This window comes from Streptomyces sp. NBRC 110035 (assembly GCF_000829695.1).
Classification (GTDB): Bacteria; Actinomycetota; Actinomycetes; order Streptomycetales; family Streptomycetaceae; genus Streptomyces.
The window spans coordinates 228,699-286,369 of sequence record NZ_BBNN01000018.1 but is presented as its reverse complement, the minus strand read 5'-3'; the positions used below and the strand labels follow the sequence as shown (position 1 = coordinate 286,369).

General features: G+C 72.2%; 52 protein-coding genes (1 of these 52 only partly in view). 19 read left to right on the top strand and 33 right to left on the bottom strand.

What is annotated here, in order from left to right; translation table 11 throughout:
- Positions 1–182 precede the first annotated feature (182 nt).
- Positions 183–1,457: an ABC transporter substrate-binding protein gene (locus TU30_RS07645; protein ID WP_042166236.1), complete on the bottom strand. Its 1,275-nt coding sequence runs from the start codon at positions 1,455–1,457 to the stop codon at positions 183–185.
- 175 nt (positions 1,458–1,632) lie between these two features.
- Here TU30_RS07645 and TU30_RS07640 point away from each other — a divergent pair, with 175 nt between their 5' ends.
- From TU30_RS07640 to TU30_RS07630, 3 genes are all read left to right on the top strand, one after another.
- Entirely contained in the window at positions 1,633–2,148 is a 516-nt protein-coding gene (locus tag TU30_RS07640; RefSeq protein ID WP_042166235.1) for a PadR family transcriptional regulator, read from the top strand.
- The gene (locus tag TU30_RS07635; RefSeq protein ID WP_042166233.1) at positions 2,145–2,894 is read left to right on the top strand and encodes an ABC transporter ATP-binding protein; all 750 of its coding nucleotides are present in this window, start codon (positions 2,145–2,147) and stop codon (positions 2,892–2,894) included. The genes TU30_RS07640 and TU30_RS07635 overlap by 4 nt, the downstream gene beginning before the upstream one ends.
- A gap of 113 nt (positions 2,895–3,007) precedes the next feature.
- On the top strand, positions 3,008–5,290 hold the full coding sequence (locus TU30_RS07630; protein WP_042166231.1) for an ABC transporter permease: 2,283 nt from the start codon (positions 3,008–3,010) through the stop codon (positions 5,288–5,290).
- Positions 5,291–5,552: 262 nt separating this feature from the next.
- Here TU30_RS07630 and TU30_RS07625 read toward each other — a convergent pair whose 3' ends face one another.
- The 11 genes from TU30_RS07625 to uvrC all read right to left on the bottom strand — a co-directional run bounded on the left by TU30_RS07625 (position 5,553) and on the right by uvrC (position 18,752).
- On the bottom strand, positions 5,553–6,443 hold the full coding sequence (locus tag TU30_RS07625) for a hypothetical protein (RefSeq protein WP_042166230.1): 891 nt from the start codon (positions 6,441–6,443) through the stop codon (positions 5,553–5,555).
- 101 nt (positions 6,444–6,544) lie between these two features.
- Entirely contained in the window at positions 6,545–8,200 is a 1,656-nt protein-coding gene (gene pgi / locus TU30_RS07620) for a glucose-6-phosphate isomerase (RefSeq protein ID WP_042166228.1), read from the bottom strand.
- Positions 8,201–8,532: 332 nt separating this feature from the next.
- A complete protein-coding gene (locus TU30_RS07615; protein ID WP_078649359.1) occupies positions 8,533–8,868 on the bottom strand; it encodes an RNA polymerase-binding protein RbpA in 336 nt (111 codons plus the stop codon).
- A gap of 234 nt (positions 8,869–9,102) precedes the next feature.
- Positions 9,103–9,336, bottom strand: coding sequence for a preprotein translocase subunit SecG (gene secG, locus TU30_RS07610; protein ID WP_078878163.1), 234 nt, complete (start codon positions 9,334–9,336; stop codon positions 9,103–9,105).
- Positions 9,337–9,431: 95 nt separating this feature from the next.
- Positions 9,432–10,220: a triose-phosphate isomerase gene (gene tpiA / locus TU30_RS07605; RefSeq protein WP_042166220.1), complete on the bottom strand. Its 789-nt coding sequence runs from the start codon at positions 10,218–10,220 to the stop codon at positions 9,432–9,434.
- 6 nt (positions 10,221–10,226) lie between these two features.
- A complete protein-coding gene (pgk, locus tag TU30_RS07600; RefSeq protein ID WP_042166214.1) occupies positions 10,227–11,438 on the bottom strand; it encodes a phosphoglycerate kinase in 1,212 nt (403 codons plus the stop codon).
- 148 nt (positions 11,439–11,586) lie between these two features.
- Positions 11,587–12,594: a type I glyceraldehyde-3-phosphate dehydrogenase gene (gap, locus tag TU30_RS07595; protein WP_042166212.1), complete on the bottom strand. Its 1,008-nt coding sequence runs from the start codon at positions 12,592–12,594 to the stop codon at positions 11,587–11,589.
- A gap of 914 nt (positions 12,595–13,508) precedes the next feature.
- A complete protein-coding gene (gene whiA / locus TU30_RS07590; protein WP_042166210.1) occupies positions 13,509–14,498 on the bottom strand; it encodes a DNA-binding protein WhiA in 990 nt (329 codons plus the stop codon).
- On the bottom strand, positions 14,489–15,559 hold the full coding sequence (gene yvcK, locus TU30_RS07585) for a uridine diphosphate-N-acetylglucosamine-binding protein YvcK (RefSeq protein ID WP_042166208.1): 1,071 nt from the start codon (positions 15,557–15,559) through the stop codon (positions 14,489–14,491). Before yvcK ends, whiA begins: the two co-directional genes overlap by 10 nt.
- Positions 15,556–16,590: an RNase adapter RapZ gene (rapZ, locus tag TU30_RS07580; protein ID WP_042166206.1), complete on the bottom strand. Its 1,035-nt coding sequence runs from the start codon at positions 16,588–16,590 to the stop codon at positions 15,556–15,558. Before rapZ ends, yvcK begins: the two co-directional genes overlap by 4 nt.
- Complete coding sequence (gene uvrC, locus TU30_RS07575) at positions 16,587–18,752, bottom strand: excinuclease ABC subunit UvrC (protein ID WP_042166203.1); 2,166 nt, start codon at positions 18,750–18,752, stop codon at positions 16,587–16,589. The genes rapZ and uvrC overlap by 4 nt, the downstream gene beginning before the upstream one ends.
- Before the next feature lie 175 nt (positions 18,753–18,927).
- Here uvrC and TU30_RS36445 point away from each other — a divergent pair, with 175 nt between their 5' ends.
- Complete coding sequence (locus tag TU30_RS36445; RefSeq protein WP_176726223.1) at positions 18,928–19,101, top strand: hypothetical protein; 174 nt, start codon at positions 18,928–18,930, stop codon at positions 19,099–19,101.
- 310 nt (positions 19,102–19,411) lie between these two features.
- Complete coding sequence (locus TU30_RS07570) at positions 19,412–20,359, top strand: hypothetical protein (protein ID WP_042166201.1); 948 nt, start codon at positions 19,412–19,414, stop codon at positions 20,357–20,359.
- Between the two features lie 60 nt (positions 20,360–20,419).
- Here the strand turns inward: TU30_RS07570 and TU30_RS07565 are convergent, their stop codons facing one another.
- A complete protein-coding gene (locus tag TU30_RS07565; RefSeq protein WP_042166619.1) occupies positions 20,420–20,839 on the bottom strand; it encodes a Rieske (2Fe-2S) protein in 420 nt (139 codons plus the stop codon).
- 234 nt (positions 20,840–21,073) lie between these two features.
- Here TU30_RS07565 and TU30_RS07560 point away from each other — a divergent pair, with 234 nt between their 5' ends.
- Positions 21,074–22,129: a LacI family DNA-binding transcriptional regulator gene (locus TU30_RS07560; RefSeq protein WP_042166199.1), complete on the top strand. Its 1,056-nt coding sequence runs from the start codon at positions 21,074–21,076 to the stop codon at positions 22,127–22,129.
- A complete protein-coding gene (locus TU30_RS07555) occupies positions 22,126–23,034 on the top strand; it encodes a carbohydrate kinase (RefSeq protein ID WP_042166197.1) in 909 nt (302 codons plus the stop codon). Before TU30_RS07560 ends, TU30_RS07555 begins: the two co-directional genes overlap by 4 nt.
- 216 nt (positions 23,035–23,250) lie before the next feature.
- Here the strand turns inward: TU30_RS07555 and uvrA are convergent, their stop codons facing one another.
- Positions 23,251–26,172: an excinuclease ABC subunit UvrA gene (gene uvrA / locus TU30_RS07550; protein ID WP_042166195.1), complete on the bottom strand. Its 2,922-nt coding sequence runs from the start codon at positions 26,170–26,172 to the stop codon at positions 23,251–23,253.
- A 223-nt stretch (positions 26,173–26,395) separates the two neighbouring features.
- Here uvrA and TU30_RS07545 point away from each other — a divergent pair, with 223 nt between their 5' ends.
- Positions 26,396–27,103 (top strand): maleylpyruvate isomerase family mycothiol-dependent enzyme, encoded by a 708-nt coding sequence (locus tag TU30_RS07545; protein ID WP_042166194.1) that lies wholly within the window; start codon positions 26,396–26,398, stop codon positions 27,101–27,103.
- Positions 27,104–27,113: 10 nt separating this feature from the next.
- Positions 27,114–27,770 carry an MBL fold metallo-hydrolase gene (locus tag TU30_RS07540; protein WP_042166192.1) on the top strand — a complete coding sequence of 219 codons (657 nt, stop codon included), beginning with the start codon at positions 27,114–27,116 and terminating at the stop codon, positions 27,768–27,770.
- 64 nt (positions 27,771–27,834) lie between these two features.
- On the opposite strand, the gene aroQ is transcribed toward TU30_RS07540, so the two are convergent.
- The 7 genes from aroQ to TU30_RS07505 all read right to left on the bottom strand — a co-directional run bounded on the left by aroQ (position 27,835) and on the right by TU30_RS07505 (position 37,249).
- Positions 27,835–28,308, bottom strand: a complete 474-nt coding sequence (aroQ, locus tag TU30_RS07535) for a type II 3-dehydroquinate dehydratase (protein ID WP_042166189.1) — start codon at positions 28,306–28,308, stop codon at positions 27,835–27,837.
- 175 nt (positions 28,309–28,483) lie between these two features.
- Positions 28,484–29,596 (bottom strand): calcium:proton antiporter, encoded by a 1,113-nt coding sequence (locus TU30_RS07530; RefSeq protein ID WP_042166186.1) that lies wholly within the window; start codon positions 29,594–29,596, stop codon positions 28,484–28,486.
- Positions 29,597–29,977: 381 nt separating this feature from the next.
- Positions 29,978–30,982, bottom strand: coding sequence for a TerC family protein (locus TU30_RS07525; protein ID WP_042166184.1), 1,005 nt, complete (start codon positions 30,980–30,982; stop codon positions 29,978–29,980).
- 343 nt (positions 30,983–31,325) lie between these two features.
- Entirely contained in the window at positions 31,326–33,332 is a 2,007-nt protein-coding gene (locus TU30_RS07520) for a TerD family protein (RefSeq protein WP_042166181.1), read from the bottom strand.
- Positions 33,333–33,447: 115 nt separating this feature from the next.
- Positions 33,448–34,026, bottom strand: coding sequence for a TerD family protein (locus TU30_RS07515; protein ID WP_042166179.1), 579 nt, complete (start codon positions 34,024–34,026; stop codon positions 33,448–33,450).
- Between the two features lie 159 nt (positions 34,027–34,185).
- Positions 34,186–36,324, bottom strand: a complete 2,139-nt coding sequence (gene uvrB, locus TU30_RS07510; RefSeq protein ID WP_042166175.1) for an excinuclease ABC subunit UvrB — start codon at positions 36,322–36,324, stop codon at positions 34,186–34,188.
- A gap of 52 nt (positions 36,325–36,376) precedes the next feature.
- Positions 36,377–37,249, bottom strand: coding sequence for an MHYT domain-containing protein (locus TU30_RS07505; RefSeq protein ID WP_042166173.1), 873 nt, complete (start codon positions 37,247–37,249; stop codon positions 36,377–36,379).
- A gap of 361 nt (positions 37,250–37,610) precedes the next feature.
- On the opposite strand from TU30_RS07505, the gene TU30_RS07500 reads away from it, so the two are divergent.
- Together TU30_RS07500 and TU30_RS07495 are read left to right on the top strand one after the other, a co-directional pair.
- The gene (locus tag TU30_RS07500; RefSeq protein ID WP_042166170.1) at positions 37,611–38,483 is read left to right on the top strand and encodes a glycerophosphodiester phosphodiesterase family protein; all 873 of its coding nucleotides are present in this window, start codon (positions 37,611–37,613) and stop codon (positions 38,481–38,483) included.
- A gap of 54 nt (positions 38,484–38,537) precedes the next feature.
- A complete protein-coding gene (locus TU30_RS07495) occupies positions 38,538–39,092 on the top strand; it encodes a methylated-DNA--[protein]-cysteine S-methyltransferase (protein WP_042166168.1) in 555 nt (184 codons plus the stop codon).
- Positions 39,093–39,113: 21 nt separating this feature from the next.
- On the opposite strand, the gene TU30_RS07490 is transcribed toward TU30_RS07495, so the two are convergent.
- Complete coding sequence (locus tag TU30_RS07490) at positions 39,114–39,572, bottom strand: VOC family protein (protein ID WP_042166166.1); 459 nt, start codon at positions 39,570–39,572, stop codon at positions 39,114–39,116.
- A gap of 100 nt (positions 39,573–39,672) precedes the next feature.
- On the opposite strand from TU30_RS07490, the gene TU30_RS07485 reads away from it, so the two are divergent.
- Positions 39,673–40,581, top strand: coding sequence for a pseudouridine-5'-phosphate glycosidase (locus tag TU30_RS07485; protein ID WP_042166164.1), 909 nt, complete (start codon positions 39,673–39,675; stop codon positions 40,579–40,581).
- 111 nt (positions 40,582–40,692) lie between these two features.
- Complete coding sequence (locus TU30_RS07480; RefSeq protein ID WP_042166616.1) at positions 40,693–41,583, top strand: carbohydrate kinase family protein; 891 nt, start codon at positions 40,693–40,695, stop codon at positions 41,581–41,583.
- A gap of 238 nt (positions 41,584–41,821) precedes the next feature.
- Here the strand turns inward: TU30_RS07480 and TU30_RS07475 are convergent, their stop codons facing one another.
- Positions 41,822–42,250, bottom strand: coding sequence for a CBS domain-containing protein (locus TU30_RS07475; protein ID WP_042166163.1), 429 nt, complete (start codon positions 42,248–42,250; stop codon positions 41,822–41,824).
- A gap of 109 nt (positions 42,251–42,359) precedes the next feature.
- Complete coding sequence (locus tag TU30_RS07470) at positions 42,360–42,992, bottom strand: uridine kinase (protein WP_042166160.1); 633 nt, start codon at positions 42,990–42,992, stop codon at positions 42,360–42,362.
- Positions 42,993–43,137: 145 nt separating this feature from the next.
- On the opposite strand from TU30_RS07470, the gene TU30_RS07465 reads away from it, so the two are divergent.
- Entirely contained in the window at positions 43,138–43,617 is a 480-nt protein-coding gene (locus tag TU30_RS07465) for a DUF1772 domain-containing protein (protein WP_042166156.1), read from the top strand.
- Positions 43,618–43,881: 264 nt separating this feature from the next.
- Entirely contained in the window at positions 43,882–45,378 is a 1,497-nt protein-coding gene (locus tag TU30_RS07460) for a glutamate synthase subunit beta (protein WP_042166153.1), read from the top strand.
- Positions 45,379–45,434: 56 nt separating this feature from the next.
- Here the strand turns inward: TU30_RS07460 and TU30_RS07455 are convergent, their stop codons facing one another.
- The 3 genes from TU30_RS07455 to TU30_RS07445 all read right to left on the bottom strand — a co-directional run bounded on the left by TU30_RS07455 (position 45,435) and on the right by TU30_RS07445 (position 47,551).
- Complete coding sequence (locus tag TU30_RS07455) at positions 45,435–46,241, bottom strand: SAM-dependent methyltransferase (RefSeq protein ID WP_042166150.1); 807 nt, start codon at positions 46,239–46,241, stop codon at positions 45,435–45,437.
- Between the two features lie 146 nt (positions 46,242–46,387).
- Entirely contained in the window at positions 46,388–46,690 is a 303-nt protein-coding gene (locus tag TU30_RS07450) for a DUF397 domain-containing protein (protein WP_042166148.1), read from the bottom strand.
- On the bottom strand, positions 46,691–47,551 hold the full coding sequence (locus tag TU30_RS07445; RefSeq protein WP_042166145.1) for a helix-turn-helix transcriptional regulator: 861 nt from the start codon (positions 47,549–47,551) through the stop codon (positions 46,691–46,693).
- A 245-nt stretch (positions 47,552–47,796) separates the two neighbouring features.
- On the opposite strand from TU30_RS07445, the gene TU30_RS07440 reads away from it, so the two are divergent.
- Positions 47,797–48,516 (top strand): ATP-binding protein, encoded by a 720-nt coding sequence (locus TU30_RS07440; RefSeq protein WP_042166143.1) that lies wholly within the window; start codon positions 47,797–47,799, stop codon positions 48,514–48,516.
- Positions 48,513–48,941 carry a hypothetical protein gene (locus TU30_RS07435; RefSeq protein ID WP_370626575.1) on the top strand — a complete coding sequence of 143 codons (429 nt, stop codon included), beginning with the start codon at positions 48,513–48,515 and terminating at the stop codon, positions 48,939–48,941. The genes TU30_RS07440 and TU30_RS07435 overlap by 4 nt, the downstream gene beginning before the upstream one ends.
- 12 nt (positions 48,942–48,953) lie before the next feature.
- On the opposite strand, the gene TU30_RS36440 is transcribed toward TU30_RS07435, so the two are convergent.
- Both TU30_RS36440 and TU30_RS07425 read right to left on the bottom strand, forming a co-directional pair.
- Positions 48,954–49,139, bottom strand: a complete 186-nt coding sequence (locus TU30_RS36440; RefSeq protein ID WP_042166138.1) for a hypothetical protein — start codon at positions 49,137–49,139, stop codon at positions 48,954–48,956.
- Between the two features lie 207 nt (positions 49,140–49,346).
- Complete coding sequence (locus TU30_RS07425; protein ID WP_042166137.1) at positions 49,347–51,212, bottom strand: FUSC family protein; 1,866 nt, start codon at positions 51,210–51,212, stop codon at positions 49,347–49,349.
- Positions 51,213–51,565: 353 nt separating this feature from the next.
- Here TU30_RS07425 and TU30_RS07420 point away from each other — a divergent pair, with 353 nt between their 5' ends.
- Positions 51,566–52,522 carry an expansin EXLX1 family cellulose-binding protein gene (locus TU30_RS07420; protein WP_042166134.1) on the top strand — a complete coding sequence of 319 codons (957 nt, stop codon included), beginning with the start codon at positions 51,566–51,568 and terminating at the stop codon, positions 52,520–52,522.
- 24 nt (positions 52,523–52,546) lie between these two features.
- Here the strand turns inward: TU30_RS07420 and glpK are convergent, their stop codons facing one another.
- From glpK to TU30_RS07400, 4 genes are all read right to left on the bottom strand, one after another.
- Positions 52,547–54,064, bottom strand: a complete 1,518-nt coding sequence (gene glpK, locus TU30_RS07415; RefSeq protein ID WP_042166131.1) for a glycerol kinase GlpK — start codon at positions 54,062–54,064, stop codon at positions 52,547–52,549.
- Between the two features lie 21 nt (positions 54,065–54,085).
- On the bottom strand, positions 54,086–54,919 hold the full coding sequence (locus TU30_RS07410) for an MIP/aquaporin family protein (RefSeq protein WP_176726224.1): 834 nt from the start codon (positions 54,917–54,919) through the stop codon (positions 54,086–54,088).
- A gap of 176 nt (positions 54,920–55,095) precedes the next feature.
- Entirely contained in the window at positions 55,096–56,067 is a 972-nt protein-coding gene (gene pip, locus TU30_RS07405; RefSeq protein ID WP_042166127.1) for a prolyl aminopeptidase, read from the bottom strand.
- 36 nt (positions 56,068–56,103) lie between these two features.
- Positions 56,104–56,886: a uracil-DNA glycosylase gene (locus tag TU30_RS07400; RefSeq protein WP_078878159.1), complete on the bottom strand. Its 783-nt coding sequence runs from the start codon at positions 56,884–56,886 to the stop codon at positions 56,104–56,106.
- A gap of 123 nt (positions 56,887–57,009) precedes the next feature.
- Between TU30_RS07400 and TU30_RS07395 the strand changes: the two genes are divergently transcribed.
- A protein-coding gene (locus TU30_RS07395; protein ID WP_042166124.1) for an RNA-binding S4 domain-containing protein crosses the window boundary here: on the top strand, positions 57,010–57,671 show its 5' portion. The gene runs 1 nt beyond the window's last position; 662 of the gene's 663 nt are visible here — the first part of the coding sequence; the start codon lies at positions 57,010–57,012; its stop codon straddles the right edge of the window (only 2 of its three bases are visible, at positions 57,670–57,671).

Sequence of the window (57,671 nt, the reverse complement as noted above, 5' to 3'; positions counted from 1 at the left end):
GCATGCATGTTAGGTAGGCGTGTCGCGGAGGTGTCAATGACATGGCGCAAGCTACCGGATGGCTGCCGTAAGAAAACCGTCTCTTCATGGGATATAGCGGGCACGGTCGAGACATCCGTGTTACCTAACAGGTAACTGGAGAGGGAGGTCCGGGTGAGCGGCGCCGGGGGCGGGCGGCGCGTCTAGCGCGCGGAGACGGCGGCGAGTTCGCGTGCCAGCCGTCGCACCGCGGACCCGGGCGTCTGCCGCCCGGTCATCGCGTCGCGCACCACCGCCTGCACGACCAGGCTCACCTGGTCGTAGCGCGGACTCTTGGGGCGCGGGGCCGCGGCGAGCACGCTCTCGCGCAGCGTCGGCAGGTACGGGAACCGCCGGACCAGTTCCGGGTCGTCGTACAGCGCGGCCCGGACGGGCGGCAGCGCGCCGCGGGTGAGCACCCGGCGCTGGACGGAGTCGCTGGTGAGGTACGTGATCAGCCGCGCGGCGGAGTCGGGGTGCCGCGCGTGGGCGGCCACGGCGAGGTTGGAACCGCCGAGGACACTGGTCCCCGGCCCGTCCGGCCCCGGCAGGGGCACGGCGCCGACCTTCCCGGCGACCGCGGAACCCTCGGCCGACGCGGCGACGTAGGCGTAGGGCCAGTTGCGCAGGAAGAGCAGCCTGCCGTCCTGGAAGGCCTGCTTGGACTCCTCCTCCTTGCAGGCCAGCGCCTCCTGGGGGATCCAGCCGTCGCGGACCCCGCGGGCGAGGAACCCGATGCCCTCGCGGGCCGCCCGGGAGTCGACGGTGACGCGCTCGCCCTCGTCGCCCAGGATGGTGCCGCCCGCCGAGTAGACGGCCTCGGCCGCGTTGACGGTCAGGCCCTCGTAGGGCAGGAACTGGCCCGCGTAGCCGTCGAGTCCGTGCGCCGGGGCGAGGGTCTTCGCGGCCCGCTCCAGGTCGTCCCAGGTACGCGGCGGTGCCACCCCCTCGGCGTCGAGCACGTCCGCGCGGTACAGGAGCAGCCCGGCGTTGGTCACGTACGGGACCGCGTACAGCCGGCCGTCGTAGGTCGCGGTGTCCACGACACCCGGCAGGAAGGCGTCCAGCGGGAAGCGGTCGCGAGGCAGCGGGCGGATCCAGCCTCCGGCGGCGAACTCCGAGGTCCAGCTGACGTCGATGTTGAGCACGTCGAAACGGCCGCGGCCGGCGTCGCGCAGGTCGGTGATCATCTGCGCGCGGGTCTCGTCGGCCGAGTCGGGCAGCTCGACGAGGGTGACCTCCTCGCCGGGACGGGTGCGGTTCCAGCCGTCGAGCAGCGGGCCGAGATAGCCGGTGAGGTCCCCCGCGGTGGCCAGGGTGAGCGGGCCGCGCCCGCCACCGGGGGCGACCTGGTCGGCGCGCGCCCCGGAGGCCACCCCCACGGCCAGGAGCACGGCGAGGACGAGAAGGCCCCTACCCGCGGCACGGATCCACCGCATAGGTTCCTCCCTGTGCACCCGTGACCGGTACTGTCCGGCACCCCCGGCACCCTTGCCGGGGTCAGTGGCCATGTATACCTGTTAGGTATCGGCGATACTAGGGCGTGCGGCACATCCCGTGTGCGCGGGACACGGCATCGGGCGCGGGCACGAAGGCGCGGGGAGGAGAGCACGAGTGCGGCAGTCCCTGCTGGCCCTGCTCGCCCGCGGCCCGGCCCACGGCTACGAGCTGAAGCAGGACCTTGAGCAACTGCTGGGCTCCGCGTACCCTCAGCCGAACGTCGGCCAGATCTACGTCACCCTGGGCCGCCTCGAGAAGTCGGGGCTGATCGAGGGCGAGGACGTCGAGCAGTCCAGCCGGCCCAACAAGAAGGTCTACCACCTCACCGACGCCGGGCGGGAGGCGCTGCGCGCCTGGTACGAGGAGACCGCGGACGAGCCGCGGGTGCGGGACGAGTTCTTCATGAAGCTGGCCCTCGCCCCGCAGACCGGCCTCGCCGACCGGATCGCCCTGATCAACCGGCAGCGGCGCCAGTACCTCAACACCATGCGGCAGCTGTCGAAGCTGGCCGCCGCCGAAGACCGGGACAACCGCGTCGCCCATCTGCTGATCGAGGGCGCGATGCTGCACCTGCAGGCCGACCTCGACTGGCTGGAGCGGTGCCAGGAAGAGCTGGAGGAGCTGGAGTGAGCGAGAGCCACGCCCTCGTGCTGCGCGCCGAAGGCCTGGTCAAGACGCACCACGGCGAGGGAGCCCCGGCACACGCGGTGCGCGGGGTCGGTCTGCGGGTGAAGCGCGGCGAGTTCGTGGCGGTCACCGGCCCGTCCGGGGCCGGCAAGTCGACCCTGCTGCACCTGCTCGGCGGGCTCCAGCGACCGGACGCCGGCAACATCTGGCTGGACGGCGAGCGCACCGACGCCTACGGCGAGGCCCGCTGGGCGGTGGAGCGCAGGAAGCGCATCGGGATCGTCTTCCAGTTCTTCAACCTCGTCTCGAACCTGTCGGTCGCCGACAACGTGGAACTGCCGGCCCTGCTCGCCGGGACCCCGCCGAAGAAGGCCCGCGCCGGCCGGGAGGAGCTGCTGGCCGAGCTGGGCCTGACGGGCAAGGAGCGGAGCATGCCCGGCGAGCTGTCCGGCGGTGAGCAGCAGCGGGCCGCGCTGGCCCGTGCCCTGGTCAACCATCCGCCGCTGCTGCTGGCCGACGAACCCGCCGGCAGTCTGGACAGCAAGGGCACCCGCGAGGTGATGCGGCTGCTGTCCCGCTTCCACCAGCGCGGGCAGACGATCGTCCTGGTCACGCACGACGCCCGGCTGGCGAGCGCCGCCGACCGGGTGATCAGCTTCTTCGACGGACGGATCGCCGACGACGCGGAACTCGACGGGACGCCGTCGCGCGGCCGCGGCACGTCCGGGGTGCTGGAACTCAGGGACTGACCGGGGGCCGACCAGGAACCGACCAGACACGGGACCGACCAGGACTGACGAAGGACGGGCATGCGGGTGTACGACGGTCCGGGCGTCCGGCGCGGGCGAAGGAGCTGACGCCGGTGCGAGCGACCCTGCGCTGGGCACACTCCGATCTGCGCGCGCACCGCGGCGAGGCGCTGTTCCTGGTCCTCGCCACCGCGGGTGTCGTCGCGTCCCTGCTGCTGGCCACGGCCCTGTTCGGATACGCCACCAACCCCTGGCAGCGGACCTTCACCCAGGCCCGCGGCGCCCACGTCACCCTGCACACCACCGTCTCGGCCGATGCCTCGAAGCTGGCGGACCTGGACGGGGTGGAGTCCGTCTCCGGCCCCCACCCCACGGCCTCCGTGACCCTTGCTGCCCGCGGCAGCCGGGCCTCCGCCGAACTGCGCGGCACGGTCGGACAGCCCGGGACCGGCCGCCCGCTGATCACCTCCGGGCACTGGCTGGACCACGCCGTCCCCGACGGCGTGGTCCTGGAGAGCAGTCTCGCCCGTGCCCTGCTCACCACGCCCGGTGACACCCTCACCCTGCCCGGCACCGCGCGGACCCTGACCGTGGTGGGCGTCGCCGACAGCGCCGAGCCGCGCTACCGGCCGGGGGAACAGCCCGGCCTGGTGTGGGCCCTGCCGTCGGCCGTGACCGACCCCGACGGCCGGGTGACCGGGCTGCGGCTGACCGACCCCGCCGACACCGGGTACGCGGTGCAGCGTGCGGTGACGGTGCTGGGCGCCGGCGCCATCGGCGAGGTCTCCACCTGGCAGCAGGCGCGGGCCGCGGCGCAGGGCGACAACCGGCTGCTCGGCCAGGTCCTCGGCCTGTTCGGGACCGGCGCGCTGGTCGCCGCCGGGTTCGCGGTGCACGGGGCGATCAGCACCCGGATCCGGGGGCACCTGCGGGACATCTCCGTCCTCAAGGCGATCGGCTTCACCCCGGGTCAGGTCGTCCGCGTCTTCCTGCTCCAGCATCTGGGCTACGCCCTGCTGGGCGCGGTGGCGGCCGCCGCGCTGACCGAGGCGCTGGGCAGCGGGACACCGGGCCGGCTCGGGGACGCGGTCGGCGTGTGGCAGGGGCTGCCGGGACACACCGTGGCGCTGTTCGCCGTACCCGTGGGGGCGGTGCTGTTCATCGGCGCCACCACCGGGCTCGCGGCGTGGCGGGCGGGCCGGGTGCCGTCGGTGCCGGTGCCCAGACCGGCGGCACCGGAGGCGGGCCGGCTGACGGGGGTGGCGCGACGGGCGCTGGGGGCCCGGGTGCCGCCCGCACTGGTCCTGGGCGGGCACAAGGCGTTCAGCCGCCGTCCGCGTTCCCTGGGCACGGTGGCCAGGCTGGCGTTGCCGCTGCTGCTGATCGTGACGGCGCTGAGCGCGTGGACCACCATCGACCGCTTCCACAGCAGCCCGGAGCGGGTGGGGCTGCCCGCCGCGCTCAGCGTCCGCGCGGACGCCTCGCTCGGCGACCGGGAGGCCCGCGCCCTGCTGGAACGCGATCCGCAGGTCGCCGCCGCCCACCCGGGCGTGGAGGTGGCCGCCCTGGTCCCCGGCCAGACCTCGACGATCGCGCTGCGCGGCTTCGGCACCCGCCGGGAGCCCTACCCGTTCGCCCTGGCCGAGGGCCGAGCCGCGCACGGACCCGACGAGGCGGTGGCCGGGCAGGGGCTGCTGGACCTGCTGCATGTCCGGGTCGGCGACTGGGTGCGGGTGACCGTCGGCGACCGGCCGCAGATCCTGCACATCGTCGGCCGCAGCATCGAGCCCGAGAACGCCGGACGGGTCATCTCCACCTCGCTCGACACCCTCCGCGGCAACGACCCCGGGCTGAGGCCCGCTCTCTACCAGGTCCGGCTGGACCCGGGCGCCGACCCCGCGGCCGTCGCCGAGCGGCTGGCCGGGGCGGGAGACGGCAGGCTGGACGTGCGTAGGGTGACCAACCCCGCCGAGGGGCTGTCCGCGGTGCGCGCGGTCGTCGTCGGGCTGATCGCCGTGCTCGCCCTGATCGGGCTGATCGGGCTGCTCACCGCGATCGGTGGCACGGTGCGCGAGGGCGAACGGGACCTGCTCGCGCTCAAGGCGATCGGCCTCTCGCCCCGGCAGATCACCGGGATCACGGTCACGGGCACCTCCTGCACGGCACTGGCCGCCGTGCTGGTCGCCATGGGGCTGGGGCTGCCGCTGGCGCACTGGCTGATCGACGCCCAGGGACGGTCGAGCGGCATCGGCGCCGGAATCGCCCGGGGTCCCTCCTCCGCGCTCCTGGTGCTGCTCGCCGCCGCCGCCGTCCTGGGCGCCGCCGCCCTGGCGACCCTCCCGGCGGCCCGCGCGGCCCGGCGCCGCCTCGCGGACACCCTGAGCGCGGTCACGTGACGGCCTGACGGTCCCGGGTGCTGCGGCAGGTGGGTGCGCGAAGGGGTTCCCCGGGTCGCGTCCCGCGTCATGGAGCAGGGGGTCAAGCGTTGCGCGTTCCGGTACAAGGTCTTCGACGATCTCCGCAGAGGTGGCAGCCCACAGGGCGCCCTGCCGGGACGGGTTGATCCCCTGGAGCGACGGAACCTCCGTCCCTGACCTGTGGATTCCGCTGCCCTGATCGGCTGCACCCCCCGGAGAAACGCCACCGTTCTCCGGTGGGTCAGCGCACGTACGGGTTCTGCGGGGCGGACGGTGCGGACGGAAGGCCGGGCGTGCCCGGGGCGTACGGGGACTGCGGGGAGGCGTGGGGGTTGTTCCCCCGCACCGGCGTGTGCGGCTGACCGGACGCCGGGGCGTGGGGGGAGACGGAAACCGGGTGTGATGCCGTTTCCGGCGCCGGAGCCGGGGTCTGCGGGACGAGTCCGGGGAACGGGCCCCGGGTCGCCGGGTGGTCCGTCAGCCGGATGCCGTAGCGCCGCTTGAGCCGTCGCAGTTCCAGCAGGGCGATCCCGGTGACGGTCACCGGGGCGGCCAGGACGAAGACGACGCCCGGGGCGGGCCCGAGTCCTTTCGGATCACCGGTGATCAGGTCCGGCAGGGACATCAGCCGGCAGGTGACGACGGCGAACAGGGCCGGCAGCGAGCGGTGCACGGCGCCCGTGCCGAAGAAGTTCCCGGAGACCCGCAGCGCCGCGGCGAAGACGAAGACGAAGAGCAACAGCATCACCCGGCACAGGGCCAGGAACAGCCCCGGATCCTCCCTCCCGAGCGCGTCGGCCGACGGTACCCGCGGTTGCCGTACGGTGCCGGTGCGCCGCCGCACCAGGAGCATCACGCCGACCGTCAGCGGGGTGAGGCGGAGAACCGGGGCCGCGGTCAGGGTGTTCGTCAGCGGCTCGGTGACGTCGAACCCGCCGGCGAGGAAGGTGTGCACGCCGAGGGTGGCGGCCGGTCCGGCGATGATCCGTACGCGCTTGATCCGTTCGATGGACGGATCGAGCGAGTCGGGTGTCCACGCGGGGTGGAACAGCGCACGCGCCAGCCGACGGGGCTTCAGGAACGTCGTGCCCCCGAGCGTTCCGCCTGTCCGACTCCCGCGTGCGCGTCTCAACGTGAGCGCCCCCGAGCGTCTGCCGTGATGGTCGTCGTCATGATATCGACGGGGGATTCCACGGGAAGCGGACGGCAGCACGCCGTCCGCTTCCCGCTCCGCTATCGGCTCCGGCCGCGCAGCTCCCGGTAGGTGGCGACCAGGGCCCGGCTGGAGGCGTCCAGGCCGGGCACGTCGGCGCCCTCGGTGAGCGCGGGTTCGACGCGCTTGGCGAGCACCTTGCCGAGCTCCACGCCCCACTGGTCGAAGGAGTCGATGTTCCAGACCGCGCCCTGCACGAACACCTTGTGCTCGTAGAGGGCGACGAGCTGGCCGAGGACGGACGGGGTCAGCTCGCGCGCGAGGACCGTGGTCGTGGGGTGGTCGCCCTTGAACGTCTTGTGCGGCACCAGTTCCTCGGGCACTCCCTCGCCGCGCACCTCGTCCGGCGTCTTGCCGAAGGCCAGGGCCTGCGTCTGGGCGAAGAAGTTGGCCATCAACAGGTCGTGCTGCGCCTTGAGTTCGTCGCTCAGCTCGGCGACCGGCTCGGCGAAGCCGATGAAGTCCGCCGGGATCAGCTTCGTCCCCTGGTGGATCAGCTGGTAGTAGGCGTGCTGCCCGTTGGTGCCCGGCGTGCCCCAGACGACGGGGCCGGTCTGCCACTGGACCTCGCGCCCGTCCCGGCCTACGTACTTGCCGTTGGACTCCATGTCGAGCTGCTGGAGATAGGCGGTGAACTTCGACAGGTAGTGGGAGTACGGCAGCACCGCGTGCGACTGTGCGCCCAGGAAGTTGCCGTACCAGACGCCCAGCAGCCCCAGCAGCAGCGGCGCGTTGGACTCGGCGGGGGCGGTGCGGAAGTGGTCGTCGACGAGGCGGAACCCGTCGAGCATCTCCCGGAAGCGGTCCGGCCCGATGGCGATCATCAGCGACAGGCCGATCGCCGAGTCGTACGAGTAGCGTCCGCCGACCCAGTCCCAGAACTCGAACATGTTCGCGGTGTCGATGCCGAAGTCGGCGACCTTCTCCGCGTTCGTCGACAGGGCGACGAAGTGCCTGGCGACGGCGGCCCGGTCGCCGAGCGCGTCGAGCAGCCAGGTCCGCGCGGAGGTGGCGTTGGTGACCGTCTCGATGGTGGTGAAGGTCTTGGACGCGATGACGAACAGCGTCTCGGCCGGGTCCAGGCCGCGGGTGGCCTCGTGCAGGTCGGATCCGTCCACGTTGGAGACGAAGCGGACCGTGAGGTCGCGGTCGGTGAAGGCGCGCAGCGCCTCGTACGCCATCGCGGGGCCGAGGTCGGAGCCGCCGATGCCGATGTTGACCACGGTGCGGATGCGCTTGCCGGTGTGTCCGGTCCACTCGCCGGAACGCACCCGGTCGGCGAAGTCGGCCATCTTGTCGAGAACGGCGTGCACGCCCGGGACGACGTTCTCCCCGTCGACCTCGACCACCGCGTCGCGCGGCGCCCTGAGGGCGGTGTGCAGGACCGCCCGGTCCTCGGTGGTGTTGATCCGCTCACCGCGGAACATGGCGTCGCGCAACCCGAACACGTCGGTGGCCGCGGCCAGTTCGCGCAGCAGCCGCAGGGTGTCGTCGGTGACGAGGTGCTTGGAGTAGTCGATGTACAGGTCACCGACCCGGAGGGTGTACGCGGTGCCCCGGTCGGGGTGGGCGGCGAACACCTCGCGCAACCGCAGGTCCCCGAGCTCCTCACGGTGCTTGGCCAGTGCGGTCCACTCGGGAGTCTGGTCGAGCCTGGTACGGCCGTCTGCGTTCATCTCGGACTTCAGCCTTCTTCCTTGCTGCCTGTGCTGCGTATCCGCCCCGCTGCCGGTTTCCAACCTAATTGATCAGAGGTGGACACGACCTGTCGTGACGCCGTCGTGAGACGCAACAACAGATACGGCTGCCCGGCCCCCGGGTATCAGCACGGCGAGGGGCAGGACGTCGGGCGGGGCCGCGGGCGGGAAGAAGGAGCGGGCCGCGGGCAGGAGCCGGCTGTGAGCAGCCGGACGCGAGCACGGCACGGGCACCGGGTCGGTACACCGCGGCGCGGGTACACCGCGGCACTGGTGTCGGACCGAAGCAGCACTGGTGTCGGACCGAACTGCTAGATTTCGCCCCGCAGTTTGGCGAGCGCCTCGGCGAGGATCGCCTCGCCGTCCGCGTCGCTGCGCCGCTCCCGCACATAGGCGAGGTGCGTCTTGTAGGGCTCGGTACGCGGCGGGTCCGGGGGGTTCTCCCGGTCCTGACCCGCCGGGAAGCCGCAGCGGGGGCAGTCCCACGTGTCGGGGACCTGCGCGTCGCTCGCGAAGCTCGGCTGGGTCTCGTGCCCGTTGGAGCACCAGAAGGAGATGCGCAGCCGCGGCGCTGACTCACCGCGCTCGGCCTCGCCCATCGGCCCCGCCCCGACCCGGCTCCCCCGGATCGCGTTGCCACTTGCCACGGTTGTAACTCCCTGCGTGATGGCGCAGCGAAGCGAGTCGGCGTTCCGCTTCGCTGCGAGCGCCTCAGTCTACGTAAGGCCCAACGCGCGTCCAGTGATTGGAGTTACCGCTCCCCTGTCCAGACGCAAGCCCCATGATAGGCCGCGCTGTGCCGCGCGTACCGGACATGGGGCCTTACGTGGGGAATGCGTACCCGATGCGGGCGGGTTGTCCGCCAGGGTCTTTCGCCGGGGTCAGCTCGTCTTCATCATGACGCCGAGCGCGATGATGCACGCGGCCCAGAGCAGACCGACCACGACGGTGATCCGGTCGAGGTTGCGCTCGGCGACCGAGGAGCCGCCGACGGAGGACTGCATGCCGCCACCGAACATGTCGGAGAGGCCGCCGCCCTTTCCCTTGTGCATCAGCACCAGCAGCATCAGCAGCAGGCTGAAGACGATCAGGGCGATCGAGAACCCCAAAACCACGGCTGGACCAACTTCCTCGGATTCGGACGGACGACGCGGGGTCCAGCACCGGACTGGACCCCGCAAGAGTACGACGGATCGCGGCTAGAGCCTACTCACTGGTCGCGAAAGCGGATGATCTTGACGAACTCGTCCGCGTCCAGAGAGGCACCGCCGACCAGCGCGCCGTCGATGTCGGTCTGGGCCATGATCTCGGCGACGTTGCCCGACTTGACCGAGCCGCCGTACTGGATGCGGACCTGGTCGGCGACGTCCTGCGAGTACAGCTCGGCGAGCTTGCCGCGGACGGCGCCGCAGACCTCCTGGGCGTCCTGGGCGCCGCAGACCTTGCCGGTGCCGATGGCCCACACGGGCTCGTAGGCGATCACGACGGACTCGGCCTGCTCGGCGGGCAGGTCCTTCAGGCCGCCCTCGACCTGGGCGAGGGTGTGGGCGACGTGGTTGCCGGCCTCGCGGACGGACAGTTCCTCGCCGACGCACAGGATCGGCGTGATGCCGTGCTTGTACGCGGCCTTGACCTTCGCGTTCACGAGTTCGTCGGTCTCATTGTGGTACTGCCGGCGCTCGGAGTGCCCGACCGTCACGTACGTGCACTTCAGCTTGGCCAGCATCGGGCCGGAGATCTCGCCGGTGTAGGCGCCGCCGTCGTGCGCCGAGATGTCCTGGGCGCCGTACTTGATCTTCAGCTTGTCGCCGTCGACGAGGGTCTGCACGGAGCGCAGGTCGGTGAAGGGCGGCAGGACGGCGGCCTCGACGGCCTCGTAGTCCTTGTCGGCGAGCGCGAAGGCGAGCTTCTGGACGTGGGCGATGGCCTCGAGGTGGTTGAGGTTCATCTTCCAGTTGCCCGCCATCAGCGGGGTGCGGCCTTTTTCAGCAGCGGTCATGGGAAGTCAGTCCTCCAGTGCGGCGAGGCCGGGGAGCGTCTTGCCCTCGAGGTATTCGAGGGAGGCGCCGCCTCCGGTCGAGATGTGGCCGAATGCCTTTTCGTCGAAGCCCAGGATGCGGACGGCCGCGGCGGAGTCGCCGCCGCCGACCACGGTGTAGCCCGGGGAGTCGAGGAGGGCCTGGGCGACCGCTTTGGTGCCCTCGGCGTAGTCGGGGTGCTCGAAGACGCCCATGGGGCCGTTCCAGAAGACGGTGGCCGCGTCGGCGAGCTTCGAGGCGTAGAGCGTGCAGGTCTCGGGACCGATGTCCAGGCCCATCCGGCCGGCCGGCATGGCGTCCGCGGCGACGGCGGCGGGGTGGGCCGGCGCCTTGGTCTTCAGGTCCGGGAACGCCTCGGCGACCAGGGTGTCGACCGGCAGCAGCAGTTCGACGCCGTTCTCCTCGGCGCGCTCCAGGTACTCGGTGACGACGGACAGCTGGTCCTCCTGGACCAGCGACGTGCCGATCTCGCAGCCCTTGGCCTTGAGGAAGGTGTACGCCATGCCGCCGCCGATGAGGATGCGGTCGGCCTTGCCGAGCAGTTCGTCGATGACGGCGAGCTTGTCGGAGACCTTGGCGCCGCCGAGGGCGACGACGTAGGGCCGCTGGACGTCGTCCGTGAGCTTCTTCAGGACGCCGACCTCGGTGGCGATGAGGTGGCCCGCGGCGTGCGCCAGGCGGGCCGGGAGGTCGTACACGGACGCGTGCTTGCGGTGCACCGCGCCGAAGCCGTCGCCCACGTACAGGTCGGCCAGGCCGGCCAGACGGTCGGCGAAGGCTCCGCGCTCGGCGTCGTCCTTGGCGGTCTCGCCGGCGTTGAAACGCAGGTTCTCGAGGACCGCGACCTGTCCGTCGGCGAGGCCGGCGACGGTGGCGGTGGCGGACTCGCCGACGGTGTCCGTCGCGAACGCCACGTCGGTGCCGAGGAGTTCACCCAGACGGGCGGCGGCCGGGGCGAGCGAGAAGGCGGGGTCCGGGGCGCCCTTGGGGCGGCCCAGGTGCGAGGCGACGACGACACGGCCGCCCGCCTCGGCGAGCGCCCTGACGGTGGGCAGCACCGCGCGGATGCGGCCGTCGTCGGTGATGGTGGTGCCGTCCAGCGGCACGTTGAGGTCGGCGCGGACGAAGACCCGCTTGCCCGCGACCCCTTCGGCGAGGAGTTCGTCGATCGTCTTCATGAAGGGACTCCTGGAGAAGAGCTTGTGTTCGCTCGTGATCACTCGTGATCGGAAGCGGTCGACCGCTCCGATACGCGCGTCAGGGCTCGGACAGCGCGTTGGCGCGCCGGCCGAGCCCTGCACTCATATCAGGCGGTCTGCTCCACGATCAGAGCTGGTTGCCGATGAAGACCGTGAGGTCCACGAGGCGGTTGGAGTAGCCCCACTCGTTGTCGTACCAACCGATGATCTTCACGCTCTTGCCGTCCTGGACCATGGTCAGGGACGAGTCGAACGTGCAGGACGCCGGGGCGTTGACGATGTCGGAGGAGACGATCGGGTCCTCCGTGTACTCGAGGAGACCCTTGAGCTCGCCCTCGGCGGCCTTCTGGAAGGCGGCGTTGACCTCTTCCTTGGTGACCTCGCGGCCGAGCTCGACGACCAGGTCGGTGACCGAGCCGGTCGGCACCGGGACGCGCATCGCGATGCCGTCCAGCTTGCCCTCGAGCTGCGGGAGCACCAGGGCGGTGGCCTTCGCCGCACCGGTCGTCGTGGGGATGATGTTCTCGGCGGCGGCACGGGCGCGGCGCAGGTCCTTGTGCGGGAAGTCAAGGATGCGCTGGTCGTTCGTGTACGCGTGCACCGTCGTCATCAGGCCCTTGACGATGCCGAAGTTCTCGTCGAGCACCTTCGCCATCGGCGCCACGCAGTTGGTGGTGCAGGAGGCGTTGGAGATGACGTGGTGGTTCGCCGGGTCGTACTGGTCCTGGTTGACGCCCAGCACGATGGTGACGTCCTCATCCTTGGCCGGAGCCGAGATGATGACCTTCTTGGCGCCACCGGTGATGTGCTTCTCGGCGTCGGCCTTCTTCGTGAAGATGCCGGTCGACTCGATCACGATGTCGACGCCCAGCTCACCCCACGGGATGTCCGCGGGGTCGCGCTCCGAGAGCACCTTGACCGTCTTGTCGCCGACGGTGATCGTGTCGGAGGTGTGGGTCACCTCCTGCTTGAGGCGGCCCAGAATGGTGTCGTACTTCAGCAGGTGGGCAGTGGTCGCGGTGTCACCCAGGTCATTGACCGCCACGATCTCGATGTCTGCGCCCTGCTCGAGCAATGCGCGGAAGTAGTTCCGGCCGATGCGGCCAAACCCGTTGATGCCTACGCGGATCGTCACGAACCGATCTCCTCGTTGGTGCGCCGGCTCAAGTCGCCGGCGAGCTGTATTGGGATGTCCCCGACCACCCCCGACCCTACCTCTCCGGCCCCGTGCCCGTGACATCGAGTCGGTCCATTCCCGGCAGGCCGCCCCTTACCCGCCAGTAGGGTGCGGACCGCCCAGGTCGGGGGACCCCGTGCGGCTCCGTCACGAAGGGCGGCCCGGCCCGGGCCGCAGGCCCTACGCCCCGTGGCCCGCTGCGGAGTTGGACCGTCGGCGGCCGCCCCCGGCCGTCGGCCTCTCCCGGCGGAGCCCTCGGCCCGCCGAGGGCATACCGGGGCGTACGGGCCGGCGGGGCGGCGGAGAACATCCGGCGTGTCCGGCCGGGGCACGCCACCCGCCACGACAAGGCCCTGTCCGTCGCCCGGCGGCACGGCACCGGCCCCGCCCCGCAGCCCTCGCGGACCACTCCTGCACACGCGTGCACGCAGCCGGCACAAGGGGCTCTCCCGGACGGCACGCCGGCGGCGGACACGTGCGGCGGCGGTCCCGCCGGAGGTACCGCACGGCGGGGGAATCCGGCGGCGAGGACGTCAGGACGTGTCCGGCGACCGTGCCGGAGACGCGGGGCCCGGCACGCGCCCCCGAACTCTTCGAGCAGGAGTGCCCCGGCCGGACGGACACCACCGGTCGTCTCCGGTCCGACCCGACGGACAGGTCCTGGAGCCTGCGGCGGAAGGGGCGCGTACCGCGCGACGCCCGGCACGCGCCCCCGCCGCACCGCCCGGAGGCCCGGGTACGCCCGGTACGAGGGCTTCCGGGCGGCACGCCGGGAGCACGCTTCCCCGAGCTCTCGGCTTCGCTCGAGCAGGGCCCCTGCATGACGCCGCGCGGCCGCCCTCCGGGCGACGACGCCCCTTCCGCCACAGGTCCTAGCCGACGAGGTTGTCGACGAGTTCCTCGCCGATGCCGGCCTCCGTGCCCGGGATGCCGAGGTCGCCGGCGCGCTTGTCGGCCATCGCGAGCAGCCGGCGGATCCGGCCGGCCACGGCGTCCTTGGTCAGCGGCGGGTCGGCGAGCGCGCCCAGTTCCTCCAGCGAGGCCTGCTTGTGCTCCATGCGCAGCCGCCCGGCCGCGGCGAGGTGCTCGGGGACGTCGTCGGCGAGGATCTCCAGGGCACGCTGCACCCGGGCTCCGGCGGCGACGGCCGCGCGGGCCGAGCGGCGCAGGTTGGCGTCGTCGAAGTTGGCCAGCCGGTTCGCCGTGGCCCGCACCTCGCGGCGCATCCGGCGCTCCTCCCAGGCCAGCACCGAGTCGTGCGCGCCCAGCCGGGTGAGCAGCGCACCGATGGCGTCGCCGTCACGGACGACGACCCGGTCCACGCCGCGCACCTCGCGGGCCTTGGAGGGGATGTGCAGGCGGCGGGCGGCGCCGACGAGGGCGAGCGCGGCCTCCGGGCCGGGGCAGGTCACCTCCAGGGAGCAGGAGCGGCCCGGTTCGGTGAGGGAGCCGTGCGCGAGGAACGCCCCGCGCCAGGCCGCCTCGGCGTCGCAGGTGGCCCCCGAGACCACCTGGGGGGGCAGCCCTCGGATCGGACGGCCCCGGCCGTCCACCAGGCCGGTCTGGCGGGCCAGCTGATCGCCGCCCGCGACCACCCGGACGACGTAGCGCGAGCCGCGGCGCAGTCCGCCCGGTGCCATCACGATCAGTTCGGAGCTGTGGCCGAAGATCTCCAGGATGTCCCGCTTGAGGCGGCGGGCGGCCATCGCCGTGTCCAGCTCCGCCTCGATCACGATGCGCCCGCTCACCAGGTGAAGGCCGCCGGCGAACCGCAGAACGGCGGAGACCTCCGCCTTCCTGCAGCAGGTCCGGGTGACGGGGAGCCGGGAAACCTCGTCCTTCACCGCTGCCGTCATCGCCATGGGCCGATCCTTCCATGCATCCGGAAAATACGGTCGTACGCGGCGGCCAACAGCTCCGGGTCGTGCCGGGGGCTTCCGTCGGGCCGGGCCACCGGCGCCAGCTCGACCGCGGCGCCGAGCCGCTCGGCGGCGTCGGCCAGCAGGTCGCGGTCGGGCACGGCGGCCTCGTCGGCCAGCACCACGTCCAGGGCGAGTTTAGGGGCGTGTCGTCCCAAAACCTCCACATGACGCTGCGGGGAGAAGCCCTCGGTTTCTCCGGGCTGCGGGGCGAGGTTCAGGGAGAGCACCCGGCGCGCCTTGGTCCGGATGAGCGCGTCCAGCAGCTCCGGCACCAGGAGGTGCGGGATGACCGAGGAGAACCAGGAGCCGGGGCCGAGCACCACCCAGTCGGCGTCGAGGACCGCCTCGACCGCCTCGGGGACGGCGGGCGGGTCGTTCGGCACGAGGTGCACGGACTGCACCTCACCGGGGGTGAGGGCGACGGTCGCCTGGCCGCGGACGGTGTCCACGGCCTCGGGACGCTCGGGGTCGTGGCCCTTCACCAGCGCCTGGAGTTCCAGTGGTACGGCCGACATGGGCAGTACCCGCCCGTGCGCGCCGAGCAGCCGGCCCACCAGGTCCAGGGCCTGGACGTGGTCGCCGAGCTGCTCCCACAGGGCGACGATCAGCAGATTGCCGACCGCGTGCTCGTGCAGCTCGCCCCTGGACTGGAAGCGGTGCTGGATGACCCGGGCCCAGGTCTGGCCCCAGTCGTCGTCGCCGCACAGCGCGGCCAGCGCCTTGCGCAGGTCGCCGGGCGGCAGCACACCCAGTTCGTCGCGCAGCCGCCCGCTGGAGCCGCCGTCGTCGGCCACGGTGACGACGGCGGTGAGGTCGCCGGTGATCCGGCGCAGCGCGGCGAGCGAGGCGGACAGTCCCATGCCGCCGCCGAGGGCGACCACCTTGGGCTGGGCGCCGCGGCGCCGCGGCCTGGCACCGCGGGCCCCGGTCTGCCGTCCGGCGGCGCGCCCTTCGGGCATCACCCGGCGCAGCCGGTGCAGCCGCGGAGTACGTGCGGTCATTCCCGTCCCATGTCCCGGTGGACGACCACCGTCTCCACACCCTCCGCGGCGAGTCGGGCGGCGAGCTTCTCCGACATGGCGACCGAGCGGTGCTTGCCGCCGGTGCAGCCGACGGCGATGGTCACGTAGCGCTTGCCCTCGCGGCGGTAGCCCGCGGCGATCAGCCGCAGCAGCTCGGCGTACCGGTCGAGGAACTCCTTGGCGCCGGGCTGGTTGAAGACGTACGCCGCCACCTCCTCGTTGCGGCCGGTGAAGGCGCGCAGTTCCGGGACCCAGTGCGGGTTGGGCAGGAACCGCATGTCCACGACCAGGTCGGCGTCGACCGGGAGGCCGTACTTGAAGCCGAAGGACATCACGGTGGCCCGCAGCTCGGGCTCCTCGTCGCCGGCGAACTGGGCGTCCATCTTGGCGCGCAGTTCGTGCACGTTGAGGCTGGAGGTGTCGATCACCAGGTCGGCGTCGCCGCGCAGTTCGCGCAGCAGTTCGCGCTCGGCGGTGATGCCGTCGACGATGCGGCCGTCGCCCTGGAGGGGGTGCGGGCGGCGTACCGACTCGAAGCGGCGCACCAGGGCTTCCTCGGAGGACTCCAGGAAGACGGTCCGCCGGGTGACGCCCCGGTGGTCGAGGTCGGCGAGGGATTCGCGGAGGTTGTCGAAGAAGCGCCGGCCGCGGACGTCGACGACGACCGCGATCCGGGCCACGTTCCCCTGGGAGCGAGCGCCGAGTTCCACCATGGTGGGGATCAGGGCGGGCGGGAGGTTGTCGACGACGAACCAGCCCAGGTCCTCCAGACACTTCGCGGCCGTGGAGCGGCCGGCTCCGGACATGCCGGAGATGATCACCAGCTCGGGGATCGCCGCTTCGGGGGCCCCGGCCGTTTCCTTGCCCGTACTCACCTGTGCTCCGTCACCTGTTCCGTCGCCGTCGCCCTGCCGTGTCCCGGGGGCGGTGTCCCGGGCACCGCCCCGGCTCGCGCCCGTGTCCCGGTCCCCATCCCGACCGGTGTCCTGGCCTGTCTCGTGCTCGGTCATGTCTCCAGCCCCCGTCGATCGTCCGGGGTGCCCGTGGACACGGGCTCCCCGGGAGGACCCCCGGCCTTCCCGGGTTCCTCCACCTCGTCCATACCGTCCGTGTCATCCGTGCCCACCATGTCATCCATGATCTCGCCCGTCGCCGTGTTGACGGCGGGACCGGCGGGGACCGCCCCGGCGAGGGCGGCGGTGATCGCCTCGGCCGTCCTGCGGCCCACACCGGGCACGTCGCAGATCTGTTCGACGGTCGCCGCGCGCAGCTTCCTCACCGAGCCGAAGTGCTTGATCAGCGCCTGCTTGCGGGCCTCTCCGAGGCCGGGCACGTCGTCCAGCGGACCGGACCGGAAGCGTTTGGCCCGCTTGACACGCTGATAGCCGATGGCGAAGCGGTGGGCCTCGTCCCGGACACGCTGGAGCAGGTAGAGGCCCTCACTGCTGCGGGGCAGCACCACGGGGTCGTCGTCGTCCGGCAGCCACACCTCCTCCAGCCGCTTGGCGAGGCCGCACACCGCGATGTCGTCGATGCCCAGCTCTTCCAGGGCCCGGCGGGCCGCCGCGACCTGGGGGGCGCCGCCGTCGACGACGACCAGCTGGGGCGGGTACGCGAAGCGCTTGGGGCGGCCGTCTTCCTCGGTGAGCGTGTCCGCGGACGGCAGGGCGGAGCCACCGGTGGCCCCGGCCTCCGCGGCGGTTCCGACGGTCGTGCCGTCCACGGGCTGCCCGCCGTCGGGTTCCGTACCCCCGCTCCACTCGCCGGTGCGCTCCTTGTCGGCGAGATAGCGCCGGAAGCGGCGGGTGATCACCTCGTGCATGGACCGGACGTCGTCCTGGCCGGCGAAGCTCTTGATCTGGAAGCGTCGGTACTCGCTCTTGCGGGCCAGTCCGTCCTCGAAGACGACCATGGAGGCCACGACGTCGTCGCCCTGGAGGTGCGAGATGTCGTAGCACTCGATCCGCAGCGGGGCGCTGTCCAGGCCCAGGGCGTCGGCGATCTCCTCCAGCGCGCGCGAGCGCGTGGTCAGGTCGGAGGCGCGCTTGGTCTTGTGCAGGACGAGGGCCTGCTGGGCGTTGCGCTCCACGGTCTCCATCAGGGCCCGCTTGTCCCCGCGCTGCGGGACCCGCAGGGAGACTCCCGAGCCCCGACGCCCGGTGAGCCACTGCTGGACGGGCTCCACCGGGTCGGGCAGCGCGGGGACCAGGACCTCCCTCGGGACGGCGTCGCCGGTCTCCTCGCCGTACAGCTGCTGCAGGGCGTGCTCCACCAGGGCACCGGTGGTGATCTCCTCCACCTTGTCGGTGACCCAGCCGCGCTGGCCGCGCACGCGTCCGCCGCGCACGTGGAAGATCTGGACGGCCGCCTCCAGCTCGTCCTCGGCGACCGCGACCAGGTCGGCGTCGGTGGCATCGGCGAGCACCACCGCGCTCTTCTCCATGGCCTTCCTCAGGGCCCCGATGTCGTCGCGCAGGCGGGCGGCCCGCTCGTACTCCATCTCCTCGGCCGCCTCGGTCATCCGCTGCTCCAGGCGGCGCACATAGGTGCCGGTGCGGCCGGCCATGAAGTCGCAGAACTCCTCGGCGAGTTCACGGTGGTCCTCGGCGGAGACGCGGTCCACGCAGGGCGCCGAGCACTTGCCGATGTAGCCGAGCAGGCAGGGACGGCCGGTACGGGCGGCGTTCTTGAAGACACCGGCCGAGCAGGTACGCACCGGGAACACCCGCAGCAGCAGGTCCACGGTGTCGCGGATCGCCCACGCGTGCCCGTACGGGCCGAAGTACCGGACGCCCTTCTTCTTGTGACCGCGCATCACCTGCACGCGCGGGAACTCCTCGTTCATCGTCACCGCGAGGTAGGGGTAGCTCTTGTCGTCGCGGTACTTGACGTTGAACCGGGGGTCGTACTCCTTGATCCAGGAATACTCCAGCTGGAGCGCCTCGACCTCCGTGGACACCACCGTCCACTCCACGGAGGCGGCCGTGGTGACCATGGTACGGGTGCGCGGATGGAGCCCGGCGAGGTCCTGGAAGTAGCTCGCCAGGCGCTGGCGCAGGCTCTTCGCCTTTCCGACGTAGATCACCCGGCGGTGCTCGTCGCGAAAACGGTAGACCCCCGGCGAGTCGGGGATCTCGCCCGGTTTGGGGCGGTAGCTGGAGGGGTCGGCCATGTCTCACACCCTACTGGCGGGCACCGACACGGCGGCGGGGCCGTGCGGCCACGGGCCGGGCACCGCTCCGGAAGGGTTATGACCGGTGGGAAACGGGAAGGTGGGGGGTCCGGCCCCTCGGGCGGGATGCCAGCAGGATGCGGACGCGGTCACGAGTCGGAGGGCTGGTCGGACAATGCGACAGACACGGATCGAGAAAACACGACGGCCGGCCGCCCGCGCCCGCCGGTACGCGGACGAGACGGCCGCCCTCCTCGACTCCCTCGACCCACGCGACCCCGACATCGTGCGCGCCAAGCGCCTGGGTCCGCGTCCGAAGGACGGCCACGGCGCGGCAGGCCGGTCGTAGGGAAGGCGCGGGGAAGCCCCGGAGAAGTCGCGGGAATCCTCCCCGGCGGGGTGTCAGGGGCCGTGCCGGCCGTCGGGCCGGCACGGCCCCTGACGTCTGCGCACCGCATGTGGGCGCCGCGCGGTGCCCACATGTTGGGCATCAGGTGTTGTCGGGAATTGGTCAACACGCTTCAATGCGGGGGAACTCGGGGACCCTGAACGGCGGCGTACGGATGTGAGGACCCCTCCGCGCCGACGGGGGAGTGCCCCGGGGTGTGCAGAGCGAACGGCCTGACCAGCCGTTGTGGACATCAGAGAAAGGCCCCTGCATGCCGCACGCCACACCGCACACGGACACCACCACCGCGGAACTGGACTCGGCCCTGCACGGCGGCCCCTTCCATGTCGCCCTGCGGGCCGCGATAGCAGCCCGCGGCCTGCCGCTGCAGCGGGTGCAGCACCATCTGTCGCGCCACGGCGTGAAGGTGGGTGTCACCAGCCTCAGTTACTGGCAACAGGGCGCCCGCCGCCCGCAGCGCGCCGAGTCGCTGCGGGCCGTACGGGCGCTGGAGGAGATCCTGGAGCTGCCGGAGGAGTCGCTGATCCGTCTGCTCGCCGAGTCCGACGAGCAGGCCCCGGACGGTCGCCCCGGGGGCCGTTCCTACCGCTCACTGGTCGAGGCCTCGGGCGTCCTGACGAGGCTGCTGGCCGAGCTCGGCGCCACCCGGGACAGCGGGCTGCAGACCCTGGGCCACCATGAGCGGGTGCGGATCGGGGAGCACCGGGAGCTGGCGGAGCGTGAGTCCCACCACATCGTGCGCGCCCACCGGGACGGCATCGACCGCTTCGTGGCCGTCCACCACGGCGACCCCGGTGCCGCACCGGCCCGGATGACCGTGCACGCCCTGGAGAACTGCCGTACCGGCCGCGTCCGCCGGCAGCAGGACACCGGCCTGCTCGCGGCCGAGCTGCTCTTCGACACACGGCTGCGGGCCGGTGACACGTTCCTCTTCCGGTACGCCGTGGAGGACGGCACGGCCGGTGTCTCGTGCGAGTACGTGCACGGGACGGACTCCCCCGGCGGCCAGTACGCGCTCCAGGTCTGCTTCGACGCCGGGGCCCTCCCGGCGCGCTGCCACCGGTTCACCCAGCACTCCGCGGCGGCACCGCGCGGCGGCCGTCAGGAGCTGGCGGTCAGCGCCCGGCACCGTTCGGTGCACCTGGTCGAACCGCGCGTGCGAACGGGATACGTGGGGATCGACTGGGACTGGGGCTGAACCCCCGGCTCCGGGCCGGGCCCGGCCTCGCGACCCGGACCGGCGGCTCAGGTCCGCGGCTCAGGTCCGCGGCTTCGCGACGATCGTGCCGTTGCGGGCCTCGCCGGAGAGCGGTGTCAGTGGTGCCACCGCCGGCTCGCGCAGCACCCTGCCGGTGGTGGCGTCGAACTCGCTGCCGTGACAGGGGCAGATCAGCTTCGTCCCCTTCAGCCGGTTGATGGGGCAGCTCGCGTGCGTGCAGAGGGTGCTGTACCCCGTGAAGGAGCCGTCCTCGTCCCGGCTGACCGCGATGTTGTGGTCCCAGAACAGCTTGCTGCTCCCCGGGGCGACCTCGCTCTCCGCGCCGAGCTCGACGGGCCCGGTCGGCAGCGAGGGCCTCTCCTCGCCTCCCCCGCAGGCGGTGAGGCCGAGTCCGGCCACAGGAGTGAGGGCCATCCCCCTCAGGACGGTACGACGGCTCGCGGCGGACCGGCCGGACAGGGGAACTCCACGGGTCGGGCGGCGGTACGGGCGACCATACCGGGGGTGCCCCTTCCGCTTGCCGCGTGGGGAGCGGGTGGGGACGGCGGGAAGAGACCGGCCGGGACCGGACGTACCCGAGCGACGTAAACGTTTGCGCAAGCGTTTACGTCCGCCGTCGGATGGGATAGCTTTCCCCGTCACGGAGCCACGACGGGGCATCCGCACCGGCCGGGAGCACGAAGGGAGTGGGCGATGGCGACCATGACGGACGTGGCGCGGTGCGCCGGGGTCTCGGTCGCGACCGTCTCGCACGTCCTGAACGGCACACGTCCGGTGCTCCCGCGCACCCGACAGGCGGTCCTGAACGCCGTCGAGGAACTCGGCTACACCCCGAACACGCTGGCCCGCTCGCTGGTGACCTCCCGTACCCGTTCGATCGGGCTCGCGGTGTCGGCGATCAGCAACCCGTACTTCACCGAGATCCTCCAGGGGGTCGAGGCGGCCGCCCTGGAGTACGGCTACAGCCTGCTCATCGCCGATCCGCACGACGACCCCGAGCACGAGCGCAAGGTGGTGCAGCTGCTGCACGAGCGCCGGGTGGAGGGCGTGGTCGTCGCACCGTCCGCGCAGCCGCGCGAGCTGCTCGCCTACCTCGGACGCCATCAGGTGCCGGCCGTGTTCCTGGACCGGGTGGTCGGGGACTTCGGGGAGGGCGGCCCGCGCTTCGACCAGGTCTGCGCCGAGAACACCGAGCCGACGGCCCTGCTGGTCGCACACCTCGCCCGGCTCGGTCACCGCCGGATCGCCCTGGTCGCCGGGCGGCCGGGGTTCAGCACCACCGCCGAGCGGATCACCGGCTACCGGCACGGCCTGGCGGGGGCGGGGCTGCCGTTCGACGAGCGGCTCCTGGTGCACGGCGACTCCGAGTCGGCGGGCGCCGAACGGGCCACCGGTGACCTGCTCTCCCTCGGCGCTCCCCCGACCGCGGTGGTCACCGGGAACAACGCCATGACCATCGGCGCGCTGCGCGCCCTGCGCTCCCACGGTCTCTCCGTGCCCGGGGACATCGCGCTGTGCTGCTTCGACGACTTCGCCTGGGCGGACCTGTTCTCCCCCCGGCTCACCGCGATCGCCCAGCCCGGCAAGGAGATCGGCGCCCGTGCCGTCCAGGTGCTCCTGGACCGCCTGGCCGCGCCGGACCGGCCCGCGCGGACCGAGCGGCTCTCCTGCGCCTTCGTGCACCGCACGTCCTGCGGCTGCCCGGACCCGGCAGCCGTCCACGGAACCCGAGAAAGGGACCCCTCGTGATCGTCGTAGCCGGTGAGGCACTGATCGACCTGGTACCGCAGGGCGCGGGCGCGCTCACGGCGTTGACGCCGGCGCTCGGTGGCGGCCCCTACAACACGGCGGTGGCACTGGGCCGTCTCGGCTCCCCCGTCACCTTCTGCTCCCGGGTGTCCCGCGACGCCTTCGGTGAGGCGCTGCTGGACCGGCTGCGCGAGACCGGCGTGGCGGTGTCGTCGGTGCAGCGCGGTGACGAGCCCACGACGCTCGCCGTCGCCACGGTCTCGGCGGACGGCTCGGCGGTCTACTCCTTCTACGTGGAGGGGACGGCGGACCGGCTCTTCGCGGCGCCGGACGCGTTGCCGGCCGGGACCCGCGCGGTGTCGTTCGGCACCTGCTCCCTGGTACTGGAGCCGGGGGCGACCGCGTACGAGGAGCTGATGCGCACCGCCCACGCGCGGGGCGTGTTCACGGCACTGGATCCCAACATCCGGCCGGGGCTGATCCCGGACCCCGACGCCTACCGGAGCCGGTTCCTGAGCTGGCTGCCGTCGGTGTCGCTGCTGAAGCTGTCCGAGGAGGACGCCCGCTGGCTCGGTGGCACCCCCGCGCGGTGGCTGGCGGCCGGTCCGGCGGCGGTCGTGGTCACCCGGGGCGGTGACGGGCTGACCGTGTTCACGCGGGAGGGCGGCGAGTACACCGTGCCGGGTGAGCGGGTCGAGGTGGTGGACACGATCGGCGCGGGTGACACCGTCAACGCGGCGCTGCTGCACGGTCTGGCGGCCCGGGACGCACTCAGCGAGCAGGGGGCGGCCGAGCTGGGCGCGGACGGCTGGCGGGAGCTGCTCGGTTTCGCGGCGCGCGCGGCGGCGGTCACCTGCTCGCGCGCGGGCGCGGAGCCTCCGTACGCGCGTGAGGTAGCCGTTTGACGGCCGCCCCGCCGGTTTCGCTGCCGGTCGGGGGCCAACGGGCAGGTGCGTGGAGGACACCGTGGCTTCACCCCACGTCACTCGTTGACCCGACGGCAGGCGAGCCGGGTTCCCCCGCCGGAGCGGGGACGGTCCGTTCCTCCGGGAGGTGCTTGGCGCCGAGCGTGCGCGTCCCCGCCCTCGCGGGGACGCGCCAGGTCCCCCAGCCGCCTGCCCCTACCGCTTGGCTGCCGCCTTCCGTCGGCCGGCAGCCTTCTTCACCGGTGCCTTCACAGGGCGTGCGGCATCACTGATCTTCTCCGGCTCAAGAATCTCCCGCAGGAACTTGCCGGTGTGGCTGGCCGGAACCCCGGCCACCTGCTCGGGCGTGCCCTCCGCGACGACCAGGCCACCGCCGGAACCGCCCTCGGGTCCCATGTCGACGACCCAGTCCGCGGTCTTGATCACATCGAGGTTGTGCTCGATGACGATGACCGTGTTGCCCTTGTCGACCAGGCCGGACAGGACGGTCAGCAGTTTGCTGATGTCCTCGAAGTGCAGTCCGGTGGTCGGCTCGTCCAGGACGTAGACCGTGCGGCCGGTGGAGCGCCGCTGCAGCTCGCTCGCGAGCTTCACCCGCTGGGCCTCGCCGCCGGACAGGGTCGTGGCCGCCTGGCCGAGTCGGACGTACCCGAGACCGACGTCGTGGAGGGTCTTCATGTGGCGGGAGATCGCCGGGACGGCCTCGAAGAAGTGCATGGCCTCCTCGATCGGCATGTTCAGGACGTCGGCGATGGACTTGCCCTTGTAGTGGACCTCCAGGGTCTCCCGGTTGTAGCGGGCGCCGTGGCAGACCTCGCACGGGACGTAGACGTCCGGGAGGAAGTTCATCTCGATCTTGATGGTGCCGTCGCCCGAGCAGTTCTCGCAGCGGCCCCCCTTGACGTTGAAGGAGAACCGGCCGGGCATGTAGCCGCGGACCTTCGCCTCCGTCGTCTCGGCGAACAGCTTGCGGACGTGGTCGAAGACGCCGGTGTACGTCGCCGGGTTGGATCGCGGGGTGCGGCCGATGGGCGACTGGTCGACGTGCACGACCTTGTCGACGAGGTCGTCGCCGTCCACGCGCGTGTGCCGGCCGGGGACGTTGCGGGCGCCGTTCAGCTCGCGGGCCAGGTGGGTGTACAGGATGTCGTTGACCAGCGTGGACTTGCCGGAGCCCGAGACGCCGGTGACCGCCGTGAACACGCCGAGGGGGAAGGAGACCTCGATGTCCCGCAGGTTGTTCTCGCGGGCTCCGTGCACCGTGAGCCGGCGCGACGGGTCGAGCGGGCGGCGGACGTCCGGCAGCGGGATCGCCTTCCGGCCGGACAGGTACTGCCCGGTCTGTGACTCGGTGTTCTCGAGCAGTTCCTTCAGGGCCCCGCTGTGCACGACCTTGCCGCCGTGCTCACCGGCGCCGGGACCGATGTCGACGATCCAGTCGGCGACCTTGATGGTGTCCTCGTCGTGTTCGACGACGATGAGCGTGTTGCCCATGTCGCGGAGCCTGACCAGTGTCTCGATCAGCCGGTGGTTGTCGCGCTGGTGCAGGCCGATGGAGGGCTCGTCGAGGACGTAGAGGACGCCGACGAGGCCGGAGCCGATCTGGGTGGCCAGGCGGATGCGCTGGGCCTCACCGCCGGAGAGGGTGCCCGCCGCGCGGTTCAGCGAGAGGTAGTCGAGGCCCACGTCGACCAGGAACCGCAGCCGCTCGTTGACCTCCTTCAGCACCCGCTCGGCGATCTTCTTGTCGCGGGCGGAGAGCTTGAGCTCGCCCAGGAAGTCCGCGCACTCGCTGATGGACATGGCCGAGATGTCGGCGATCGACTTCCCCATCACCGTGACGGCGAGGACGATGGGCTTGAGACGGGTGCCCGCGCAGGAGGCGCAGGCGACCTCGCGCATGTACCCCTCGAAGCGCTCGCGGCTGGCGTCGCTCTCGGCCTCGCTGTGCCGGCGCTTGACGAAGGGAACGGCCCCCTCGAAGGCCGTCGTGTACCGGCGCTCGCGCCCGTACCGGTTGCGGTAGCGGACCTCGACCTGAGTCTTGTGGCCGTTCAGCAGGGCCTTCTTGGCGCGCTGCGGCAGACCGGCGAAGGGGATGTCGGTGCGGAAGCCGAGCGCGTCGGCGAGGGCGCCGATCAGCCGGGCGAAGTAGTCCTTGGTGTGCCCGTGCGACCAGGGGTGGATGGCGCCCTCGTCGAGGCTCTTGTCCGGGTCGGGGACGATCAGCTCCGCGTCGACCTCCATGCGCGTGCCGATGCCTCCGCATTCGGGGCAGGCGCCGAAGGGCGAGTTGAAGGAGAAGGAGCGGGGCTCCAGCTCCTCGAAGGAGAGGTCGTCGTAGGGGCAGTACAGGTGCTCGGAGAACATGCGCTCGCGCTCGGGGTCGTCCTCCGGGAGGTCGACGAAGTCGAGCACGACCATGCCGCCGGACAGGCCGAGCGCGGTCTCGACGGAGTCGGTGAGGCGGCGCTTGGCGGTGTCCTTCACCGTGAGGCGGTCCACGACCACCTCGATGGTGTGCTTCTCCTGCTTCTTCAGCGCGGGCGGGTCGGACAGCTGGACGGTCTCGCCGTCCACCCGCGCGCGGGAGTAGCCCTTGGTCTGGAGCTCGGCGAAGAGGTCGGCGAACTCCCCCTTGCGCTCCCGCACCAGCGGCGACAGCACCTGGAAGCGGCTGCCCTCCGGCAGCTCCAGCACCCGGTCGACGATGGCCTGCGGCGACTGGCGCGAGATGGGCCGGGAGCACTGGGGGCAGTGCGGCTTGCCGATGCGGGCGAAGAGCAGCCGCAGGTAGTCGTAGACCTCGGTGATGGTGCCGACCGTGGAGCGCGGGTTGCGCGAGGTCGACTTCTGGTCGATGGAGACGGCCGGGGACAGGCCCTCGATGAAGTCGACGTCGGGCTTGTCCATCTGGCCGAGGAACTGCCGGGCGTACGAGGAGAGCGACTCCACGTAGCGCCGCTGTCCCTCGGCGAAGATCGTGTCGAAGGCCAGCGAGGACTTGCCCGACCCCGACAGGCCCGTGAAGACGATGAGCGAGTCGCGCGGGAGGTCGAGCGAGACGTTCTTGAGGTTGTGCTCGCGGGCTCCACGGACGATGAGACGGTCGGCCACGCCGGTCCGCACCTTTCTTGAGAGAAGTGACAGGGGCGGGACCCCCGTGCTTTCTCACACTAGGGCGAGCCACTGACAACGCCGGTCGGATTCACGGGTTGACAACAGTCCCCGGCTCTCCAGCATGCCCGACGCCGCGTCCGAGCTTATAGCACGCGCATTCGATTCACGGTCTCCTCTCGCCACCTTCACCCGAAGGTGTGGCGGGACTAGGGTCGGCTCCATGATTGATCACGTCCATGACCTGGCGTCCGTACACGACGCAACCGAGCGGCTGCTCCTCGCGGTCGGCACACTGGACAACGCCGCTGTGACGAAGGCGTCACGGCTTCCGGGCTGGACCCGCGGACACGTGCTGGCCCACCTCGCGCGCAACGCGGACGCCCTGGTGAACGTTCTGGAGGGGCGTCCCATGTACGTCTCCGGCGCCGCGCGGGAGGCCGACATCGAGCGGGACGCCGCGCGCCCCCTCGACGTGCAGCTCGCGGACCTGCGGGAGACGGCGGCCCGCGTCCAGCGGGTGGGCGCGGCACCGGCGGACTGGTCGCGCACCGTGGAACTGCGCGGCGGTGTCACGGACCGGGCGGCCCGGGTGCCGTTCCGACGCTGGGCCGAGGTGGAACTGCACCACGTGGACCTCGATGTCGGCTACGAGCTGGAGGACCTTCCGGCGGAGTTCACCGAGCGGGAGATCGGTTTCCTGGCCGCGCGGTTCGACGGCCACCGGGACGTGCCCACGACCCGTCTGACCACCGCCGGCGGCCGGACCTGGACCACCGGGGGCGGGGCGGCCGGCGACCCGGTCGAGGTCGGGGGGCCGGTCGAGGTCGGGGGGCCGGCCGCGGCTCTGCTCGGCTGGCTCGCCGGGCGCCGCGACGGCTCGGGGCTGACGGTGACGTCCGGCACCCTGCCCGCCCTCCCCCCGCTATAGGCTGGCAGCCATGACGTACAGCGGGCGTGTGACGGTCGGCGGGGCGGCCGACGTGCACGAACTCAAGGACCTGATGATCACCAAGGTCGCCGTCGGCCCCATGGACAACAACGCCTATCTGCTGCGTTGCCGGGCCACCGACGAGCAGCTGCTGATCGACGCGGCCAACGACGCGGACACCCTGCTGGGCACGATCGGTGACGACGGCATCGCCTCCGTCGTCACCACGCACCGGCACGGCGACCACTGGCAGGCGCTCGAGCGGGTGGTGGCGGCCACCGGGGCCCGCACCCACGCGGGCCGGGACGACGCCGAGGGCATCCCGGTGCCGACGGACGTCCTGGTCGACGACGGCGACACGGTCCGGGTCGGACACGTGGAACTCACCGCGCGCCATCTCGTCGGCCACACACCCGGCTCGATCGCCCTCGTGTACAACGATCCGCACGGACATCCCCATCTCTTCACCGGGGACTGCCTGTTCCCGAGCGGTGTGGGCAACACCCACAAGGACCCGGAGGCGTTCGCCCGGCTGCTCCATGACGTCGAGACGAAGATCTTCGACGTGCTCCCCGACGAGACCTGGGTCTATCCCGGGCACGGCGACGACACCACGCTGGGCGCCGAGCGCCCGCAGCTGCCCCGGTGGCGCGCACGGGGCTGGTGAGCGGCCGCCGGGCGACACGGCGCAGGCGCCGGTTCGGGTGAGCCCCCGTCCTTCGGGGCGGGGCTCACGCCGGTGCCCGTCCGGTGCCGGCCAGCGCCGCGATCCGCTCCACCGCGAACACGTACCCCTGGACCCCGCAGCCCGCGATGACCCCGTCGGCCCGCAGCGAGACGTAGGAGTGGTGCCGGAAGGACTCGCGCCGGTGGATGTTGGAGATGTGGACCTCCACCACGGGCAGGCCGTCACAGGCGTTGAGGGCGTCCAGGATGGCCACGGAGGTGTGCGAGTAGGCACCGGGATTGATCACGATGCCGCTGTGGTTCAGCCGCGCCTCGTGGATCCAGTCCACCAGCTCGCCCTCGTGGTTGGACTGCCGCAGGTCCACCGTGCCTCCGTGCGCGCCTGCCGCCTCGACGCACAGGGCCTCCACGTCGGCGAGCGTCTCGGAGCCGTAGATCTTCGGCTGACGCTGCCCGAGCAGGTTCAGATTGGGGCCGTTGAGAATCATGATCGGGGCATCGGCCAGGCTGCGGTGCACAGTTCCTCCGGTCCGTTCGGAAAAGATCGGAAAAGGTCGGGACGAGGTCTATCACGCCCCGCCGACGGTCGCCCCGGTCCCGCTGTGCCGGGGGAACCGCCTCCGGGCGGGGGTGCGTCGGCGCGTGGGGGCTGCGCGGCCACGCCCCGCCCGGAGGCGGTTCCCGAATCCGGCGCTACGGGTTGATCGCCAGTTCGAGATAGGCCGCGAGGATCACCAGGTGCACCCCGCCCTGGAGCGGCGTGGCCCGGCCGGGGCGCACGGTCAGGGCACCGACGACCACGGTCAGGGCGAGCAGCACCATATGGGTGTTGCCGAGGCCCAGGACGAGCGGGCCGGAGAGCCAGAGGGAGGCTGTCGCGACCGCGGGGATGGTCAGGCCGATGCTGGCCATCGCCGAGCCGAGCGCGAGATTCACACTGGTCTGCACCCGGTTGCGCCGCGCGGCGCGCACGGCGGCGATGGTCTCGGGCAGCAGGACCAGCAGCGCGATGATCACACCGACGACGGCGTGGGGCAGCCCGGCCGACTTGACACCGGACTCGATGGCGGGTGAGACGCCTTTGGCCAGGCCGACCACCCCCACCAGGGCCAGGCCGAGCAGCCCGAGGCTGGTCAGGGCGGTGCGGCTGGAGGGTGCGGCCGCGTGCTCGTCCTCCGGGGCCACGGCCGGTCTGGGCTTGCCGGGCTTGACCACGGGCAGGAAGTAGTCGCGGTGCCGGACGGTCTGTGTCGCGACGAACAGGCCGTAGAGGATCAGCGAGGTGACCGCGGCGAAGGTGAGCTGTACCCCGGAGAATTCCGGGCCCGGCTTGCTGGTGGTGAACGTCGGCAGCACCAGGGTGAGGGTCGCCAGCGTGGCCACCGTGGCGAGCGCGGCGCCGGCGCCTTCCGGATTGAAGGTGGCCGTGCCGTGCCGCAGCGAACCGACCAGCAGACTCACACCGAGGATGCCGTTGCAGGTGACCATCACGGCCGCGAAGACGGTGTCCCTGGCCAGGGACGCGGTGTCGGGCCCTCCGTCGATCATCAGGGTGACGATCAGTGCGACCTCGATGATCGTGACGGCGACCGCGAGGACCAGTGACCCGAAGGGTTCGCCGACCCGGTGGGCCACCACCTCCGCATGGTGCACCGCGGCCAGCACGGCTGCCGCCAGCACCACGACCGCCACGGCGATGACCGCGCCGGACAGCTTGCTTCCCCAGGTCAGAGCCAGGAGAACCACCGCGAGGGCGGGTACCGCGGTCGTCCACCGGCCCGCGAGTGTTCTGATCCACGCGGTCATGCGGAGCCCTCGGACCTGGAGGGACCGCGCAGTTCCCTCGCTCGGCGCCCTGAGGAGTGAATCACCCGGTGGGTCGCTCCAAGGTCCCCGCTCCGTGCGGGTGCCCGGCCGTGCGACCGGTCCCGCCGACGCCCGGCGAACCCGATCGCTCGCATCGTCCCTGTCGCTCCGAGGTTGTGGTCGTGGTCGTCGCGCATGATCTCCTCTGCCGGCAGGGGGACGGTCGTCCGCGGGCGGCGGTGGGCGTGGCCGCGTCCCTCGGCGGGTCGTTCTTTCCAGGTCCGGCACGAGACAGGCAGGTGCCGGGAGCGGTGCGCGACTGCCTGCCGCGCCCCGCTCCCGGACATCTCCTGCCCGTTCCCGGACGGGTCGGACGCCGGGTCAGACGTCGATGCTGTCCTTGTCGGTGCCCTCGGCCCGGTCCTCCTCGGCCCGGTCCTTCGGCGCCTGCTTCCGGGAGGCCCTGAGGCTGGTGATCGTGGTGACGATCAGGACACCACAGATCACGCCCAGCGACACCGGGATGCTGATCTCGGGAACGTGCACCCCGGACTCGTGCAGTGCGTGCAGCACCAGCTTCACACCGATGAAGCCGAGAATGATCGACAGGCCGTAGGACAGGTGGACCAGCTTCCGCAGCAGACCGCCGATGAGGAAGTACAGCTGCCGCAGACCCATGAGGGCGAACGCGTTCGCGGTGAACACGATGTACGGGTCCTGGGTCAGACCGAAGATCGCGGGGATCGAGTCGAGCGCGAAGAGCACGTCCGTGGTGCCGATGGCGAGCATCACGACCAGCATCGGGGTCATGACCCGCTTGCCGTTCTGCTCGATCCACAGCTTGGTGCCGTGGTACCGGTCGGCCACGCCGAACCTGCGCTCGGCAGCCTTGAGGAGCTTGTTCTCCTCGAACTCCTCGTCCTCCTCGTCGGAGCGGGCCTCCTGGACGAGCTTCCAGGCCGTGTAGATCAGGAAGGCACCGAAGATGTAGAAGACCCACGAGAAGCTGGCGATGATCGCGGCACCCGCGGCGATGAAGATCGCCCGCAGGACCAGGGCGATGAGCACACCGATGAGCAGCACCCTCTGCTGGTACTGCGACGGCACCGCGAACTTCGCCATGATCAGGACGAAGACGAACAGGTTGTCGACGCTCAGCGACTTTTCGGTGATGTAGCCGGCGAAGAACTCGCCTGCGGGCTGCCCCCCGCCGAAGACCAGCAGGCCGAGCCCGAAGAGGACGGCCAGGGCGATCCAGACAACGGTCCAGATGCCCGCTTCCTTGATGGAAACGTCGTGCGGCTTGCGCCCGATGAAGAAGTCGATCGAAACGAGGGCGAGAAGGCCCACGACGGTCAGGACCCAAAGGGTCGAGGTAACTTCCACTGCGCCTCCGGCAGATACGTCTCACGGAAAATGTCAGCGTCATTGCTGCCGGAGGTCTCTTCCACCCGGGCCCTCCGGTGCTCGACAGCACCGGACAAACCCATGGGCCGACGCCCCGGGATCAGGCCTGATCCGTATTGACGGGGTCGCCGCACAGACAGGGAGTACTCCCCTCCGTGCGCAAAACCATACCCCCATCACCAAGGTTTGGTAAAGAGCGAGGTAAAGGAATCACCAAAGCCGCAGGTGGGATGTGGTCGCGCGGGGACAGGGTCCAAGAGATGGGACGCCATCGCGGCGACTACGGACGCACGATCACGGGTCCTCGGTCCCGGGTTCCCGGTCAGGGGCGCCATGCCCGTCGGGCCTCGGCGACCCGGGTGAGCACCTGCTGGAGAACCTGGCTGCCCGGCGGCACGAGCGGGGGTTCGTACGTCCAGGCGTGTCCGACCCACGGGTCGGCCAGATGGCTGTCGGCCACCGGGGTCAGCCGCAGCAGGGAGCGCCACAGGGGATCGAGCAGCGGGCCGTATCCGGAGGCCTCCTCCCGGTCGGCGACCATCATCAGGTGGACGCCGGAGGCCGGGCCCTCGTCGGCGAGGTAGCGCAGCTGGTTCACGGCACGGTCGTCGAAACCGTGCGGGAAGTCGTTGACGATCAGCAGTTGCTGGGAGGTGTCGAAGCCGGGCGGCAGCGAGTCGGCCGCCGAGCCGCGCAGCGCCATCTGCACCAGGTCGACGCGCTGGGTGAGCCGGCCCAGGACATCCGCGACGCCCGCGGCGCCCTGGGCGGGCGGGGCCGCCAGCACACCGCTGCGCGTCAGCGGAACCAGCGGCTGCGCGCCCGACCCGGCCGGGTCGACGACGTGCACGGTGAACTCGCCCGCCGGGTGGACGGCGAGCAGGCGTGCCGCGTGTGCCACCGCCGCCTCCATGGCGAGACGCCGCATGGCGTGGGCGTCGGTGAACGACTCGTCCAGGGCGTCGGTCCGGCCGCTGTCGATCCACAGGCCGCGCTCCAGCGGCAGCCGGAGCAGCATCGGGATGCGGATCCGGTCGGCCTCGGGCAGCCGGAGGTCGCCCAGGCGCAGCGCCATGGGAATCTCCATCGGTACCCGGTAGGCGTGCCAGACGGGGTTGTCCCAGCGTGCGTAGGCCGCGGGCAGGGCGGGTTCGACGACCTCGGCCTCGGCGACGAGCTGGGCGAGGTCGCGGTCGAGGGCCTCCCTCGCCCGGTCGACGAGCTCGGCCTGCCGGGCCCCGGCCGCCTCGCGTGCCGCGTCGCCCTGGCCGCCGATCCGGTTGCGCGGGTCGGACAGGACCTGCTCCAGCTCCTTGTCCATGCGGGACTCGGCGAAGTCGACGGCACTGCGGTAGGCGGCGGTGGTGCGGGCCAGGTCCTCGAACATGCCCCAGACCTGGTTGTAGAGGCGCTCCTCCATGGACCAGCCGGTCGCGTCGCCTGCGACGGGCTGCGCGGGCTGTCCCGGAGGGGCCGGGGGCGCGGTCGGCGGGGGAGGAGGCGGCGCGGCACTCCGCCGGCGGGGATGGCTGTAGTCGATGGGGCCGCCGGCGGTCGCCGGGGACGGGTCCACCGCTCCTCCGGGGTGGGCCGGCCGCGCTCCGCCCCGGCCCGGTGGTCCGGCCGGCTGCCCGCCGTACGCGGGCGGCACGGGGCCGGGGGTGCCCTGGGGTGCGGTGCCGCCGCCCTGGTCGGGGTGGTGGGCCGGAGTGGCCGCCCGGCGGGAACGGTCGTCTTCGGAAGGGCGGGGCGGGGGCGCCTGCACGGAGCGGGCCAGGCCCCGGGCGACCGCTTGGTCGATGCTGCCCGCGAGCTGCCGCGCCTGGGGCAGGGCCTGGTCGGTGAGGAGCTCGGCCAGGCCGCCGGCGTATCCCTGACCGACCGCGCGCACCTTCCAGACGCCCTGGCGCCGGTAGAGCTCCAGGGCGACGACGGCCGTCTCGGCTTCCAGGCCGGTGATGGTGTAGCTGGCCACTTCGGTGCCGTCCAGCCCGGTGACCGCGACGAAGGGTGCGGCGACGGTGCCGAAGCGGGTGGGGCCCTGGCCCGCGGGGGCGGGCAGGGCGAGCAGCACGCCGACGCGGTGGACCGCGTCGGCCAGGGCGTCCAGGTCCACCGCGAGCCGGTGGTCGGCCGCGGCCTGCCGCGACACCTCCAGGCCGGGCCGGGTGGGCGAGCCCGGGTGGGCCACCCACTCCACCCCGTGGATCCTGCCGTCCTCGTCGCCGAGCGCGGCCACGGTCACGACCGGCGTGCCGGCCGAGACCCGGATCTCGAGACGGGACTGGGAGAGCGGGTGGTTCTGCCCCCGCACCAGCTCAGCCGTCATCGCCCTCGTCCCCCCGTGTCGCGTGTGTCACTCGTGTTCCGTCGTTCGTGACGTACCGCTCGTGACGTGCTGCCCGCCGCGTCACAAGCGGTGGTCCGGGCGCCGCTTGTGACGCTCAGAGCACCGGCAGGATCGCGGGCATCAGGTCCTGGAAGGTGCGGCCGTTGGCCGGGTTGCCGAGGGCGGTCATCGTCCAGCCCGTGCCCGAGCGGTGCACCTTCGCCATCAACTGCGCCGTGTAGGCGCCGCCGCCGGCCAGGGTGTAGCGGGCGAGCTCCTCGCCGTTGGTCTCGTCGACGAGACGGCAGAACGCGTTCTGCACCTCCTGGAAGGTCTGGCCCGTGAAGGAGTTCACGGTGAAGACGATCTGGTCGATGTGGACCGGGACACGGGACAGGTCGACGAGAATGGCCTCGTCGTCGCCGCCCTGGCCGACGCCGCCGACGAGGTTGTCGCCGGTGTGGCGCACGGAGCCGTCGTCGCTCACCAGGTGGCGGAAGAAGACGACGTCGACCGGCTGCTTGTCCGCGAACAGGACGGCGGAGGCGTCCAGGTCGATCTCCCGGGTACGCGAGCCGAACAGGCCGCGGCGGGGGGCGGCCTGCCAGCCGAGACCCATACGGACCGCAGTCAGGCTGCCGCCGTCGTTCTTCTGCAGGCTGATGGCCTGACCCTTGGTCATGTTGACGGTCACGCGCTGATTCCCCTCTCGGACTTCCCCTGTTGCCGCGACACCGCGGATGTCCAGAACCCTACGCAGGAGCACTGACAGTGACGCACCCCGGTCCGCGCTTTGTGTCGGTCTTGCAACACAGCCCGTGCCGGACGGGCACCGCACCGGAACGCGGCGCCGTCAGGACAGGCCCGCCTCCCGCATCTGCCGCAACTCCTTCTTCATCTCGGACACCTCGTCGCGCAGCCGGGCCGCGATCTCGAACTGCAGGTCGGCGGCGGCGGCCCGCATCCGCGCGGTGAGCTCCTCGATCTGTTCGGCGAGCTCCGCCGCGGGCCGGTCGGTGGGCACCGGATCGGCGCCCTTGGTCCTGCCCTTCGCGCCCGTGCCCGCCCTGGTGCCGAGCGCGGGCACGGGGGCCTTGGCCCCGCCACCGTCCTTCTTGGTCTGGCGGTAGCCGGAGCCCAGCAGCTGCTCGGTGTCGATGTCCTCGCGGGCGATCTGGGAGACGATGTCGTTGATCTTCTTGCGGAGCGGCTGGGGGTCGATGCCCTTCGCCCGGTTGTAGGCGACCTGCTTCTCCCGGCGGCGGTTGGTCTCGTCGATGGCCTTCTCCATCGCCGGGGTGATCTTGTCCGCGTACATGTGGACCTGGCCGGAGACGTTGCGCGCCGCGCGGCCGATGGTCTGGATCAGGGAGGTGCCCGAGCGCAGGAAGCCCTCCTTGTCGGCGTCGAGGATCGCCACCAGGGAAACCTCGGGCAGGTCGAGGCCCTCACGCAGCAGGTTGATGCCGACGAGGACGTCGTACTCGCCGCTGCGCAGCTCCCGGAGCAGCTCGACGCGGCGCAGGGTGTCGACGTCGCTGTGGAGGTAGCGGACCTGGATGCCGAGTTCGAGGAAGTAGTCGGTGAGGTCCTCGGCCATCTTCTTGGTGAGCGTGGTCACCAGGACGCGCTCGTCCTTCTCGACCCGCGAGCGGATCTCGTGCACCAGGTCGTCGATCTGGCCCTCGGTGGGCTTGACCACGACCTCCGGGTCGACCAGGCCGGTGGGGCGGATGATCTGCTCGACGACGCCGTCCGAGCGGGAGAGTTCGTACTGGCCGGGGGTGGCCGACAGGTACACGGCCTGGCCGATGCGCTCCTGGAACTCCTCCCACTTCAGCGGGCGGTTGTCCAGGGCGGAGGGGAGCCGGAAGCCGTGGTCGACGAGGGTGCGCTTGCGGGACGCGTCGCCCTCGTACATGGCGCCGATCTGGGGCACGGTGACGTGCGACTCGTCGATGACCAGGAGGAAGTCGTCGGGGAAGTAGTCCATCAGGGTGTTCGGCGGGGAGCCGGGCAGGCGGCCGTCGAAGTGCATCGAGTAGTTCTCGACGCCGGAGCAGCTGCCGATCTGGCGGAGCATCTCGAGGTCGTAGGTGGTGCGCATCCGCAGGCGCTGGGCCTCCAGGAGCTTGCCCTGCTTCTCCAGCTCGGCGAGGCGGCCGGTGAGCTCCTTCTCGATGTCGCCCACGGCCCGCTCCATGCGTTCGGGGCCGGCGACGTAGTGGGAGGCCGGGAAGACGTACAGCTGCTGGTCGTCGCTGATGATCTCGCCGGTGACCGGGTGGAGCGTGGAGAGCGCCTCGATCTCGTCGCCGAACATCTCGATGCGGACGGCGAGCTCCTCGTAGACCGGGAAGATCTCGATGGTGTCGCCGCGGACGCGGAAGGTGCCCCGGGCGAAGGCCAGGTCGTTGCGCGCGTACTGGATGTCCACGAAGCGGCGCAGCAGCTCGTCCCGGTCGAACTCCTCGCCGACGCGGAGCGGCACCATGCGGTCCACGTACTCCTGCGGGGTGCCGAGACCGTAGATGCAGGAGACGGAGGCCACCACGACGACGTCACGGCGGGTGAGCAGCGAGTTGGTCGCGGAGTGGCGCAGCCGCTCGACCTCCTCGTTGATCGAGGAGTCCTTCTCGATGTAGGTGTCCGACTGCGGGACGTACGCCTCGGGCTGGTAGTAGTCGTAGTACGAGACGAAGTATTCGACCGCGTTGTTCGGCAGCAGCTCGCGGAACTCGTTGGCCAGCTGGGCGGCCAGGGTCTTGTTCGGCGCCATGACCAGGGTGGGGCGCTGGAGTTTTTCGATCATCCACGCGGTGGTGGCGGACTTGCCGGTACCGGTCGCCCCCAGGAGGACGACGTCCTTCTCGCCGGCTTCGATGCGCCGGGCGAGATCGGCGATGGCCGTCGGCTGGTCGCCGCTGGGCTGGTAGGGGCTGACGACCTCGAAGGGCGCCACCGTGCGTTCGATCTGGGAAACGGGCCGCATGCCACCCACCGTACGACCCCCCACTGACATCGATACCCGTGGCGGGTTACGGTCAGCGGTTCTGCGGGGCGCGGGTGCGGTGCTCGACCGGGCCGCGGGCGCGCAGTCGCAGGCGCGTGGGGCGCGTCGGGGAGGAGTGGTGCCGGGGGTGGGCGGGGATGCCGGGCTTGTGTTCGGCGGGCACGGGGCCGGGCCGCCCCGTGATCATCAACGGGTCGAAGATCACCACGATGCCGGCCAGGACCAGGAGGGCGAGCGGGCCGAGCATCATGGGCGCGAGCAGGGCGGCTGCGGATTCTCCCGCGGTGGGATCGGCCGTCCCGTGGACGTGGATCTCCAGGGCGGCCATGCCGGTGTAGTGCATGCCGGTGACCGCGAGGCCCATGACGAGGCTCGCGCCCACGCTCCACAGGAAACCCCTGGTCTGCGCGGCCGCCCACAGGGCGGCGGTCGCGGCGGCCATGGCGATGGCGACGGACGCGGCGACGGTGGGGGTGTCGTACGCCAGCTGTCCGTCGAGGCTCATGCTGGCCATGCCCAGGTAGTGCATGGAGGCGATGCCGAGACCGGTGATGGTGCCGCCGGTGAACAGGGCCGTTCCGGTGGCACCCCGGTAGCCGACGATGAAGATCCCGACCCCCACCATGACGACGGCCACGGCGAGGCTGGCGAACGTCATCACACGGTCGTAGTGGATCGGCGTGCTCTCGATCGTGAAACCCATCATCGCGATGAAGTGCATCGTCCATATGCCGGATCCGATGGCCGCCGAGCCCAGGGCGAGCCAGCCGGGGCGCCACGACCCGGCGACGACGAGCGGCCGGGTGGCGCATCTGAGCCCCAGGGCGCCACCGAGGCAGGCCATGAGGAAGGCCACCACCGGTGTGACCAGACCGTAACTGAATCCGTCGACTGTGCTCTGCATGCGCGGCTGCCCTTCCCGCCCTTTGCGTCCCGGAATTCCCGGTTGTGAACCCCCTCCCAGGACCGCGTCGGCGGTCAGGGTTGACGCAGAGAGTATGACCTCACCGGAATGGTTGAACGACCATCGGGCAAAGAAACACGTCCTTGCCTCACTTGTGCGGCATCAGTGTGCGCAGTTGGGCAAGCCTGTTCAATCTGCGGTCACCCTGCGCCCACCCTCGGTCGACTCTCTGCTGTCACAGTTGAGCTGTCCGTGATACCTCGACGCAGGACGGTGATCCGACCGCCCCGACGTCACCCGCCCGCCCGGCGGTGATCCGCCTGCCCGACGACGACCCGACCGCTCGACGCGAGGAGTACGCATGCACACGCGCACCGTTGTCGCCTCGGCCACCGCACTTCTGGGAACCGCCTCCCTCCTGCTTCCCCTCTCCCCCGCGCACGGCGCCGACAGGGGCGCGCTCCCCCTGGTCGTCGCCCACCGGGGCGCCTCCGGGTACGCACCTGAAAACACTCTCGCCGCCGTCGACAAGGCGGCCGGGCTCGGTGTCGACTGGGTGGAGAACGACGTCCAGCGCACCAGGGACGGCGAACTCGTCGTCCTGCACGACGACAGCCTGGCGCGCACCACGGACGTCGAGGAGGTCTTCCCCGGCCGGTCGCCCTGGAAGGTGAAGGACTTCACCGCGGCGGAGATCGCCCGGCTCGACGCGGGCAGCTGGTTCGGTCCCGCCTTCGCGGGCACGCGCGTGCCGACGCTGGAGCAGTTCCTCCGAAGGGTCGAGCGGCACGGCCGGAAGCTGCTCCTGGAGATCAAGAACCCCAAGCTGTACCCCGGCATCGAGGGCGAGACCCTGAAGGTCCTGAGCAACGAGGGGTGGCTCGACCGCGCGCATCTGGAGAACCGGCTGGTCGTGCAGAGCTTCAGCGCGGACAGCGTGCGGACCGTGCACGAGCTGAAGCCCGGGGTGAGGACCGGCCTCCTCGGTGCGCCTCCCGTGAAGGACCTGCCCGCGTACGCGGACTTCGCCGACCAGATCAACCCCCCGCACGCCTCCCTGTCCGTCGGCTACGTCGCCGCCGTCCAGGGCTTCGAGGGACCGCACGGCAAGCCTCTGGAGGTCCTCACCTGGACGGTGGACGAGGCGGCCGCGGCCCGGCGGGTCGCCGGGTTCGGTGTCGACGGGATCATCAGCAACAAGCCGGACGTGGTGCGGGACGCGGTGGGCGGCTGATCCCTCCTCGCCCCTTCCCGGGGGTTGTCGGTGACGGGTCGTACGGTGGGGTGCATGGACAGCCACGGACAGTACGGGCAGCGGGTCGTGTGGGCCGTCGTCGGCACCGGCATCGGTCCTCTGCTGCTGGCCGCGACCCGTGAGGGCCTGGTCGGTGTCGTGTTCCACGCCACCGACGAGGTCCGCGACAGCGCGCTGGAGCGGCTGGCGTCCCGGCTCGGCGGCGAGCCCGCCGAGGAGCCCGGTTCTTTGCTGCTCACCGAGGCGGTACGCCAGCTCGAGGCGTACTTCGCGGGTGAGCGGCGCGCTTTCGACCTGCCCCTGGACTGGTCGCTGGTCTCCGGCTTCAACCGGGAGGTCCTGCGCGAGCTGGCCTCCGGCGTGCCGTACGGCACGGTCGTGGGGTACGGCGACCTGGCCGGCCGGGTCGGCCGGCCGGAAGGCGCCCAGGCGGTCGGCGCGGCGATGGGCGCGAACCCCCTGCCGGTGGTCGTGCCCTGTCACCGGGTCGTGGAGAGCGACGGCGGCCTCGGCGGGTTCGGGGGCGGACTGGAGACCAAGCGCCGGCTGCTCGCCCTGGAGGGCGTGCTGCCGGAGCCCTTGTTCTGAGGGGCGGCCCGGTCGCGCGGGTCAGCCGTAGTACCGCGCTTCGAACACGTTTCCGTCGGGGTCGCGGAAGTAGAAACTGCTCCTGGCGAACCCGCGTGCGCCGAAGGAGTCGTGCGAGAGGTCCGTCATGGGTACGGACTGTTCCCCGAGGCGGCTGCGGAGGGCGTCGAAGTCGTCCGCGGGCAGGGACAGACAGACGTGGTTGACGGGGTGGCCGGAGGCTTCCGCGGCGCCGGGCAGCATCGTCATGCGTTCCGCCATGGCGAGCGGCATGAGGTCGAGGACGGTCTCCTCGTTGACCCGTACCGAGGGGAAGGGCGCCTCGCCCGCGGAGAAGTCGGCGAGTCTGACCGCTTCCAGGCCGAGCGCCTTCTCGTAGAAGCCGGCGGCCGCGATCGGGTCGCGCACCCAGAGGACGACGTGGTCGAGACGTGCCGTGTTCCCGGTCGGGGGTTTCCCGGTCGTGGGTTTCTGCGTCATGGGTTCCAGGCTCCACGAGGTCCGTGGTGGCCCGCAAGGTGTTTGACCGGCCCCCCGGCCCGCCAGGGATGAGGGAGGGGCTGCAGACGGGAGACGGCGCGTGAGCCTTACGGTGTCCGAAGAGGTACGGGAGGCGATCGCCGCCGGCCGGCCGGTGGTGGCCCTGGAGTCCACGATCATCGCGCACGGGCTGCCCCGGCCGCGCAATCTCCGGGTGGCGCGGGAGCTGGAGGCGGTGGTGCGGCAGGAGGGCGCCGTGCCCGCCACGGTCGCCGTGCTGGACGGACGGCCCCGGGTCGGCCTGGACAAGGATCAGTTGGAGCGGATCGCCCATGAGGACGGCATCCGCAAGCTCGGCCATCGCGACCTGCCGCTCGCGGTGGCGTCCGGGGCGAACGGTGCCACCACGGTGTCGGCCACCGCCCTGCTGGCCGCGCTCGCGGGCGTACGGGTGTTCGCGACCGGCGGGCTCGGTGGCGTGCACCGTGAGTGGACGGTGACCCAGGACGAGTCGGCCGACCTCGGGCTGCTGGCGCGGACCAGGATCACCGTGGTGTGCGCGGGCGTGAAGTCGATCCTGGACGTACCGGCGACGCTGCAGCGGCTGGAGACCCTGGGGGTCGCGGTCGCCGGGTACGGGACGGACCGCTTTCCCGGCTTCTACCTGTCGGACTCCGGGCACCCCGTGGACTGGCGGCTGGACGCGCCGGAGCAGGTGGCGGAGGTGATGCGGGCACAGGACGCCCTGGGCGGGCCCGAGTCGGCGCTGATCGTCGCCAACCCCGTTCCCGAGGGGGAGCAGTTGGACCCCGGGCTGCACGCACGGGTGCTCGACGAGGCGTTGCGCGCGTGCGAGGAGGAGGGCGTCGACGGTCAGGCGGTCACTCCGTTCCTGCTCGACCACCTGGTACGGCACACCGGCGGCGCGTCCCTCACCGCCAACCTGGCGGCGGCGAGGGGCAACGTACGGCTGGCGGCCCGCATCGCGACGGCCTGGACCGGGGCGTGAGGCGACGTGACGGCGGCGGTCCCGGGTGACGGGGGCGGTGTTGCCGGGGCGGCCCGTGCGGCGGCGACCGGCGCCCGCTCCGGCACGGGTGCGGGTGCTCCGTCCGGTGCGCTGCTGGTCGTCGGGGACGTCGTCACCGACGTGGTCGCCCGGCACCGGGGGCCGCTCGCCCCGGGTACGGACACCGCGGCGGCGATCCGGACGGTGCCCGGCGGTGCGGGAGCCAATGTGGCCTGCTGGGCGGCGTACTGGGGCGACGCGGAGGTGCGGCTGCTCGGACGGGTGGGCGAGGACGCGGCGGCGTGGCACACCCGGGAGCTGGCCGCCTGCGGGGTGGGTCCCCTGCTGGTGGTCGATCCGCGGGCGCCGACCGGGACCGTGATCTGCCTGGTCGACCAGGACGCGGCGGCCGAGCGGACCTTCCTCGCCGACAGCGGCGCCTCGCTGCGGCTCGAACCCGCTGACTGGTCGGACGCGTTGCTGGACGGGGTGGCACGGCTGCATCTGTCGGGCTATCTGCTGTTCGGCGAACCGGGCCGGGCGTTCGTGGCGGTGGCCCTGAGGGCGGCACGTGCGCGCGCAGTGCCGGTGAGCGTGGATCCGGCGTCGGCCGGTTTCCTGGCGCGGCTGGGTGCCGACCGGTTCCTGTCCCTGGTCGAGGGGGTGGACATCCTGCTGCCCAGCCGGGACGAGGCGTGCCTGCTCACGGGGTTGCCCGGGGCGGCGGAGGCGGCGGCGCGGCTGAGCCGGCGGGTTCCGCTGGTCGTGTCCAAGCAGGGGGCCGAGGGTGCGCTGCTGGCCCGGGCCGGCCGGGTGTGCGCCCGTGTTCCCGCCGTAGCGGCGACGCCCCTGGACAGCACGGGCGCCGGCGACGCCTTCACGGGCGCGTTCCTCACCGCCCTCATGGCGGGCGCCGACCCGGAACATGCGGCGGCCGGGGGATGCAGGGCGGGTGCGCTGGCCGTGCGTCAGGTGGGAGGCCGCCCGCCGCCACCGGTCTGACGGCCCCGTCCGCCGCCCGCCGTCCGCCGGACCGTGGTTTCAGGGCGTGCGTCCCGGGCCGGGTTCATCGGGGCCGTCGCCGGGTGTCACCGGGTCCGGAGGGGCGCGGCGACGGCGGGAGGGAGGGAGGGAGGTCGGTGCCCTGAGCCGCGCCGGCGGTACGGCTACGGCCGCGCCCCACCGCAGGGCACGACAGCAGGACACGGCACGGCGCAACGGCGCGTGCCACGGCGCGCGTTCAGCCGGACGGGGTCCTGGAGTAGACGTACTCCGCCCAGGTGGCGATCTGGTCGTCCGTCAGGTGCCGGGCGAGATCGGCCTCACTGATCATGCCGACCAGACGCTTGTCCTCGATGACGGGGAGCCGGCGGATGCGGTGCGTCTGCATCTCCTGGAGGACCTCGCCGACGTCGGCGTCCGCCGGGATCCAGCGCGGTGTGCCCTTGGCCATCTCCCCCGCGGTGACCCCGGCCGGGTCGTGGCCCATGGCGACGCAGCCGACGACGATGTCGCGGTCGGTGAGGATGCCGCACAGGCGCTCGTTCTCGTCGCTGATGGGCAGCGCGCCGACGTTCAGCTCGCGCATCAGCTGGGCGGCGCGGTCGAGCGTCTCGTGGGCGGGGATCCACTGGGCGCCGCGGTGCATGATGTCTCCGGCTGTGGTCATGGGGTACCTCCCGGTGCCGGACGGCCGGCGCGGCACGGGGCGCACCGCGAGTACCGGCGCCCTTCATTGTCGTCGTGTCACCGGGGCCCCGCACCTTCGCCCGAGCGTCTCAGCCGTGCCACGCCGGGTGGCGGGGGTCGTCTGCGCGTACCAGGACGTCGGCGGTGCCGGCCGGGTCGGCCTCCCGCTCGTAGCGCTCGAAGGCGGGCAGGGTCCAGTGCCCGTCCCCGGGGGTGCGGCGGCGCAGGGCGCCCGGGGAGAGCGAGACGTGGACGCCTAGGTCGAAGGGGAACCAGTGCCTCAGGAGGAGCGGGCCGTGCAGCAGCAGTACGCCGCCGGGCGGGAGCGGGACGTAGGGGCTGCGGGTGGCGCGGTCGGTGACCGGGTCCCACAGATCGGGCAGCACCCGTCCGTTCCCGCCGGGTTCGAGAGGCCCGAACACCTCGCGCCGGAGGGCACCGGTGTCGTACCAGCCGTCGTAGTACGACTCCACGTCCTGGTGGCCGTACTCCAGCCGGACCGAGGCGGGGCGCAGGAAACCCTCCGCTCTCACGACGACGGACGGACGTCCGCGGACGCGCAGGGCCTCGGCGACCCGTTCGGCGAGGTCCCCGGGGCGGGCGGCCGGGGCGCCGTCGAAGGCGACGCGCGGCCGGGTGCCGCCGTCGGCCGTCCTCAGCGTCGCCACACGCTCGGCGAGGAGGTCGCCGAGCCGGTCCCAGGTGATCGCTTCGAATCGCACACCGCCATGATGCGCCGGCCGGCTGGACGCCCGCGCATGGCCCCGCGACGCCCGGCCATGGGCACCGCGCCCGGGTCGGGCTTCACTGGTGGTGACGGTGGCCGCCGGGAGGGTTCCCGGCCGGGGACGGGTGGGAGCTGACGACGTGGTGGATGGACCGTACTTCGTACTGACGGTGCTGGGCGTGCTCGGGACCGGGCTGGTGGCGGGGGCCTTCTGCGCCTTCTCGACGTTCGTGATGAGAGGGCTCGCGGCGCTGCCGCCCGCACGGGGTGTGGCGGCGATGCAGTCGGTGAACACGGCCGCGGTGCGGGCGCCCTTCATGCTGGTGTTCCTCGGCTCGGCGCTGCTGTGCGCGGCGATCGCCGTGGTGGCCCTGGTGACGCGGCCGGACGAGGGCGCGGCCTGGCTGCTGGCCGGCAGCGCGCTGTATCTGTTCGGCGGGTTCGGGGTCACCGCGGTCGCCCACGTGCCGCGCAACAACACGCTGGCCGGGCTCGATCCCGGCTCCACGGAGGCCGCCGCCCGCTGGACCGCGTACGTGCGGGGGTGGACACGGTGGAACCATGTGCGCACGGTCGCCTCGGCGGGTGCCGCGGTGGCGTACGTACTGGCTCTCACCTGACGGTACGGACGTACGGAGGGCACGGAAGGAAAACACCGTCGGCGGGCCTGCGCGCGGGCATGAGCAGTCGTATCGTGGCCGGGAGGACGCCGGGCTCCGGAGAGCGCCGGGCCCACGGCACCGGGTCCGGAGCGCGGGTCCGCGGAGACGGGAGACGCCGGGGGAGAAAACCGCCCCGGCCCCAGGTGTGCGTGCCGTCCGGCCGCGAACGGCACGGCACTCGCACACGCAGGGAAGAACGCGCACGCAAGGAAGACGGCTGCCATGGCCGATCCCAAGGGGTTCCTGACCACGCCGCGCCAGGACTGGCCGCGCAGGCCCGTCGGGGAACGGGTCCGGGACTGGAACGAGATCCACGTCCCCGGCGCGCTGCTGCCCATCGTCGGTGCGCAGGCCGACCGCTGCATGGACTGCGGGATCCCCTTCTGCCACGACGCCTGCCCGCTGGGCAACCTGATCCCCGACTGGAACGACCTGGTCGCGCGCGACGACTGGTGGGCCGCGGCGGAGCGGCTGCACGCGACCAACAACTTCCCCGAGTTCACCGGCAGGCTGTGCCCGGCGCCCTGCGAGGCGGGATGTGTGCTCGCCATCAACCAGCCCGCCGTGACCATCAAGAACGTCGAGTGCGCCATAGCCGACCGGGCCTGGGAGGAGGGCTTCGCCGGGCCGGCCCCGCCGGACCGGCTCTCCGGCCGGACGGTCGCCGTGATCGGCTCGGGTCCCACCGGACTGGCCGCGGCCCAGCAGCTGACCCGGGCGGGCCACACGGTGGCCGTGTACGAGCGGGACGACCGGATCGGCGGGCTGATGCGGTACGGCATCCCCGAGTTCAAGATGGAGAAGCGTCACCTGGAGCGGCGCATCGGACAGATGCGGGCCGAGGGGACGAAGTTCCGTACGTCCACGACGGTCGGGCGCGATGTCGACGCCGTCGGGCTGCGGGCACGTTACGACGCCGTGGTGATCGCCACCGGGGCGACCGCGTGGCGCGACCTGGCGGTCCCCGGAAGGGAACTGAGCGGCGTTCACCAGGCCATGGAATATCTGCCGCTGGCCAACCGGGTGTGCGAAGGGGACCTGGAGGCCTCCCCGCTGTCCGCCGCGGGCCGGGACGTCGTCATCGTCGGGGGCGGTGACACGGGCTCCGACTGCCTGGGCACGGCCGTGCGGGAGGGGGCCGCGTCCGTGACGCAGCTGGACATCTACGACCGGCCGGGCGACGAGCGCGACGAGGTCACCGAGCCCTGGCCGACGTACCCGAAGCTGTACCGGCTGTCCGCCTCGCACGAGGAGGCCGGTGCGCTGCGGACGGCGCCGGAGGCGGCCGAGGACTCGGACGCACGGCTGTTCGCGGCGTCCACGCTGCGCCTCACCGGCGACGCGGACGGGCGGGTGCGGGCGTTGCACCTGGTCGAGGTGGACGCGGAGCGCCGTCCCCGGCCGGGCACCGAGCGGGTGCTGCCCGCCGGCCTCGTCCTCCTCGCGCTCGGCTTCTTCGGCCCCGACCGGGGGGACGGGCTCGTCGCCGGGCTCGGTCTGGAGCTGGAGCCGCGCGGCACGATCGCGCGCGACGCCGGCTTCGCCACGAACGTGCCGGGCGTGTTCGCGGCCGGGGACGCCGCACGCGGCCAGTCGCTGATCGTGTGGGCGATCGCCGAGGGCCGGGCGGTGGCGGCGGCCGTCGACCGTCACCTGACCGACGGCACCACCCGGCTCCCGGCCCCCATCGGCCCGTACGACCGCCCGATGAGGGCGTGACGCGCACCGACGGGAAACGCCCGCCGGTGCCCTCGGAGTCCTCGCCCCGCCCGGACCTACACCTTGCGCCCGACCGCCCCGTACCCCGGGATCACCCCGTCGTCCTGGCCGGGGACGGGCTCGCCCAGTTCGGGGTGCCACAGCTGGGGCACCTGGACGCCGGGGTCGACCAGCTCGAGGCCGTCGAAGAGGCGGGTGAACTCCTCGCGGGAGCGCAGGGACAGGTTGACACCCGCGGCCTTGAGCTTCTCGGTGGCTGCCTTCGACTCCTCGGGGGTGAAGTCGGACGTCGCGTGGGAGATCACGAGGTGGCTGCCGGAGGGCAGGTCGGCGAGCAGCCGGCCGACCAGCTCGTGGGCGCCGTCCTCGTCCGAGATGAAGTGCAGCAGCGCGATGAGGGAGACCGCGACCGGCCGGTCGAAGTCGAGGATCTTCCGCGCGCCCTCCAGGATGCTCTCCGGTTCCCGCACATCGGCCTGGAGGTACTCGGTCACCCCCTCGTCGGTGCCGCGCAGCAGCGCGCCGGCGTGGGCCAGCACGATCGGGTCGTTGTCGCAGTAGACGACGCGCGCGTCGGGTGCGACCTCCTGGGCGATCTGGTGGAGGTTGGGCTCGGTGGGGATGCCGGTGCCGATGTCGAGGAACTGGCGTACGCCCTGGCCGACGAGCCAGCGCGTGGCGCGCTGCATGAAGGCGCGGTTCACCCGTGCCATCACGGGCACCCTCGGGTCGAGGGCGAGCATCTGCCGGCCCATGGCCTCGTCGACGGGGTAGTTGTCCTTGCCTCCGAGGTACCAGTCGTACATCCGCGCGGTGTGCGGCTTGCTCGTGTCGATCTCGACGGGGTGCTGCTGCCCGGTCATGACGAACTCCGTAAGTGTCTGCAACTGTTAGTGATCAATTTCAGTGCCAAGCAGTGGGGTGAGCGGAGCGGGGGAAGGGGGCCGGAGGGGGGAACAAGCAACGTGGGGTGGACGTCGGCAAGCAACGGTAGAGCGGTCGGCGAAGGTCAGGACAGCAGGAAATCCGCCTCTCCCGCTTTGGCTCCTTCGATGAAGGCCGTCATCTCGGCCGAGGTGTAGATGAGCGCCGGTCCGTCCGGGTCGGTGGACTGCCGGACGGCGATCCGGCCGTCGTCGAGCTTCATCGCCTCCAGGCAGTTGCCGCCGTTGCCACCGCTCCACGGCTTGTGCCAGCCCTCGCTGCCCAGCTCCCGCGCGGGCATGCCGTTGTAGATCATCTCGGTGCGGACCCGCGGTGGGGGCACCGGCAGGGGGGACAAGGACAGGGACAGGGGTTTGACGTGATTCATTCACAGCTCCTTGCGGAGATCCCTGAGGATCGCCTTCGTACGATGCGCTGTGGCGGCCTGCGCCGCCATGCGGTCCATGACCTCGAGGTGGGTCGCCACCTCGGAGCGCGCGTCCAGGTAGACGGCGCCGGTCAGGTACTCGCTGTAGACCATGTCCGGCAGTTCGGGCATGGCGAACCGGAACAGCACGAACGGCCCGTACGTGCCGGGGTGCGGCCCGCTGGCGAACGGGGCGACCTGCAGCGTGACGTTGGGCAGCTTCGTGGCCTCGATGAGTCTGTCGATCTGGGCACGCATCACCTCCGGGCCGCCGACCGGGCGGCGCAGCGCCGTCTCGTCCATCACGACCCACAGCCGGGGTGCGTCGTCACGGGTGAGCAGATCCTGCCGTTGCATGCGCAGGGCGGCGTGGCCCTCGATGTCCTCGGGCCTGGTCTGCCCGATGGCACCCGAGCGCAGCACGCCACGCGCATAGTCCTCGGTCTGCAGCAGTCCGGGGACGAAGTGGGGCTCGTAGCTGCGGATGAGCGTAGCCGCGCCCTCCAGGCTCACGTACATCGAGAACCAGCCGGGCAGGATCTCGTGGAAGCGCTGCCACCAGCCGGGCCGGTTGGCGTCCTCCGCCAGCTGTACGAAGGCGTCGGCCTCCTCGTCGGAGACCCCGTAGGCCTTCAGCAGGAGCTGGAGGTACGGGATCTTGAGCGCGACCTCGGCCATCTCCATGCGCCGGACCGTGGCGGGGGCGACGCGCAGGACGCGTGCGGCCTCCTCGCGCTTGAGGCCGGCGCTTTCCCGCAGATCCAGCAGTCGCCGGCCGAGGACGACCTGGCCGACCGTTGGCGCGGACCGCGGTTCACTCACGCTCCACCTCCCCGAAAAGGTTTCCTGACGTTCCTGGCGTTGCCGACACCGACAGCGCCGACGGCACCGACAGCCCTCACAGCTCTGCGGCGCCAATCCGAGAACCGTTCGAAGATTCGCTCAAGCCCCTTGACTCGAACACTTCTTCGATGACCTCAACTGGCGCCGCGCGGAGTGCTGTTGCGAGCAGTGTGCCACGGCCGTCCAGACCGTCACACAGCACTCTGGATTTTTCAGAGTGACACTTGCCAAGTGTGCACGACGGGGCGATAGTGGCAAGCGTGATTCCGTCCGTGCCCTTAGGAACAGACGCCGCTGCGCGCCCCTTCGGTCCCGGCCCCGCCCAGGGAGCCGCCGACCCCGCAGGGGCTGCCGCCCAGCGCCGTTTCCGCTTCGAACTGGCCGCCCATCCGGGTTCTCCCGCGCAGGCCAGACGCCTGACGAGGGCCCGGCTGACCGGCTGGTCGGTCTGCGAGGACACCTGTGACACAGCGGCTCTGGTCGTCTCCGAACTCGTCACCAACGCCATCGTGCACACGGCGAGCAGCCACATAGTCTGCGAGCTGCACGACGGCGACGAACTGGTGCGCATAGCCGTGCGCGACGAAGGCTGCGCGCCCGGCCGGCCCCGTGCGAACACCCGGCAGCAGCCGGAGGAGGAGCACGGGAGGGGACTGCTTCTCGTCGACGCCATGTGTCACGCCTGGGGCGCCCACGAGCACGGTCCCGGCCTGCTGGTCTGGGCCGAGCTGCCCCGCAAGGCCGACACGCCGCGCCCGCCCGACGGACCGCACAACGACCTCGGCTGGGGCGAGCGCCCCAAGCCGGGACCGGCCGACGGCCGGGACGACGTCGAGGAGCCCGAGCAGCGGCACCGCCCCACAGCGGCTCCGACGGTCCCGCGCACGCCTCCTCGTCAGCACACGGCCCCGCGCCGGTACCGCCGGGACGGGGGGTGGGTGTGACGGGCTCTCGGACCCTGAGCCTGAACACGCTGGTCCGGCTCCGGCGCGGGCTGCGCACCGCACCCGCACCGCCCCGGCGCCTGCCCGTCCCCGACGGGATGACGGCGCCGATGGGCTGCGACGCGGTGGCGGTGCCGGCCCGTTTCGGGCCGCTGGTCATGCCCCGGCTGCCACGGGTGGGGTGCGTGTACGCCGATGAGGCGCACTGGTGGTGGCTGGTTCCGTCCGATTCGGACTACGCGCTGGAGTGGCCCGCCCCCGCGCGGTACGACACGGGAGCCGTCGTACCGGACGCCCCGGACCTCCCCGGTCTGATCCACCGCCCGGACGGGACGCTTCCGTACACTCCGCCGATACCGCTCTACCTGGCGGTGTGCCGCCTGACGGACACGACCCCGAGCTGGTCCCGCCCGGTCACCGCATAGGGCCCCCGGGCCTCACGCGACCACGTCGCCGCTGCCGTCGCCGCCGCGGACGATCACCAGGAACGTGTCGGTCGCGAGGTCCATGACCACCTCGGCGGGCAGGCCCTCCATGCGTCGTGCCCGCGCGAACTCCTCCGCGGGCCAGGATCCGCGCGGTCCGCCCGCGGGAAAGCGTTCAAGCACCGTTCGCCCGTTCACCGGCAGCCTCTCGTCCAGCGTTGTACTCGTAGAGTCAAACGCCGGCGAGGGGTGATCGCCTCGCTCGGAGACCGTACTGAGACGTAGTTGAAACGCGTTCACCGTCGGGGGTGAGCCGGCTCTCCGGCATCCCGAACATCCAGTCGCTTTCCGCGCGTAGATCCCTGCGCGTCGTATGCGTCCCGTGTCGTGCGGGGGCTGCCCGGCTCATCTCGTGACGGGCACCTCCGGCAGTCGGACGCCCACCCGCTCGCGGCACGCCGCCAGGTCCGCCCGGAGTTCGGCGAGCCGCTCGGTGTGACGGGGGTCGAGCCGGCCCGTGTCGTCGAGGTGGACGGCGCAGGCGGTGGTGGTGTCGACGAGTTCCTCGAGGAGGGCGGCGAACTCGTCCGTGCCGCGGGAGTGCCGGGCGAGCGCGGGCAGCTCGGCGGAGGCCAGGGCGATGGCGCTGCGGGCCTCGGCGAGGGTGCGGTAGGCCTCGCGGCGCAGGACCCAGCGGGCGGCGCGGTCGTCGGACGTGTCGAGGACGTGGGCGAGGTAGGTGTGGGCGGCGCCGCCCGCTTCGGTGAGCCGGGCCCGGATGCCGTGGCCGCGCTGTCCCGGCATCGGGAGATGGCCGACGACGAGCACGATGGCGCAGGCGAGGAGGGTCTCGCCGATCCGCGCGACGGAGGCCTCCGGTTCGCCGCCCACCATCACCAGGGCGAGCACGAGCACGGTCACGACGGTGGTCTGTGCGGCGAAGTGCCGCGCGGCGACGGGGATGAGCGCCCCGCTGACCGCCACCAGGGCGATGAGCCCTTCCGGCCGGGGCAGCACGACGGCGAACCCGGCGAAGAGGAGCGCCCCGAGCACGGTTCCGGCGGCGCGGTTCAGCACCCGGGAGGCGAGGGGCCCGAGGTCCGGCTTGACGAGGAAGACGGCGGTGGCGGGCAGCCAGTACCAGTGCTCGTGCTGCCCGTACCAGCGGGAGTGGTACAGGGCCTGTGCGACGGCGACGCTCACGCCGAAGCAGAGGGCGACCCGCATGCCGTACTCCCGTCCCCGGGCGCCGAGGACGGTACGGGTGAGGGCGGCGCGGGACCGGCGGCGCGTGTGCAGGTCACCGCCCTCGGCCCGGTCGAAGGCCACGGCGGCGCGCAGGAGGGCGTCGTCGAGGGCGCGCAGCGCGGGGACGGACCGGGAGGGCGCGGGCAGCGCCCCGGTGGGGGCGCCGCCGCGTACGGCGACGGCTAGCCGCCGGGGTCCTTCGGACGCACGGGCCGGTACGGCCTCCCCCGCCCAGGCCAGCGCGGTCGCGGCCTCGGCCAGCGGCAGCGCGGCGGCGTACTGCGCGTGCAGTCGCCGTTCGGCCGTGGAACTGGCGTACCGCCGCAGCCGGGGCCCGGCGAGCGCGTCCTGGGCCTGGTCGAGGGCCGCGGTGAGTGCGGCCCGCCGGGCCGTGGCGGTGTCCGAGCCGGTGGCGTCGAGCAGCGCGGCGACGGCCTCGTACACACCGGCCACGGCATGCCGCTCCCCGTCGAACCGGAAGCCGAACCGGGAGTCCCCGGTCAGGGAGCCCGGCGTGGGCAGCACCAGCCGCAGCAGGAGCAGCCAGCCGGCCCCGGCGAGGTAGGCGAGCGCCCGCTGCCAGCCGCTCTCCGGCAACGGCATCCCGGCGCCGACCGCGACACCGACGAGCAACTGCGTGCCGACGGCGGAACCGACCGGCCCGAGGGCACTGATCCCGCCGGCGACCAGGCCGAGCCCGGCCATCAGCAGCGTCAGCAGGACGGCCGGGGTGTGGTCCCCCGCATACGTCCCCACAGCCAGCCCGGCCGCCCCCGCCAGCGCGGGCACCCCGATCCGTCCGACCGAGGCCCGCCGGCTCCCGGGCCGGTCGTTGACCCCGGCGAGCATGGCGCCGATGGCGGCGGCGACTCCGGCGGTGGGCTGCCCGGCGAGCACCGCGACGAGCAGCACCGGCCCGGCCGACAGCGCCCCCCGCGTGACCGCGCTCCACGGGACCGGACCGCGCTGGGCCTGCAGGGCGTGGGCGATCCACGGAGGTACGGCGGGCGCGGTGCGGGACACGGGGCTCCAGTCGTCACGTCGAGGGCGGGGGCGGGCTCGCGGGCGACGGTGACCGGGCGGGGGACGCGTTGTCCACGGTAAGCGGAGCGGGGGGAGGGAAGCGAACACGCGCGTTTCCGGGATGTGACGATGCGGACCAGGTCCGGGTTCCTCCACGGACGCGGCTCCGCCGAGTCCCGAGGACCCGGCCGAACCCGGCGGTTTCGAGCTGCTCGGCCACCTGGGCACCGGGATCGCGGCCGGCGCCGCAGTCCTCGTGGTCACGCCGGCGCCCCGTGCGGCAACCTTTCCGGCGGCTGTGACCACTGCCGGGTCAAGAGCGCGTGTCCTCCCGAACCACATAAGGATCATCCGTGGCATCCCCCTCCCATCGCCGCCGTCCCCGCCGCAAGGGGCGCGGCGCCCTGGTGCCGGCCGTCGCCGTGGCCGCCGCCGGGCTCCTCGTATCGCTGGTCGTCGTCCTCGCTCCCGACGGCGAGTCCGACACCGTGCGGGCCACGGCCACGTCCGCCACCGGCGTTGACGCCGGCGCCCGGCCGAGCGTCCCGCCCACGGCGACCGGGCGGACGCCGAAGGCGAAGCCGTCCACGGCGTCCCCGGCCCCGAAGCCCTCCGCGACGACCACGACGGCCCGGCCCTCACGCAGCGGCACCCCCACGGCCGCCCTGCGCCCGGCTTCCGGCGGGGCACCATCGGCGGGGCGGATCCGGCCCGGCACCACCTACAGCGGAGTCGCCACCCACTACGATGCCGGGGACGGTGACGGCGCCTGCCTGTACGGTCCGAGCCCCGGCCGCATGACCGCGGCGATGAACACCGCCGACTACGAGACGTCCCGGGCCTGCGGGGCGTACGTCCTGGTCCGCGCGGCCGGCGGCGCCTCCGTGACGGTCCGGATCACCAACGAGTGCCCCTCGCCCTGCGCTCCCGGGCAGCTCGACCTGAGCAGGGAGGCCTTCGCCGAGCTCGCCGGTCTCTCCGCCGGGCGGATCCCGGTCACCTGGAGCCTGCTCAGCCCCGGCACGTCCGGCACCGTCTCGATCCGCTACAAGACCGGTTCCAGCAGCCACTGGTGCGGCATCCAGGCGATCGGCCACCGCAACCCGCTGGCCCGGCTGGAGGTCGGCACCGGCTCCGGATGGCGCCCGCTGGCCCGTACCGAGTACAACTACTTCCTCTCCCCCGACGGCACCGGATGCGGCGGCGCCCTGAGACTCACCGACATCTACGGGGAGCAGCTGACCGTCGACGGCATCGCCGTGCGGCCGGACGCCGTACAGCCGACGCGTGTCCAGTTCGCCCGGCACTGACGCGGTACCGTCCACGGACGGCCGTCAGGTGACCCTGACCCAGTCCAGGGTGCGTTCCACGGCCCGTTTCCAGTCCTGGTAGCCGTCCTGGCGCCGCTCCTCGCTCCATTCCGGGTTCCAGCGCTTCGACTCCTGCCAGTGGGAGCGCAGTTCGTCGGTGTCGCGCCAGAAGCCGACCGCGAGTCCGGCGGCGTAGGCGGCGCCCAGCGCGGTGGTCTCGGCGACCACGGGGCGGCTGACCGGCACCCCCAGCACATCGGCCTGGATCTGCATGCACAGGTCGTTCGCGGTCACACCGCCGTCGACCTTGAGCACGTCCAGGTGCACGCCCGAGTCCTGTTCCATGGCCTCGACCACGTCGCGGCTCTGGTAGCAGATGGCCTCCAGCGTGGCCCGGGCGATGTGCGCGCCGGTGTTGTAGCGGGCCAGGCCCACCATGGCGCCGCGGGCGTCGGAGCGCCAGTACGGGGCGAAGAGGCCGGAGAACGCCGGCACGAAGAACATCCCGCCGTTGTCCTCCACCGAACGCGCCAGCTGCTCGCTCTCCGCGGCACTCGTGATGATCTTCAGCTGGTCGCGCAGCCACTGCACGGCGGCGCCGGTGACGGCGATGGAGCCTTCCAGCGCGTAGACCGCGGGGCTGCCCGCGAACTGGTACGCCACCGTCGTCAGCAGCCCGTGGCTGGAGCGCACCAGTTCCGTGCCGGTGTTGAGTACCAGGAAGTTGCCGGTGCCGTAGGTGTTCTTGGCCTCGCCGGGAGAGAAGCAGACCTGGCCGACGGTCGCCGCGTGCTGGTCGCCGAGTACTCCGGTGATCGGGACGGCGGCGCCCAGCGGCCGGGAGGTGCGGGCCTCGCCGTACGCCTCGGGATCGGACGAGGGGTGGATGGCCGGAAGCATCGAGCGGGGGATGCCGAAGATGTCCAGCAGTTCGTCGTCCCAGTCCAGGGTCTCCAGGTTCATCAGCATGGTCCGGCTGGCGTTGGTCACGTCGGTGGAGTGCACACCGCCGCCCGGACCGCCGGTGAGGTTCCACAGCACCCAGGCGTCCGTGTTGCCGAACAGGGCGTGGCCCGCCTCGGCGGCCTCGCGCAGCCCGTCCACGTTCTCCAGCAGCCACTTGATCTTGCCGCCGGAGAAGTAGGTGGCCGGCGGCAGTCCGGCCTTGTGGCGGATGACGTCGCCGTGGCCGTCGCGTTCGAGGGCGGCGGCGATGCTGTCGGTGCGGGTGTCCTGCCAGACGATGGCGTTGTAGTACGGACGGCCGGTGCGCGGGTCCCAGACCACGGTCGTCTCGCGCTGGTTGGTGATGCCGATGGCCCGCAGATCGGCGGCTGTCAGTCCTCCGGCACGGAGGCCGTTCTGGATCACCGTGTTGGTGCGTTCCCAGATCTCCACCGGGTCGTGTTCGACCCACCCCGACCGCGGCAGGATCTGGCTGTGCTCGAGCTGGTGCCTCGCCACCTCGTTCCCGGCGTGATCGAAGATCATGAAGCGCGTACTGGTGGTCCCCTGGTCCACCGCGCCGACGAATTCGGGCATCGTTGCCGCCTCCTGGTGTGCCTAGGGTTCTTCGGTGGCCGGGCCTTCTTCGCCCGCCCCCGCCCGGGCCTTGAGCACCGGACTGATGAGCAGGTCGTACACGGCCATCCCGAGGACTCCGCCGATGAGCGGGCCGACGATGGGAATCCACCAGTAGCCGCTGAACCATTGGAACGACCCGGGCAGGGCGATCGAGCCCCAGCCTTCGAAATAGGTGAACAACCGGGGGCCGAAGTCCCGTGCGGGATTGATTGCGTATCCGGCGTTGGTACCGAACGTCAGACCGATGACGGTGACCACCAGGCCGATGAGGAACGGGTGGAGATTCGCCATCGGAGCCGTGTTGCGCATGTCGATGAGCGCACAGATCAGAAGAAGCAGAATTCCGGTGCCCACGATCTGGTCGAGCAGGGGCCCCCACCATGAATTCCCGAAGTATTCGGCGGGGAACGTGGCGAAGATCGAGTAGGTTGCCAGTGATTCGTCCCGCGGGACGCCCGCCTCGGTTTCGGCCGCGTCGATCGCCCATCTGTAGCAGGCGTAGACGAGCGCGGCGGCCACGAAGGCGCCCACGACCTGCGCCAGCCAGTAGGGCAGGACCTTCCGCCAGGGGAAGTCCCGTCGCACGGCGAAGGCCAGGGTCACCGCGGGATTGATGTGGGCGCCGCTGATACCGCCGGCCACATACACACCGAACACCACGGCGAGGCCCCAGCCCCACGCGATGATGAGCCAGTTGTCGGCCCCGAATTCCACCGCCTGCCGGCCCGATCCAGGGAGTCCGACGACGGCCACAGCCACCGAACCGACACCCAGGAGAATCAGGACGAATGTTCCCAGGAATTCGGCGATCATCTCACCGAAGATGCCTTCTCGATAGCCACGCCTTCGGGTGATACGTTTAGCCACCGACCCTCCTCGGCTGGAATTCCGCTGCGATTTCCTCCGCTTTCCGGAAGCGTATGTCCCCCGGGGACATCACGCCTGTGGAGAGCCGGAATTCCCTCCCATGGAGCACAGAGCGGCGGTGTTCATCCACCGCCGCGCGCGTACCGGTCCGTCGCCGCCACCAGTGCGTCGTCGCCGACGGCGCCGGCGTCGTGGCCGGCCTCGTCCACGATCGTCAGCTCGCTGTCCGGCCAGGCGTGCCGGAGCCGCCAGACGATGCCGAGGAGGTTGCCGAGGTCGAGGCTGCCCTGGACCAGGGTGCCGGGGATGCCCTTCAGGAGGTGGGCGTCGCGCAGGACGACGCCCTCGTCGACGCCCTCGCCGTCGCCGAGGAAGTGGTCGTTGCCCCAGTAGTGGGTGACGGTGCGGGCGAAGCCCCTGCGGAACTCGGGGTCCTGGAAGCGCGCGACCGAGCCCGGCGGGGCGGGGACGATCGCCGTCTCCCAGTCGGTCCAGGCCCGCGCGGCCCGTTCCCGGACGTCGAGGTCGGGGGACTCGAGCAGTCTGTTGTAGGCGGCGGCTAGGTTGCCGTCGCGCTCACCGGCGGGGAGTTCGCCGACGAAGCGTTCGAAGGCCTCCGGGAAGAGCTTGCCCAGTCCCCGGGTCAGCAGGGCCACCTCGGGGGCGGATCCGGTGGTCACGCCGGTGAGCGCCAGCTCGGACACCACACCGGGGTGCGTCTGCGCGTACCGCAGTCCCAGCGCCGAGCCCCAGGACACGCCCCACACCAGCCACCGCTCGATGCCCAGGTGGGCGCGCAGGCGCTCCAGGTCTGCCATGAGGTGGGCGGTCGTGTTGACGCTCATGTCGGTGGTGTGGTCGGCGGCGCTCGGTGTCGACCGTCCGGCGCCGCGCTGGTCGAGGAGCACGATGCGGTAGGCGTCGGGGGCGAAGTAGCGGCGGAGGCCGGGGCTCGCGCGGCTTCCCGGGCCGCCGTGCAGCACCAGCGCGGGCTTGCCGTGCGGGTTCCCGCAGGTCTCCCAGTACACGCGGTTGCCGTCGCCGACGTCGAGCATGCCCTGGTCGTACGGTTCGATGTCCGGATAGCGGCCCATCGGGGCACCGTAGCGCGCGCTGCGCGGGGGCTCCTCTCATTTTCGCGTGGGCGCTCCCGCCGCTTCGGCCGCCGTGCGCAGCACCTCCCGGAGCATGGCGGGGGTGAGCCGGCCGGTGAAGGTGTTGCGCTGACTGACGTGGAAGCAGCCGAAGAGCCGCAGGTCGTCGCCGTCCGGGGCGGGGAGCGTGACGTGGGCGCCGTGGGCGAAGACCGGGCGGGGGCGGGGGACGGTCCAGCCCGCCCCGGCGAACGCGGGCAGGGCGGCCCGCCATCCGAAGGCGCCGAGGACGAGCGCGGCCCGCACCGTCGGCCGCAGGAGGCGCAGTTCCCGCACGAGCCAGGGCCGGCAGGTGTCCCGTTCGCCGGGGGTCGGTCTGTTGGCGGGCGGGGCGCAGTGCACGGGAGAGGTGACGCGTACGCCGTACAGCTCCAGGCCGTCCCCGGTGTGCGTGGACGTCGGCTGCGAGGCGAGCCCGACGTCGTACAGCGCCTGGTACAGCACGTCCCCGGACCGGTCTCCGGTGAACATCCGTCCGGTGCGGTTGCCGCCGTGCGCGGCGGGCGCCAGCCCGACGATCAGCAGCCGGGCGTCCGGCGGCCCGAATCCCGGCACCGGCCGGCCCCAGTACGTCCGGTCGGCGAACGCGGCGCGTTTCGTACGGGCGACCTCCTCACGCCAGTCCACCAGCCGCGGACAGGCGCGACAGCCGGTGATGCGCCGGTCGAGGCCGGGAAGGCCGGAAGGGTCGCGGACACCAAAGGAGGCGGGGAGATCGGGGAGGCCTTGGAAGTCGGGGAGGCCACTGGGGCGGTCCATCCCTCCACGGTAGGGCGCACCGGCCGGCGCCGGCGGCTCCCCCGTCCGCTCGGCCTGCCCACCGGCGGCGCGGCGGCCGAAATCCCTTCTCACCGGGCCGCCCCGGAGGATTAGAGTCGGACCATGGCTTCCGAGGATGCTCAGTACGGCGGGACGCGCGGCGACGGGGACACGGTGAAGGCGGCGGCCTCCGCGGCCCCCGGGCCCGACACCGCGGCCGCCGTGGCGGCTGCCGAGGCCGCCGGACCGCAGAGCGGCGAGACCGTCCGGACCGACAGCTGGATCTGGTCCGTGCGTCTGGTCAAGACCCGGTCCCTCGGTGCCAACGCCTGCCGCGGCGGCCATGTACGGGTGAACGGTGAGCGGGTGAAGCCCGCGCACTCCCTGCGCGTCGGTGACGAGGTGCGCCTGCGGCACGACGGGCGGGAACGGGTCGTCGTCGTCAAGCGCCTGATCCGCAAGCGGGTGGGCGCCCCGGTCGCGGTCCAGTGCTATGTCGACACCTCCCCTCCGCCCCCGCCCCGTGACGCCGTCGCCCCGGCCGGTGTCCGGGACCGCGGCGCGGGCCGCCCGACGAAGCGCGACCGCCGGGAACTGGAACGCCTGCGCGGCCTGGGCGGCGGCCCGGGTGGCCCCGACGTCCCCGGGGCCCTGGAAGGCTCCGCCGGACCGGCCGGACCCGAGGGCCGCGGCAGGCCCGAGGGCGCCGGCGGTTTCGCGGATCGGGGAAGGTCCGCCGGTCGCAAGAACCGTGGCAGACGTTCCGGAGGGACCGCGCGGCCGTG

Excerpts from the sequence above, each read along its gene's own strand:
- whiA (WP_042166210.1), bottom strand. The coding sequence starts at position 14,498 with ATGGCGATGACGGCAGCGGTGAAGGACGAGGTTTCCCGGCTCCCCGTC.
- TU30_RS07500 (WP_042166170.1), top strand. The coding sequence starts at position 37,611 with ATGCACACGCGCACCGTTGTCGCCTCGGCCACCGCACTTCTGGGAACC.
- pgk (WP_042166214.1), bottom strand. The coding sequence starts at position 11,438 with ATGAAGACGATCGACGAACTCCTCGCCGAAGGGGTCGCGGGCAAGCGG.
- TU30_RS07520 (WP_042166181.1), bottom strand. The coding sequence starts at position 33,332 with ATGACGGCTGAGCTGGTGCGGGGGCAGAACCACCCGCTCTCCCAGTCC.
- TU30_RS07410 (WP_176726224.1), bottom strand. The coding sequence starts at position 54,919 with ATGATCGCCGAATTCCTGGGAACATTCGTCCTGATTCTCCTGGGTGTC.
- TU30_RS07450 (WP_042166148.1), bottom strand. The coding sequence starts at position 46,690 with ATGAATCACGTCAAACCCCTGTCCCTGTCCTTGTCCCCCCTGCCGGTG.
- TU30_RS07530 (WP_042166186.1), bottom strand. The coding sequence starts at position 29,596 with ATGACCGCGTGGATCAGAACACTCGCGGGCCGGTGGACGACCGCGGTA.
- TU30_RS07505 (WP_042166173.1), bottom strand. The coding sequence starts at position 37,249 with ATGCAGAGCACAGTCGACGGATTCAGTTACGGTCTGGTCACACCGGTG.
- TU30_RS07460 (WP_042166153.1), top strand. The coding sequence starts at position 43,882 with ATGGCCGATCCCAAGGGGTTCCTGACCACGCCGCGCCAGGACTGGCCG.
- TU30_RS07475 (WP_042166163.1), bottom strand. The coding sequence starts at position 42,250 with ATGACCACAGCCGGAGACATCATGCACCGCGGCGCCCAGTGGATCCCC.
- pip (WP_042166127.1), bottom strand. The coding sequence starts at position 56,067 with ATGGGCCGCTATCCGGACATCGAACCGTACGACCAGGGCATGCTCGAC.
- TU30_RS07570 (WP_042166201.1), top strand. The coding sequence starts at position 19,412 with ATGCCGCACGCCACACCGCACACGGACACCACCACCGCGGAACTGGAC.
- uvrC (WP_042166203.1), bottom strand. The coding sequence starts at position 18,752 with ATGGCCGACCCCTCCAGCTACCGCCCCAAACCGGGCGAGATCCCCGAC.
- TU30_RS07560 (WP_042166199.1), top strand. The coding sequence starts at position 21,074 with ATGGCGACCATGACGGACGTGGCGCGGTGCGCCGGGGTCTCGGTCGCG.
- TU30_RS07645 (WP_042166236.1), bottom strand. The coding sequence starts at position 1,457 with ATGCGGTGGATCCGTGCCGCGGGTAGGGGCCTTCTCGTCCTCGCCGTG.
- TU30_RS07545 (WP_042166194.1), top strand. The coding sequence starts at position 26,396 with ATGATTGATCACGTCCATGACCTGGCGTCCGTACACGACGCAACCGAG.
- TU30_RS07495 (WP_042166168.1), top strand. The coding sequence starts at position 38,538 with ATGGACAGCCACGGACAGTACGGGCAGCGGGTCGTGTGGGCCGTCGTC.
- TU30_RS07540 (WP_042166192.1), top strand. The coding sequence starts at position 27,114 with ATGACGTACAGCGGGCGTGTGACGGTCGGCGGGGCGGCCGACGTGCAC.
- tpiA (WP_042166220.1), bottom strand. The coding sequence starts at position 10,220 with ATGACCGCTGCTGAAAAAGGCCGCACCCCGCTGATGGCGGGCAACTGG.
- uvrB (WP_042166175.1), bottom strand. The coding sequence starts at position 36,324 with ATGCGGCCCGTTTCCCAGATCGAACGCACGGTGGCGCCCTTCGAGGTC.
- rapZ (WP_042166206.1), bottom strand. The coding sequence starts at position 16,590 with ATGACCGAGCACGAGACAGGCCAGGACACCGGTCGGGATGGGGACCGG.
- TU30_RS07455 (WP_042166150.1), bottom strand. The coding sequence starts at position 46,241 with ATGACCGGGCAGCAGCACCCCGTCGAGATCGACACGAGCAAGCCGCAC.
- TU30_RS36445 (WP_176726223.1), top strand. The coding sequence starts at position 18,928 with ATGCGACAGACACGGATCGAGAAAACACGACGGCCGGCCGCCCGCGCC.
- TU30_RS07400 (WP_078878159.1), bottom strand. The coding sequence starts at position 56,886 with ATGGACCGCCCCAGTGGCCTCCCCGACTTCCAAGGCCTCCCCGATCTC.
- glpK (WP_042166131.1), bottom strand. The coding sequence starts at position 54,064 with ATGCCCGAATTCGTCGGCGCGGTGGACCAGGGGACCACCAGTACGCGC.
- yvcK (WP_042166208.1), bottom strand. The coding sequence starts at position 15,559 with ATGACCGCACGTACTCCGCGGCTGCACCGGCTGCGCCGGGTGATGCCC.
- TU30_RS07490 (WP_042166166.1), bottom strand. The coding sequence starts at position 39,572 with ATGACGCAGAAACCCACGACCGGGAAACCCCCGACCGGGAACACGGCA.
- pgi (WP_042166228.1), bottom strand. The coding sequence starts at position 8,200 with ATGAACGCAGACGGCCGTACCAGGCTCGACCAGACTCCCGAGTGGACC.